Raw genomic sequence first — 56,691 nt, 5'->3', positions numbered from 1 at the left:
GGCCTTGCCGATGGCGCCCAGCGTGCGCAGCCGCGGATTGGAAATCTCGTCGACGCCGAAATTGAGCAGCGACAGGCCCACGCCGATGATGACGATGGCGACACAGGGCGCGGCCATCTCCCACCATGCGCCCACGGTGATCGCCGAGGCGTTCTTTGCGTTGTAGAGCATCGTGCCCCACGAGACGGAGAGCGGATCGCCAAGCCCGAGGAACTCCAGCGTCGCCTGGGTGATGATGGTGAAGATCACGCTGCCGATGAAGTTGAAACCGATGATCGACAGGAGGTTCGGCAGCATCTCCACCAGGATCATGCGCCAGACCGGTTCGCCGATCAGCTGGGAAGCCTGAATGAACTCGCGGTTCTTCAGGGTCATGGCCTGCGCCCGCGTCACACGCGCACCCCACGCCCATGATGTCAGGCCGATGATGATGGCGATGGAGAGCGGGCCCACCTGCCCGAGAAACGCCGCCAGAACCAGAAGCAGCGGCAATTGCGGCAGGACCAGCACCACATTGGTCGCGAAGTTGAGCGTCTCGTCCGTCGCGCCGCCATAATAGGCGGCGGTCAGGCCCACCACGGTGCCGATCAGCGTGACGATGAGCCCGGCCAGAATGCCGACCATGAGAGAGGTGCGCGTGCCCCACACAAGCTGGGTGTAGACATCGCGACCCATGCGCGTGGTGCCCATCACATATTCCGCGCTCGGCGGCTGATGCGGACGGCTCACGCGCTTGTTGGGATCGTGAGAAGTGATGAGTGGCGCGGCCAGCGCCACCACCACGTAGAACACAACAATGAAGACGCCGAAGGCTGCCTTGCGGTTGCGGACGAAGATCTTCAGGAGATTGAGCATCACGCCCTCCTCAAGCGCGGGTCGAGCGCCACACAAGCGATGTCGACGGCAAAGTTTGCGCTCAGCATGGCGAGCGTCATGATGAGAAGCTGGCCCTGAATGAGCGGGAAGTCGCGGGCGATCACACCCATGTAGAGCAGGTTTCCGAGCCCCGGATAATTGAACACCACCTCGGTGATGAGCGAGCCGCCGAACACCGAGCCAAGGCTGATCGCAAAGGCGGTGATGGACGGCAGGAAGGCGTTGCGCGCCGCATAATTGTAGCGCACGCGGGCATCCGAAAGCCCCTTCGCCTCCGCCAGATGCACGTAATCCTCGCCGAGCTGGCCGATCATGTTGTTGCGCATGGTGATGAGGTAGCCGCCCACCAGAACGATGCTGAGCGACAGAACCGGCATCAGCGCGTGAAAGAACACAGATGAGAGGAACGACCCGCTGAGCGAAGGCTCAAGCGAAGGGTCGAACGCATAGCCGGCGGGCAGCCAGTTGAGCGTGATGGCAAAGACGAACAGTGCCGTGATCGCCACCACCACCGGGGGTATCGACTGCAACGCCAGCGCCAGCGGGGACACAACGCCGTCGAACCGGCCGCCACGACGCCACGCGGCGCGGATGCCGAACAGTGTGCCGAGCGCATAGGCGACAAGTGTGGCCGTGCCGGTGAGGAACAGCGTCCACGGCAGAGCGCGGGCGAGCAGGTCATAAACGGGTGTCGGATAGTATTTGACCGAGAGGCCGAAATCCCAGGTGAAGATCGAGCCCAGATATTTGAGATACTGCAGATAAAGGGGTTCGTTGATGAAGCCGAAAGTCTCCATCAGCGCCTCGCGCGCCTCGGGCGGCAGGGTGCCCTGGGCCTGGGCCAGCATCACGTCGGCTGGATTGCCCGGCATGAGCCGTGGAATGAGAAAATTGAATGTGGCTGCCACGAGAAAGGCAACGAGATAGAACGCCAGCCTGCGCAGAACGAAGCGCATGGTCTCCCCTTTCTTTGCGCCGATTTCACCGGCGCCTTCTTTTGCTTTGAGGCCCCGATCGGGAGCTGTTCACCAGAAACACTGCTTCGAAACCCTCCTTCCCGCGAACGGGAAGGAGGTGGGAGGATGCAGTCAGATCGACGATTTTATCAATCTTCGACCGGACGCAGGGAGAGCAGGTGCAGGAGACGCTCAGGCGTCTCGTCGTGAACGACAGGCTTGGCCTGAGGATTCTCGGCGCTGAAGAAGCCGGTGAAACGTTTGGTGTTGTACTGGTACCAGAGCGGGTTGTTGAACACGGCGATGAAGGGCATGTCGCGGCCGATCTCCATCTGGATGTCGTCCATGATCGCGCGCTGTTCTTCGACATCCACCGTCTGGAAGAAGGACTCCAGCAGACCGTCCAGCTTCTCGTTGTAGTAACGGGTTGCGCCAAAGCGGGTCTTGCCCTGGTTCTGCGAATGCAGTCCCAGATCATAGTGGTAATGCGGTGTGACGCCGGTAAAGTAGGCGTTCATCGCCATATCGTAATCGCCGTTGATAAGGCTTTCCGACCAGACCGCATGTTCGGGCGTGGCGACCTGCGCCTCAATGCCGATGGAGGTCAGGCCTTCCACCGCAAGCTGCACCGTGTTGATCCAGTCGGTCCAGCCATTGGGCACGATGATGCTGAACGAAATCTCTTTGCCACTCGGCGTTTCCAGATTGCCGTCGCCGTCGGCGTCCTTGTAGCCCGCTTCCGCGAGAAGCGCCTTTGCACCTTCGACATCGTAGCGGGTGAACTTGCCGAATTTGGCATCCACTTCCGGGTTGTTCCAGGAGTGATAGGCCTGACCGAGGCCGGACGGATACTGGTTGATGGTCGGGTAGCCGTAGCCGGCGATGTCAACCATGGCTTCACGGTCGAACGACATGGAAACCGCGCGACGGAAATTCACGTCGCTGAACGCTTCGCGGTTGCCTTCGTTCTTCGATTCCATGTTCACGTTGAATGCGACAAGCGAGCCGGCGGGGAACCAGTATTTGTGGTGCTCGGGATCCTTGCCGACAAAGGTCTTCTCGATATCGGGGAGGAAGGAACCCATCCAGTCGAGCTCGCCACGGGCCGCTGCTGCCAGTGCCTGATCGTTTGTCGCGATCTGCGGGAAGCGCATGCAGTCGACCTTGAGCGTGTCCGCATCCCAGTATTTGTCATTGCGGCACTGGATGTATTCCTGTGGCGTGAAACGGCGGATTTCGGTCAGCGGACCGGTGCCGACGGGGTTCGGATTGGTGAAGGTGACCGGATCTTCGACACTGCCCCAGACATGCTCGGGAACGACCGCAAGACGCACGATGGAGTAGATCGCACCGGAATTCGCGTCGTTCAGGGTGAAGCGGACCGTCCGGTCATCCAATGCTTCAGCGGATTCGACCAGCTTGCCGTGACCGTAATTGTCGAGCGGCTTGTGCGCCTTCACGAGGTTCAGGCTGAAAACCACATCCTCTGCGGTGAAGGGTTCTCCATCCGACCAGGTTACGCCCTCACGCAGGGTCACGGTAACAGACTTCAGATCCTCGGAATATTCGTAACCCGTCGCCAAACGGTAGTTCGGCTCACCGCCTTTCAGCGTGTTGAAAATGATCAGCGGCTCGTAAATGAAATCGTTGACCGAAGGCAGCCGTGTGGACTGGTTGTATGGATTGAAGTTTTCGATCCACGCCGTGCGCTGGATCGGCAGGGCCGTGAGAACAGACTCGGCTGCGGCCGATTGCATCTGAAGAATACCGGCGGCAAGGACGAGCCCCGCCGTGAGCGAATGTTTCATGCTTTCCTCCCTCAAGAGCCGAGCGGACCGTCCGCCCTGTTCCACTGCTTTGCCGAAGGCTCCACCCTGGCGCGACACGCGCCGGCAAGAACAGCTGAGTCATTCTGCTGGACAAGACCAATCCAATGCCACCTGCTATTTCGTAAATTTCGTCAGTTTCGTTGCATTCGCCTACGGGCGGGGCACGCGGTCTTGGCGGAACCCTCGCGGTTCGCTAGCGTGTTCTTCGAACGGCGCACCTTTGCCGTCTCGGGAGGATTGCATGAATTGGCGCAGGGTTTTGCCGGCCGGCTTCCAGGCCCGGCTTTTATTGGTCTTGTTCGCGGTATCGATCGTGCCGCTGGCGATCAGCGCTGCCGCCTTCTACTCCCTCGTCAACGCGAATATTGCACGCGAAACCTTCGAGAAGATCGCCTTTGCGCGCGATGCCAAGACCAGTGAACTGACACAATATGTGTCTTTCGCCAAGCGTCAGGCCGAAAGCCTCGCCCAGACCAACATCGCGCGCTACTCGATTGGCGACTTTTACGGGTTCAGCTACGCCATGAGCCAGATGGCGCCCGATGAGGAGCAGGCCGCGGAAGAGCTGCGCAGCCTGTTCGAGGTCGGGCCGAACGAGCCGGCGCGGGCCGAAGCGCCCAGCCATGACCGGCTCCTGCGCGAAGCCCTCGCCTACGCCAATGCGCACAGCCAGTTTCACGAAGAATATCTGACCTTCGTGGAGAGCTCCGAGTTCGACAATGTCTATCTCGTCAATGCGCGCGGGCGGGTCGTCTATTCCGTCTTTAAGGACGATTATCTGGGAACTCTCCTGACCAACGGCGATTCAACGCTTTCCAGGACGCTGATGGAATTGCGCTCCGCGGCAGACGACCGGCATATCGTGTTTTACGATTTTGCGCGCGACCCGCGCACCGGCGAATTCGCCGCCTATTTCGCCGTTCGCGTGAACCTTTATCAACGCGCCAGCGGCGCTGCCATTCTGCGCCTGCCCGCCAGCAAGCTTGCCGCCCTTCTGGGCGGGCATGAAGGCGTCAACGGCACGCTCAGCCTCATATCGTCGCGCGGCGCCGTCATCGCCTCTTCGGCCCCTGCCCTGAAGACCGGCATGAGCGCCAGCGTGCCGGAGGAGATGGAAGCGAAAAGCGGTGTGACGATGCTCGAAACGGGACTGCTCGGCGCACCCGTCCTTTCGGCATGGACACATCTTCTCCTGCCCGACGCCACCTGGCTCTTCGCCGTCGATGCAGACGCCGCATCGGCCTTCGCGGCGAGCACCAGACTGCGCAATCTCATCCTGGCGCTGGCGGCACTCGCACTGCCGCTGATCCTGCTTCTTTCCTACTATCTCGCCCGCTCGCAGACGCGCCCGCTGAAATCCGTCACCGATGCGGCAGAGGCCGTGGCCGATGGCGCGCTCGACATGAGCCTGCCGAAATTCGACCAGCCGACGGAATTCGCGCGGCTCTCTCATTCCGTCGCCCGCATGCGCGATGCGCTGCGCGATCAGCTTCAGCTCATCAGCCAGAAGAACCGCGAACTGGAAGTGCACATCCGCGAGATCGGCGAGAAGAATGCGGAGCTGGAACAGGCCGACCGCATGAAAGACCAGTTCCTCGCCAACACCTCGCATGAGCTGAGAACACCGCTCAACGGCATCATCGGCATCTCCGAAACACTGGCCGCAGGTGCTGCCGGCGACATCGCCCCCACACAGCGCAACCAGCTTCAGCTCATCACCTTCTCGGCCCGCCGCCTGTCGCGCCTCGTGGACGACCTGCTCGACCTCTACCGCATCCGGCAGGGTCGCATGCGGCTCGACATTCAGGGCGTCGACGTGGCCACCAGCGTGCGCCAGGTTCTGCTTCTGTCTGAGCCGCTGCTTTCCGGCGAGCCGGTGAGCCTCAGAGTGGACATTCCCGATGTGACGCCGCCCGTGATCGCCGACCCGGTGCGCTTTGAGCAGATCCTCTACAACCTCATCGGCAACGCCATCAAATATGTCGATGACGGGCACATCCACGTCACCGCATGGCACGAGGGCGAAGGCGACAGCGCGACGGTTTCCATCGCCGTGGAAGACACGGGACGCGGCATCTCGCCCGAGAATCTGGAGCGCATCTTCCAGCCGCTCGAACAGGCCGAAGCCGACGATGTCACGCAGAAGAAGAGCGGAACCGGCCTCGGCCTCGCCATCGCGCGCAATCTTGCAGCCCTGCTCGGCGGCACGCTGACCGCGACCAGCGAGCCGGGCAAGGGCTCGCGCTTCGTGCTGCAGCTTCCCGCCGCCAGCGCCGATGCGGCAGAACAGGCGCGCGGCAAGTATCCCGGCGGCCTGCACCAGACCATCAACGCGCTCGATGCATTCGAGACCTCCGTCTCCGAGCGCGGCGACGCCAATGCGCAGACCATCGTCGTGGTGGATGACGAGCCGATCAATCTTCAGGTGCTGCGCAACGTGCTCCTGCCGCAGGGATACCGCGTCATCTGCGCCGACAATGGGCGGGCCGGCATCGAGGCCGTTCTGGAACACAAGCCCGACCTGCTCATTCTCGACGTGATGATGAACGATCTCTCGGGCCTCGAAGTGGCGCGCACGCTGCGCCGCCAGTTCTCGCTGATCGACCTGCCCATCATCATGGTCACGGCGCGCAGCCGCACGCGCGACATGATCGCCGGCTTCGAGGCGGGTGCGAACGACTATGTGGTGAAGCCCTTCGTCAAGGACGAGCTTCTGACGCGCATCTCCACCCTGATCGACGCCTCGCGCGCCCGCAGCCGTGCGGAGGAAAATCAGGAGCTGCGCGACGAGGTGGACCGCCGCATCCAGGTGGAAGACGCACTGCGCCTTTCGCAGCGCCGCATGGCGCGCCTGCTCGACGCGCTGGAAGCGGGCCTCGTCTGCGTCAACGACAAGACGATCATCACCTATGCCAACCGGGCTGCGGAAACGATCTTCGGCCGCCCGCTCGACCGCGCCACGCCCCTGTCGCTTCTGCTGCCATCGGACATGGCCGCGCTGCTCGACAGCCAGTGCCGGGTGGATGGCGAAAGCAGCGCCACGCTGCATCTGGGCGGACGCGAATTCACCATCAACGCGTTCGAGCTGGAGCCCGAGGCGGGCGCGGGCATGGCACTCGTATTAAGCGACGCCTCGCTGGAGGCCGAGAACCTGATTGTTTCGGTGCGCGGCGCCATCGACAGCGCACTGCCGGTGATGGCCGGCGAAGCGCAGGCCGAGCCCGGCCCGGCATCGGATGAAGCTTATCGCGCCCTCATCGTGCAGGTGATGACGGGCAGCCTCAACCTGTGGCGCGACGTGACCGGCAAGGAGCGGATCGAGTTTGCCGAGGAGAGCGGCATCTGGCGCGTCAGCCTCGACAAGACGTCGCTGCAGACCCGCACGCTCGACAAATATCTGCTGATCGAGACGCTGCCGCTCAACCCGCGCTGGCGCGATGTGGTGCGCTCGGCCGAGTTCACCCTCGCCCGCGCGGAGGCCGCCGACCGGCAGGCCGAAGGACAGAAACTCGCCGCCGATCTCGCGCGCCTGCGTGAGCATCTGCGGATCGCCAACGCACCCCGGCAGCGGCAGGACCAGCCCACCGCCGCCGACCACTGAAATCCATCAATCCAAGCATTCTTTTTTCGGGAGGAACACCGATGCCGAACAGCCATGCCTGCCGCCTGCGGACCAATTGGGACGCAGAGCGCCGCGTGATCGAGCTGAAGCTCGAAATGACCGAAGGCGCGCCCATCAGCGGCGCACAGCTCGCCACCACCTCGCTCTTCCGCATTCATCCCGACTGCGAGATCGAGGGGGCGACGCTTGCCGACCAGCTTTCCAACTACCACGTGTTCCTCCAGCCGAGCGGCGCAGTGCTTTCGCCGGGCGAAAGCTGGGTCATTCGAGCAGACCGGCTGAGCCATGTGCTGCGCCACTACACCTATGGCCCCAAGAGTGCGCATCTGATCCTGAAGGACGGAACCACCTGCCCCGTGGACATCGAACCGATGACGCTGAATGGCGTTCCCGGCGAGCCGAACTGGGAAAAGCTCGAGCCGACCGCGCTGCCGGAAGGGGCGGCCCCCATTTCCGTCATTCCCGCACCGCTGGATGTGCAGGTGGATGGCCGGCGCGACACGGAAGCGCCATTCGTTCTTGCGCGCGAGGCCACGCTGAATGCGCAGAAAGCCTTTTCGGCGGTTCGTGCGCTTGCAGGCCGTCTCTTCGCCGATGAGGAACCGCTCTTCGGCCACGGTGCCGGCCATGTGGTGACGGCAACGGACGATCCCGATCTGGGCGATGGCGCCTATGCGATCACATTCGGTGAAAAAGAGAGCGCGCTCAGCGCCGGTGATGAAAACGGTTTCCGCCATGGCCTCATCACGCTGGGACAGATGCTGCGCGGCGCGCGCCAACGTCCGGACGAGTTCACCCTGCCGGCCAGCGGCGCGATCAGCGACAGGCCGCGTTTCGGCTGGCGCGGCGCGCATCTCGATGTCGCCCGCCAGTTCTATGTCATGCAGGATCTGGTCGATTTCCTCGACTGCCTCGCCTGGAACAAGCTGAACCATTTCCACATTCATCTGAACGATGACGAGGCGTGGCGTCTTGAGATTCCGGGCTGGCCCGCGCTGACGGCGCGCACCGCGTTTCGCGGCGGCAACGAAATCCTGCCGCCGCTTCTCGGCACGCCGGCAGAACGCTCCGGCGGCTTCTACACCGGCGACGACATGCGCGCGCTGGTCGCCCATGGCGCAGGGCTTGGCATCGAGATCATTCCCGAGATCGATATTCCCGGCCATTGCTACTGCGTGCTGCGCGCGCTGCCCCAGCTCTGCGATCCAGGTGAAAACCGCATCTACTATCGCTCGGTGCAGTATTTTCCGAACAATGCGCTCAATCCCGCGGTCGACGCCACCTGGACCTTCCTCGGCGATGTATTCGACACGCTCGTGGACATCTTCCCGGCGCGCTACATCCACGCCGGCGCGGACGAAGTGGCCGAGGGCGCATGGCTGGAATCCCCAAAGGCCCGCGCGCTGGGCGAAAAACTGTTCGGCAAGGTCGAGACCTTCTCGCTGCAGTCCTATTTCCTGAAGCGCGTTCAGGAGATGCTGCGCGAGCGCGGTCGCGACATCGCCGTGTGGGAAGAGGGTGCGCTTGGCGGCGGACTCGATGTGGACGGCGCACTGCTTGTCGCATGGAAGGAATCGAAGAGCGGCCGCGCTCTGGCCGAACAGGGCTATCAGGTCGTGCTGGCCCCTGCCGAGCGCTACTATCTCGACATTGCCCGTTCGACGGACTGGTGGGAACCCGGCGCAAGCTGGGCCGGAACCGTGACGCTGCGCGACGCCTATGACTATGAGCCGGGCGGCGACTGGCCGGATGCGCTGAAAGATCAGCTCGCCGGTGTGCAGACTTGCCTCTGGTCGGAGAACCTGGCGACGCCCGGCCTCTTCGCGCATCTGGTCTATCCGCGCATCTCCGCCATGGCCGAGACGGCGTGGTCGGCAAGCGAGCGCAAGGACTTTGATCGTTTCCGGGCGATCCAGGATCTGATGCCCGTTTCACACCGCACGGTGTCGTAAAGAAATTCCGCCCTCATGGTCCGAAAGGCTGACCATGAGGGCGGAAACAGTGTCAGCCCTGCAGCTGGCGGCTGGCGAGATACGCTGCCTTTGCCGGCACCGAGAGCCAGGCCTTCGCAAGCGCCACGCGCTCGGGCGTGTAGTGATGCTCGACATCGAGCATGTTGACGGTGCCCACCAGCGTGTCGCCAAGCACCACCGGAAGGTTGATGACCGAACCGCAGCCGAGCTTGCCGATCAGCGTGGCGTCGGGGAACACGGTGTCGATGTCGGCCAGCGTGTTGGCGACGAAGCATTCGCGCTTTTTGTGCACCGTCTCGAACCAGCGGTCATAGTGGATCGGCTTGGTGCCTGAAACGGGATATTCTTCCGGATGCGAGGTGTAGGAACGGCTTGCCGTTTCCGTCTTCATGTCTGCCGTCATGAAGGTGAACAGCTTCGTGCCGACCACGGCACGCGTCAGCTCCAGCAGCGCATCGAAGGGTGCATCCGGGGTCGTGGCGCGTGAAAGCGCACGGTCGAATTCGGCCAGCGGGCCGGTGTAGTCGGTCATTTTCAGTCTCTGTTATGCGGGTTGGAGCGTGCCGCCACTGGCGGCGTAGAGTTCGCGCGAATAGGGATCGGCAAGCCGGCCCGTCTTCAGCGCATCCACCTCTGCGATCTCGACAACGCGGCCATGCCGCATGACCGCCATCCGGTCGCAGAGGAAGGAGACCACGGGCAGATTGTGGGTCACCATCAGATAGGTGAGCCCCTGCTCGCGGCGAAGCTTCTTCAGGAGGTTGAGGATTTCCGCCTGCACCGACACGTCGAGCGCCGAGGTGGGCTCGTCGAGCAGCATCACGCGCGGCTCCAGCATCAGCGCACGGGCAATCGCCACGCGCTGCCGCTGGCCGCCCGAAAGCTGGTGCGGAAAGCGGAAGCGGAAACGCTGGTCGAGACCGACCGCGTCGAGCATGTCCTTCACCCGCGTGTCGCGTCCGCCGATGCCGTGCACGGCAAGCGGCTCGGCCAGGCAGTCGTCCACCGTCTTGCGCGGGTGCAGCGATCCGTACGGATCCTGAAACACCATCTGGCAGACTTTCGCGAACGCCCGGTCCGGCGCATGGCCGCGCGGCTTTCCGAGCACGGAGATCCTGCCGGTCCAGTCGGGTGCAAGGCCGCTGATCGCGCGCAGGATGGTTGATTTTCCGGAGCCCGACTCGCCCACCAGCGCAAAGCTCTCGCCCTCGGCCACCGAGAAATCGACATCGAACACCACCGGCGTCTTGCCGTAGCTGATCGACAGGTTTTCGAGATGAATGGCGGCGTTCTTCATGTGCCCGCTCCCGTGGTCCAGGTGCTGCGGTCGAGCACCGGCAGTTCGTCGCGGTCCTCGTCCATGCGCGGCATGGCCGCAAGAAGCCCCTTCGTGTAGGGGTGCGTCGCCTTGTTGAGATCGCTGGCCTTGCAGGTTTCAACGATCTCGCCGCTGTTCATCACGAGGATGCGGTCGCAATAGCGCGAGACGAGGTTCAGATCGTGGCTGATGAGGATCAGCCCCATGCCCTTGCCGGTCACCAGATCGTCGATGATGTCGAGCACCTGCGCCTGCACCGAAACGTCGAGCGCCGAAGTCGGCTCGTCAGCGATCAGAAGGTCGGGCTCCGGGATCAGCATCATGGCGATCATGACGCGCTGGCCCATGCCGCCCGAAACCTCGTGCGGATAGAGGTTGGCCACCCGCTCCGGCTCGTTGATGCGCACGGCTTCCAGCATGGAAAGCACCCGCGCCTTCAGCTCGCCGCGCGGCAGCTTTTTGTGGGTGAGCAGCGCCTCACCGATCTGCTCGCCGATGGTCATCACCGGGTTCAGCGAGAATTTCGGGTCCTGCATCACCATGGAGATGCGCGCGCCGCGAAGCTCGCGCATCTGCCGTTCGCTCTGCGACAGAAGGTCGATGCCATCGAAGGTCATCCGGTCCGCCGTCACGCGGCCCGGCTTGCGAATGAGCCGCAGGATGGACCGGCCCGTCATCGACTTGCCGGAACCGGATTCGCCGACGATGCCCAGACGCTCACGGCCAAGCGAGAATGAAATGCCCTTCACCACGTCGACCGGTCCGCGGGATGTGGGGAAAGTGACGGTCAGGTTTTCGATTTCAAGCAGCGGTGCACTCATTGCTTTTCTCCCTGCTTGGGATCGAGCACGTCACGCAGGCCATCGCCCAGGAAGCAGAAGCCGAGGCTGACGAGAATGATCGCAAAGCCCGGCATGGTGGCGACCCACCACTGATCGAGGATGAAGTTTCGCCCGCGCGAGATCATCGCGCCCCATTCAGGCAAAGGCGGCTGCGCGCCGAGGCCAAGGAAGCCGAGGCCGGCGGCGGTGAGGATGATGCCCGCCATGTCGAGTGTGACGCGCACGATGGTCGAGGACGCGCAGAGCGGCAGCACGTGACGCAGGATGACCCGCGTTGCCGAAGCACCCTGCAGCCTGACCGCCGAGATGAATTCCGAATCCCGGAAGGTGATCGTCTCGGCGCGAGCGATGCGCGCATAGACCGGCCATGCGGTGATGGCGATGGCGATGATGGCGTTTTCGATGCCGGGCCCCAGTGCTGCCACAAAGGCAAGCGCCAGAATGAGCTTCGGCATCGACAGGAAGATGTCGGTCACGCCCATCAGGACGCGGTCGACCCAGCCGCCGAAATAGCCGGACACCGCACCGACCACGAGGCCGATGGGGGCGGCGATGACGGCCACCATGGTGACGATCAGAAGCGTGATGCGCGCACCGTAGACGACGCGCGAATAGATATCGCGGCCAAGCTCATCCGTGCCCATCCAGTGTTCGGCGGAGGGCGGCATGAGGCGGTTTGCGAGATCCTGCCCAACGGGGGAGTAGGGCGCGATCAGCGGTGCGAAGACCGCCATGACGACCAGCACCAGCACGATCAGCGCGCCGACAACGGCGAGCGGATTGCGTAACAGTGCGGTCCAGACGCGCCATGCGCGGCCCAGATTGGCCTGCAGGCGCGAGGCGGGCGAATCGTCGAGAAGCCAGTCAATCATCGGCGTGCCCTCGGGTCGAGGATGCGGTAAAGCACATCGGAAATCTTGTTGATCATGATGAAGACAGCGCCAATCACCAGCGTCGCGCCGAGAACGGCGTTCATGTCGGCGGTGAGAAGCGCGGTCGTGAGATAATTACCGATGCCCGGCCATGAGAACACGGTCTCGATCATCACCGAACCTTCCAGAAGTGCTGCATAGGACAGGCCGATCACGGTGATGAGCTGAATGCGGATCGGATAGAACGCATGCCGCCAGATGACACGGCGCTCCGATACGCCCTTCACACGCGCCGTGGTGACGTACTCCTGTCCGAGCTGGTCGAGCATGAAGGAGCGCGTCATGCGGGCGATATAGGCCAAAGAGAAGAAGCCGAGGATCGATGCCGGCAGCATCAGATGGTCGAGCGCGTTCCAGAAGATATCCCACTCGCCGGCGATCACGCTGTCGATGAGATAAAGCCCGGTCACGGGATCGAGCAGACCGTCATAGAAGATATCGACGCGGCCCGGACCGGCAACCCAGCCAAGCCCCGCATAGAAGATCGCCAGACCGACAAGGCCGAGCCAGAAGGCGGGCACCGAATAGCCGAGCAGGCCGAGCACGCGGATCACCTGGTCGATCCAGCTGCCCTGATGCGTGGCGGCGACAACGCCCATGGGCACGCCCAGCACGACACCGATGATGATGCCGATAGTGGCCATTTCCAGCGTCGCGGGGAAGACGCGCGCCAGATCGTCGACCACCGGACGTCCGGTGGAGATCGACATGCCGAGATCGCCCGTCAGAACGTCGCCCACATAGGCGAAGAACTGCACGATGAGCGGTCGGTCGAGGCCCATGGCCTGACGCGCTGCCTCATAGACCTCCTGTGTCGCCCGGTCGCCAACAACCGAGAGCACGGGATCGATCGGCACGACACGACCGATGAAGAAGGTGATGGCCAGAAGGCCGAGAAATGTGCCAGCGACGACGACGACGAAACGCAGAACGCTCGCAACGCCCTCGAAGGCACGGCCGGCCAGCATGCCCATGCGTGCGCTGGCAGCCCCGGTGGATGGTTCAAACGCCATGGCTTGTTCGCTCTCTGGCCGCTGCTTCGTTGAATGGATGCCCCAAACGCGCCCCCTCTCCCCTGGCTGACCTGCAAGCCGGCGCGCGCACCACCAGGAAGTCAACATTCTGTTTTCATGCAGTTTTGCGGCGCAAAAGCCCGTCTCGCGCCCTGCAAAACCTTCAAAAAAGAGCTTGGATCATACAAAAAAATCTGGTTACATCAAAAAAATTTTTGTGGGGGAAAAATCTTTGAGCACGCAGCCGGCCCGCGCCACACCCGATGTCGACACCCGAATCGGTGTGCTGATACGCGCCCGCCGAAAGCAGCTCGGCCTCACCCTGCAGCAACTGGGAGAGGCGTCCGGCCTCTCGGTGGGCTATCTGAGCCAGGTGGAGCGCGACAACGCCACGCCGACGCTCGGTTCGCTTGCCGGCATTGCCCGCGCGCTGGGTGTGGGGCTCGATTATTTCGTCGCCCAGCCCCGCGCCGAGGACGGGCTGACGCGGGCTGAAAGCCGCCAGCAATTTTCAATTGCCGGCTCCTCGATCATCTATGAGCGGCTCGGGACGGAGTTTCCCGGAAGCCAACTATCCTCCTTCGTGCTGACAGTGCCGCCCGGCTATTCCTCGGAGACGGTGAGCCATGAAGGCGAAGAGCTGATCTACATTCTCGAAGGCACCATCACCCAGTATCTCGACGGCGAGGAAATGGTGATGAAGGCCGGCGACAGCCTGCACTATCGCGGCAACACTCCGCATGCCTGGAAGAACACCACCGATATACCGGCCCGCCTTTTGTGGACCGGCACGCTGACCGTGTTCGGCGCCAATGGCCAGGCGAGCAATCGCATCGAACTGGTTTCGCCGGACAAGGCCTCCGGCAAACCACCAAGAAAAACCAAGAGCAATTCCTGATCCAAAAAGGAGGAGAACATGATGAAGCTCTTCAAGACGGCGCTCCTTGCCGCCGCCCTCACCATGCCGCTTTCGCAGCATGCGCTCGCTGCCACGCCGGACAATGTGCTGGTCGTCGCGCAGAACATCGACGACATCGTCGCCATCGATCCCGCTCAGGCCTACGAGTTCTCGTCGGGCGAGCTGGTCACCAACATCTATGACCGCCTCGTGCAGTACGACGCCGAGGACCCGACGGTGCTCGCACCCGGCCTTGCAGCCGAGTGGGAAGCCGATGCGGAAGCAAAGACCATCACCTTCACCATGCGCGACGGCGCGACCTTCCACTCGGGCAACCCGGTGCGCGCGGAAGACGTGGCGTTTTCCTTTGCCCGCGTCATCAAGCTCAACCTGACCCCGGCCTTCATCCTCGCCCAGCTCGGCTGGACGGCGGAGAATGTGGACCAGATGGTCACCGTCGACGGCAACAAGGTTGTCGTGAAATATGAGGGCGACTTCTCGCCTGCCTTCGTGCTCAACGTTCTGGCCGCCCGCCCGGCTTCCATCGTCGATGAAAAGACGGTGATGGAGCATGAAGAAAATGGCGATATGGGCAACAAGTGGCTCAACGCCAACTCCGCCGGTTCCGGCCCGTTCAAACTGACGGCCTATCGCCCCGGCGAGCTGGTGCGCATGGGCGCCAATGCCGACTACTTCAAGGGTGCGCCGAAGGTCGAGAACGTCATCATCCGTCACGTGGCGGAAGCGGCGACCCAGCAGCTTCTGCTCCAGTCAGGCGATGTGGACATGGCCCGCAACCTGACGCCGGACCAGATCAACGGCATCAGCGCCGACAACATCAAGGTCGAGACCTATCCGCAGGCCGCCGTGCATTTCGTCTCCTTCAACCAGAAGACGGAAGCTCTGCAGCCCGAAGCGGTCTGGGAGGCCGCACGCTACCTCGTCAACTACGAGGGCATGACCGAAAGCTTCCTCAAGGGACAGATGGAAATCCATCAGGCCTTCTGGCCGAAAGGCTTCCCCGGTTCCTATGACGAGACGCCCTACACCTATGACCCGGAGAAAGCGAAGCAGATCCTTGCCGATGCCGGGGTGGAAACGCCGATCAACGTGACGCTCGACGTCATCAACTCGACGCCATTCACCGACATGGCGCAGTCGCTGCAGGCGAGCTTTGCGGAAGCCGGCATCAATTTCGACATCATCCCCGGCACGGGCTCGCAGGTCATCACCAAGTACCGTGAGCGCAGCCACGAGGCGATGCTGCTCTACTGGGGCCCGGATTTCATGGATCCGCACTCCAACGCGAAAGCCTTCGCCTATAACCGCGACAATTCCGACGACAACTACCAGGCCACCACCACATGGCGGAACGCCTGGGCCGTGCCGACGGAAATGAACGACAAGACCGCTGCGGCTCTGGCCGAATCCGACGCCGACAAGCGCAACGCGATGTATGTCGAGCTGCAGAAGGAGGTGCAGGCCAAATCGCCGATCGTCATCATGTTCCAGGCTGCCTATCAGGTGGCGATGGACAAGAAGGTGAACGGCTACGTCAACGGCGCCACCTCCGACTTCGTCTATTACCGGCTCGTCACGAAAGACTGACGAACGCCACACCATTCGAGGCCGCCCCGCCAGTCGTGGCGGCCTCTTTTCTTTTCAAAGCGCCTCTCTCATTTCTGGAGTTTGTCCATGTCCACCACCTCCAACCGGCGGCTTGAGGCCCTGCGCGAGCGCATGCGCGAAACCGGCACCGATCTCGTCGCCATCGGCCCGTCGAGCCACATGGTCTACCTTGCCGGTCTCGACCCGCATGGCGACGAACGCCCCGTCATGCTTCTGATCTCGAAGGATCATGCCGGCTTCCTGATGCCCGCGCTCAATGTCGACAGCTCGCGCCAGAAGACCGACCTGCCCTTCTTCCCCTGGCGCGACGATGACGGCCCGGACGCCGCCCTTGCCGCGCTTTTGAAGGCATCGAACCTGCCGGCGGCTCCCAGCGTCGTGATCGACGAGACGATGCGCGCCGATTTCGCGCTGCTTCTGCTCGACGCGCTGCCGGGCGCGAAGCGCCGCTTCACCGACGACACGGTGGGCCATCTGCGCGCCCGCAAGGACGAAGACGAGTACAAGCGCCTGAAGGCGAGCGCGGTGCTCAACGACAAGGCCGCCATGGCCGGCTTCGATGCGCTGAAGCCGGGTATCACCGAGCTGGAAGTGGCGGCAGCCATCCGCGACGTCTACAAGGCGGCGGGTGCGGTGCCGGTCTTCACCAGCGTGTGCTTTGGCGGCAATGGCGCATTCCCGCATCACCACACCGGCGACACGAAGCTGAAGGAAGGCGACGCGGTGCTGATCGACACCGGCGGTCGGCTGGACGGCTACCCCTCCGACATGACGCGCGTTGGCTATTACGGAAAGCCCGATGCGGAGTTTGAGAAGGTCTACGCCATCGTCGAGCAGGCGGTTGCCGCGGCGCTGAATGCGGCGAAACCCGGCGTTTCGGCCAAGGCCATCGACAAGGCCGCGCGCGACGTGATCACCGAGGCGGGTTATGGTGACTTTTTCCCCCACCGCACCGGCCACGGGCTCGGCATCGACATTCACGAGCCGCCCTACATGACCGCCACCTCCGAGACCGTTCTCGACGAAGGCATGGTTTTCTCCATCGAGCCCGGCATCTACCTGCCCGGCAAGTTCGGCCTCAGGCTGGAGGAGATCGTCATCATGCGCGCCGACGGTGCGGAGATCCTCTCCGACATGCCGCGCACCGCGCAGCTGCGCGGATAGAGGCTCACAAAGCCAGGCGGCGGTCGGGAAACCGATCGCCGCTTTTCTTTGGGCTGAAGGTCTGATACGCCTCCAGCCGCCGGAGAATTCCGGCACCGGTCGCAGCCTACCCGGTCATTAAAACAAGGAACCCGATCATGAAAACGCTCGTCGTCTGCTCAGGCGGACTCGATTCCGTTTCCCTTGCCCACAAGGTGGCACGGGAACAAAACCTTATTGGCCTGATCTCCTTCGATTACGGCCAGAGACATCGCAAGGAGCTGGATTTCGCGGCAAGGGCAGCCGCCCGGCTCGGCGTCCCTCACGACCTTCTCGACATCTCCGCCATAGGCCGGCATCTCTCAGGCTCCGCCCTCACCGACGCCATAGACGTGCCGGACGGGCACTATGCCGAGGAGACCATGCGCGTGACGGTGGTGCCCAACCGCAACGCCATCATGCTCGCCATCGCCTTCGGCATTGCCGCAGCGCGCGGGGCCGATGCCGTCGCCGCCGCCGTTCATGGCGGCGATCACTTCATCTATCCCGATTGCCGGCCGGGCTTCATCGATGCGTTTCAGGCGATGCAGGATGCTGCGCTCGAAGGCATGGGCGCGGTCAGCCTCTACACGCCCTTCGTGAACGGCACCAAGGGCGACATCGTGCGCGAGGGCGCGCGCGTCGATACGCCGTTTGCCGAAACCTGGTCCTGCTACAGGGGCGGCGAAAACCATTGCGGGCGCTGCGGCACCTGCGTGGAGCGGCGCGAGGCTTTTCATGAGGCCGGTGTCGCCGACCCCACCATCTATGACGATCCGGACTTCTGGCTTGCCGCCACCGGGCAGACCGCCGGGGAGGCAGAGCATGTATAGGGTCAGCAAGGAGTTTCACTTCTCCGCCTCGCACCGCCTGGCGAACCTGCCCGACGACCACCCCTGCGCGCGGCTGCACGGGCACAATTACATCGTCGTGGTGGAACTGGCCGGGGAGCGGCTCGACAATCACGGCTTCGTGCGCGACTACCGCGAGCTCAAGCCCCTTAAAGACCATATCGACGACACGCTCGACCATCGGCATCTGAACGAGGTGTTCGGCCATGACGGCGTCACCGCCGAGTTTCTGGCCAAGGCGCTTTTCGACTGGTGCCGGACGCGCTGGAGCGAGGTGTCGGCGGTGCGCGTGAGCGAGACGCCCAAGACCTGGGCGGAATACCGGCCATGAGCACGCTGCGCATTGCCGAGATTTTCGGCCCCACGATCCAGGGCGAAGGCGCGCTGATCGGCATGCCGACCGTGTTTGTGCGCGCCGGCGGCTGCGACTATCGCTGCCGCTGGTGCGACAGCCTGCACGCCGTCGACAATGCCTATCGCCATGACTGGGTGCCCATGCGGAGCCAGGACGTGCTTGAGCGCATAAGGGAGCTCTCCGGCGGCGCGCCGGTCATGGTCTCGCTGTCCGGCGGCAACCCGGCGATCCAGCCCGTCGAAGAGCTGATCGATGCGGGCCGCGCCGAGGGCTATCGTTTCGCGCTTGAAACGCAGGGCTCCATCGCCCGTGACTGGTTCGCAAAGCTCGACATGCTGGTTCTGAGCCCCAAGCCCCCCTCCTCCGGCGAGACGGTGGACTGGGAGCGTTTCGACGCCTGCGTCACCGCCGCCGGATCTGCATCCACGGTGATGAAGATCGTCATCTTCGACGAGGCCGATTATCGCTGGGCGAAGGATGCGGCTGAGCGCTACCCCGCCCTGCCCCTCTACCTCCAGCCGGGCAACCACACCCCGCCGCCACCCGAAGCCGAGGATGCCGCCATCGACATGGAGGGCATTCTGGAGCGCATGCGCTGGCTGGTGGACCGCACCGTGGCCGACCGCTGGTTTTCCCCCCACATCCTGCCGCAGCTCCACGTGCTCCTGTGGGGCAACCGGCGCGGCGTCTGAAAGGAAGCGACCGCAATGACCGACAAGACCATCTACGACAATCTGACCCTTCTGGGCGGCAGGACCGAACTGCCCGGATCGCCCGAAGATGCCGTGCTCGAACGCGTGCCCAACCCGCAGGAGGATGTGCGCTACGCCGTGCGCTTCACCGCGCCGGAATTCACGTCGCTCTGCCCGCTCACGGGCCAGCCCGATTTCGCCCATCTGGTGATCGATTATGTGCCGGCCGGCTGGCTGGTGGAGAGCAAGTCGCTAAAGCTTTATCTCGGCGCGTTTCGCAATCACGGCGCGTTTCACGAAGACTGCACCGTCTCCATAGGCCGCCGCCTGTGCGACCTTCTGGCCCCCCACTGGCTGCGCATCGGCGGCTACTGGTATCCGCGCGGCGGCATGCCCATCGACGTGTTTTACCAGACCGGCGAGCCGCCAAAGGGCGTGTGGATCGCCGATCAGGGCGTCCCGCCTTATCGCGGGCGGGGCTGAGGTCTTCGCGCTGCTTCGCCCCTTCAGCCCCTGACAGCCCCGGGGCGTGGCATGAGCATGCCTGGAGACATTCATCGTCTCGCAAGCGTGATGATCTCGGGGGCGTGCGGTCCGACCGGATTGCGCCGGAAATCGCCATACTGTTCGCTGATACGGAAGCCTGTTTGTTTCAGCAGGTCGCACAGCGCGTGATGTTCCATGAAACGCAGGGTGCTGCAGCTTGTCGCCGGCAGTCCCGGATGATCCCCTTCGAATGTTTCGACGAAGGTCACGCAACGCCCGTCGAACGGCACCGTAACACGGGTTGTGACCTGTAAGGTTCTGCCATCCGGCTCGATCAGCCGGTCCGGCCCTTCCTGCGCCCACCGTTCCCAGACGCGGGCATCCGGATTGCGTGTTTCGAAGGCAAAACAGCCGCCGGGAACCAGTGCCTCCCGTACGGAATGCAGGAATGTGGCAAGCTCTTCATCTTCAACGATTGCCTGAAACGCGTGACCCGTCATCACGATCAGTTCAAACTGCTCCCTGAAACCGCAGTCAGCCAGAACGCCGGGCAACCATTCAACGCCATCGTATTGTCTCGCGATCCTGAGCATGCTTTCGGCCGGATCAAGACCGCAAAGGCGCCCTGCATGTCCTCCCGCATGTGCCTCGCGCAACAAGGAACCCGTACCACACCCCACATCGAGTACAGACTGCGCCTCATGGATCATCGGCAGATAGAAGTCGAAGTCGCCGCGCAGATGGCGCGGCTGAAGTCGATCATAAAGCGATGCCAGATACGGGTTTGCGTATAGTTCATCGATCCCGGCAGTGCCCCCCGGCGCTGTGCCGGAGACTCCACCGCCGCCCTCCCGCGCGGGGCTGAGGCGCGGTTGTGGTTGCGTGTTCAAGGCACGCGCTCTCCGCGCGGGCTCTCAAGGGCAAGAACCACCTCTACCTCTTCGTCAAACATGCCGCCCGTGGGCACGAAGCCGAGCTTCTCGTAGAATTTCTGCGGGCCGCCCGCGCCGAGCCCGAAGCTCGTGTAGAGCTCCCTTATGCCGCGCGCGCGCAGACGGTCCGCGACCCCGGCGATCGCCCGCCTTCCATACCCACGGCCCTGAAACGGCCGGGCGATCATGAAACGCCAGAGATAAGGCCCGGGACAATCGATGCCGTCGTCCCAGTCCGATCCCTCGTGCAGCATCACGAAACCCACAAGGCATTCATCCGCATAGATTGCGCGGAACCAGGCCGATTCCGAGCAGAACCCCTCGGCAAGCGATGTTCCATTGTCGGCAACGAATTCGCGCTGCTGATCCGAAAGCGTCTCGCTCAGTTCGCACACCTCCGACACATTCGCCGAGGTGACGCGGCGGAAGGTGATCTCGGCAGTATTTTCCAGTGCTTCTTCCATCATGTTCGTTCCATTGACCATCCGGCTGCACGATCTTCGCAGCCATTTCCTGAACGCGCCGGCAGGCAGGTCAATGCCTGGCGGCGGTCCAATGCCTCTCTGTGAAGGGGCCGGAGAGCGCGAGGCTCCCCGGCCCTTGACGTTACACGTCGAGCCGCATCACCATTTCGCCCTCAATGGTTTCGCCGGTTGGCCGAAAGCCCGCCCGTTTATAGAGCCTGATGGCAGCCTCGTTTTCGGGCTTCACCCCCAGCATGATGAACGGGCAGTCCGGCAGCGCGGACAGCCTGCGGACGATGAGCGAAAGCGCCGCCGCCCCGTAACCGTGCCCCTGGAAGCGGGCATCGATCATCAGACGGTAGAGCCAGCGATTGCCATCGTCTTCGTCGAGGGCGTGCATGGCGAACCCGACGGGCTGCCCTCCCGCCCGGATAACGAGGGGAACGCAGGCGTCGTTCTCGTCCGCTTCCTCGAGCGAATCCGCGTTTGACGCCACAAACCGGGTCTGCTCATCGGCAACGCGGAGCGCGCAGAGATCTGCACGGTCCTCCGGACTGACGACATGCACGGTGACGGATGACGCAGGCGCCATCCGATGCGATGATTTCTTTTCCATATTTTCCTGCAACGGTGCACACGGGCACCGAAAATGAGCTTCGTTGCAGAGCGCAGATCGAGGGCAGGTCCACCCTTGATACGCTCCCGCGATGCTCGCTGCCGCAGGATCTTTTAAAGGATTGCGATCCCCGGAACAGCGAGCGCAGATTTACCGATAAAGCCAAACATTGCGCGCCTCCCTGATCGTGGTTCACCGTTTCGCCACTACACGCATGGCGCGCGCGCCGCAAGCGGTTTCGAAGCCGTCGACCGTCGATTGGGAGGCGCGGGATTGTCTGCGTGAAAACGCCAGTGCATTGCCCGGCGCAGCGCGGCATCATGGGCCTGTGGCCCGTGAAAATCAGTTGCGCAAAGTGCTCTTGCTGGAAGGGACCTGGGGACTGGAGCCGATAAAATGGAGAAGTGCGTCTACGCGATAGCTCTCAAAGTTGAGGAGAGTGCGATTGGCAGCGATGGGGTGAGAAGCGGTCATTCGTATGACCGCAATATCTGGCAGCTATGCGGACAAAGCCGCCTTCGCTGCGGCTGCGCCAATGTCCGCACCCAGGGATTGATCTGACATTCCAGGTTCTCGCGGTGTAGCGTGCCCGGCTTCGAATAAGGCCGCCCCTTGACTGACATTCTTTCCAAAGAAATTGTCGCGCAATAGCCATATAATTTAAATCTTCAGCATAGAGTTAAATAAAAATGAGATTCTGGAGAAAAGAATTCACAAATGAAGAAATAATCTTTCTTCTCAATAAAATAAAGAATTATAGATATATAAATGAAGACGGACGCATCACACTTACTGACGTTGGTCACCATGACGGATGGATCTCGATCTTGACTTCTGCCCTCGGGTTCGACGTTCGAACAGATGCACTTCGAGCGAGGATCGTTCGTGCTGTCCTTTTCTCACCAGATCTACCACTTGACTTCACAGAGAACGAATTCCGCAAAATCGCCTATCGGTTGCGCTGCAAATTCCAAGATCAGGAAATAATAAGTTATCGCGTTGCCTTTCCCGTATGGAACCTTCCCAAATTCCTTACGGGGACGAGAAAGATGGGCGATGTAGTTTTGAACTTCACTCCTTCCCGCCAAACCCGTGTATTCAAAACTATTGCGCGGGAACGTGAAAACCAGCAATCCCACCGGCGCTACGGAGCTTTTTTCACGAAAGATAAGTTGAAAGACCTGCGGCATTGTTCGATCTGCTTAGCCCACGTGCGGGCCAACAGCCCAGCCGATGCAAACGAACGGGCGTCCGAATCGCTTTACGAAATCCTCGGCTTGGTCAACTTGGCCACCGATGGGGGCAAGTACTGGCGCTCGTCATCGCGCATTGCTGGTAAATTGCCAGTTTCGGACGTTTTGATCGGACCACACACAACCACCCACTTTGAGAACGGCAAATTAACCCACGACGGCTTCTGGCATGAAAAATGGGTTGGTGGGCCGAACCAGAAAGCTCTTAGGGCCGAAGTATGGGCAGCATGGGAAAAACGCGTCAAGCAACTTGAGCTAGGCATTTCTAAATCCCCTTGGCGTGATCGGTGCAAATCAGCCGCCGCACGTTACTTCAAAGCGTTTTCAAATCCCAACCTTGAGGAATCCTTTCTTGAAGGCTGGCGGCTTTTCGAGAATATCTCGGGAACACGCTACGAGAAGGTCAATGACCAGTTGCGTCGCGCCTCCAATATATTTGAGGACAACGTAGAATACTTGATAATCGGTAGGCATCTGGCGCTTCGCCGCAATTTGCTGGCGCACGGCCACGCTATTAAGACGGATGACGAGGAAACGCTGGCGTTTCAGATGCTTCAGTTTGTGGCACCGTTCCTGGAGCGATACATTCTCAATGGCTTTGAGTTTGGATCACCTAGCGAGCTCTGGGAATTTCTAGAGCTTCCCGCGCAACGACAGGACCGCGCAGCAATTCGCACTGGGCTCGAGCGACGGCTAGACTTGCTCGAAAAGGTCGCCAAATTTCGTGGTGAAACGGATTGGTAGGAGCGTCAGCTCCCGAATATGATCACTGGCAGCTACAGGCCGGTTTGCTCGACAGTCTGATCAACCAACCACAGCAACATCTGAGGCCCGCTTCGATACCCATAGAGCGCAACATCTGCTGAATTGGGCTCAGAGCATACGCTCGACGCGATGGGTTTGAATGGTCGCAATGGGGCCACATCAGCCGCTACCGGCTTTCAAGACCTATCAGCCTGTATCGCAGAATCATTGAAAAATGGCGGAGAGAGAGGGATTCGAACCCTCGATACGGTTTCCCGTATACACGCGTTCCAGGCGTGCGCCTTCAACCACTCGGCCACCTCTCCACGGCGCGGCGTTGTGAGCCGCGCGAGGGTCATCTAGTCGATCTGATCGAGAATGCCAAGACCAGTCTGTGACAGTTTTGCAATTTGCCGCACTTTCCCGCGTGCCATCCTCACATACGCTCAACTTTCCGTAGGGTGATTGCCAAGCGCAGCAGCGGAGCCTATGTCTCGCACCGAACGTTTCGTCGTCTGAAGACCGAAACCGGCACCGGCACGGATGTGAGGCCCGAATGTTTCGTCTGTTCCTGCGGATACTGGCTGTTCTCGCCCTCGCAGTCGCCGTCGTCATGGCGGTGATCGATGCGACACGCTCCATCGCGGCTTCGGCACTGACCTTCACGCCGCTCGGCGAAAGCTGGTATGCCGTCTCACCCGATACGCTCAATCTCGCACAGGCGACGATCCAGCGCTACACGCTCCCCGCCATCTGGGATCCCTTCATCATCCAGATCCTGACCCTGCCGGGCTGGCTGGTCTTCCTTGCGCTGGCCCTCGTCTTCTACATCGCCGGATACCGGCGTCAGCGGACTGTTCTTGTCTGAATGCAGGAAAGAGGCAGGCCTGCCGCCGGTTGAAACGGGAACTGCAAGACTATCCCAAGTCGTTTTTCCGGACGGTCAAAATTCCGCGTGAATTTTCATTTCAGCCATGCAAGAGTGGCCGCAAGGGGAGAGCGGAAGACTTTCCCCATGCCGTTCCCGATGGTCCACGGCCGTTGCGGGACGCTCGCAGGAGCGCTTGAGCGGATCTGCCATTCGAGGCTGCCCGCTCATGCGGCGTAACCAGAAACGCAAGACAACCGACAGGGTGTGGATCACATGAAGCGTATTGTTCTCGGCCTTCTGGCCGCAACCGCACTTTCCGCAAGCGCATTTGCGGATGAGATCGCTCCGGCTCTCATCTACGATCTGGGTGGCAAGTTCGACAAATCGTTCAACGAGGCGGCCTATAACGGCGCCGAGCGGTTCAAGGAAGAAACCGGGATCGAATATGTGGAGTTCGAAATCTCCAACGACGCCCAGCGCGAGCAGGCCCTGCGCCGCTTCGCCGAGAACGGCCGCAACCCGATCGTCATGGCGGGTTTCACCTGGGTCGATTACCTGAAGAAGGTCGCGCCGGAATATCCCGATACCGATTTCACCATCATCGACGATGCGGTCGACGCGCCCAATGTGCGCTCCGTGACCTTCAAGGAGCAGGAAGGCTCCTATCTCGTCGGCATGCTGGCCGCACTCGCCTCGGAAACCGGCACGGTCGGCTTCGTCGGCGGCATGCAGGTTCCGCTCATCGGCAAGTTCGAGTGCGGCTATGTGGGCGGCGCAAAGGCTGCCCGCTCCGACGCCAAGGTGATCCGCAACTACACGGGCGACACGCCTTCCGCATGGAACGACCCGACAAAGGGCGGTGAGATCACCCGCACGCAGATCGACCAGGGTGCGGATGTGATCTATCACGCCGCGGGCGGCACGGGCGTTGGCGTGCTCCAGGCGGCAGCGGATGCCGGCAAGCTCGGCATCGGCGTCGATTCCAACCAGAACGGCCTGCATCCGGGCAAGGTTCTGACCTCCATGGTCAAGCAGGTGGACGTTGCCGTCTACAATGCCTTCATGGACGCCAAGAACGATGCCTTCAGCTACGGCCTTCAGGACCTCGGCCTGGCCGAGGACGGTGTCGGCTATGCGATGGACGACAACAACAAGGACCTCATCACGGACGAGATGAAGGCTGCGGTTGAAGAAGCCAAGCAGAAGATCATCGATGGCGAGATCGAAGTGCACAACTTCCTGAGCGACAACGCCTGCCCCTACTGAGGCAGCGCAGCGTTCAACTGGACCAATCCGAAGGGCCGCCCGTGCGGCCCTTTTTCCTTTCCTCATCCGGGCCCGAATGTGTTAGGCCGCTTCAACATCTTCTCCGAACAGTCTTCAGGAGCTTTCCATGTCCGATATCGCCCCGGTTCTCGATCAGCTCGATCGTTCCATCGATCAGAGTCTGGAGCGGCTTTTCCACCTTCTGAAGATCAAATCGATCTCCACCGACCCGGCCTTTGCCGGCGACTGCCGCAAGGCTGCCGAATGGCTGGTGGAAGACCTGAAGACAATCGGCTTCGAGGCCAGCGTGCGTGACACGGCAGGCCATCCGATGGTGGTGGCGCATCACGAAGGCGAAGGGCCGCACGTGCTTTTCTATGGGCATTACGATGTGCAGCCGGTCGATCCGCTGAACCTGTGGGAGAACGACCCGTTCGACCCGTCGGTGAAAGAGATCGAACCCGGCCGCAAGGCGATCATCGGGCGCGGGTCTTCCGACGACAAGGGCCAGCTGATGACCTTTGTGGAAGCCTGCCGCGCCTATAAGACGGTGCATGGCAGGCTGCCCTGCAGGATCACCATCCTGTTCGAGGGCGAAGAGGAATCCGGCTCGCCTTCGCTGCGCCCTTTCCTGGAAGAAAACCGCGCAGAGCTTTCGGCCGAATACGCGCTGGTGTGCGACACCGCCATGTGGGACCCGGAGACGCCCGCCGTCTGTGTCGGCCTGCGCGGGCTTGTCGGCGAGGAAATCACCATCAAGGCGGCGGATCGCGACCTGCATTCGGGCTTTTTCGGCGGCGCGGCGGCCAATCCGATCACGGTTCTGGCCCGCATTCTGGGCGACCTGCATGACGAGAACGGGCGGGTCACCGTGCCGGGCTTCTATGAGGGCGTTGAGGAAACACCGGCGGACATCCTGAAAAGCTGGGAAGGGCTGGGCGAGACGACCGAAAACTTCCTCGGTCCAATCGGCCTTTCAGAACTTTTTGGCGAGAAGGACCGCTCGGCACTCGAGCTCGTCTGGGCGCGCCCAACCGCGGAAGTGAACGGCATCACCGGCGGCTATACCGGCGAAGGCTTCAAGACCGTCATTCCGGCTGAGGCTTCCGCCAAGGTCTCGTTCCGGCTGGTGCACAAGCAGGACCCGGACAAGATCCGCACCGCCTTCCGCAAATTCGTCGAAGAGCGCCTGCCGGCCGACTGCCGCGTGGAGTTTCATCCGCATGGTGGTTCGCCAGCCTTCCAGCTCGATTATGACATGCCGCTGGTGACGAAGGCGCAGGGTGCGCTGAGCGACGAATGGCCAAAGCCCGCAGTGGCGATCGCCATGGGCGGTTCCATCCCGATTGCAGGCGAGTTCCGACGCATGCTCGATATGGAAACGCTTCTGGTCGGCTTCGGCCTTCAGGATGACCGCATCCACTCGCCGAATGAGAAATACGATTTGAATTCGTTCCATCGCGGCCAGCGCTCCTGGGTCCGCATTCTCGATGCCCTGAGCAGCAAGTAAGCCGGGAAGACACGCCATGACGATCCGATTTCACAAGAACGACCTGCCCGATCTCAGCAACTACGATGTCGATGCCGTTGCCATCGACACGGAGACGCTGGGACTGAAGCCCCACCGCGACCGGCTGTGCGTGGTGCAGCTTTCGCCGGGCGATGGCACGGCCGATGTGGTGCAGATCGACGCCGGGCAAAAGAAGGCGCCGAACCTCGTCGCGCTTTTGAAGAACCGCAAGATCACCAAGCTGTTCCACTATGCACGCTTCGATCTGGCCGTGCTTTATCACAGCTTCGGCGTGATGCCGGAGCCGGTGTTCTGCTCCAAGATCGCATCGCGTCTCACCCGCACCTATACGGATCGGCACGGGCTGAAAGACCTGTGCAGCGAATTGCTTGGCGTGTCGCTTTCGAAGGCGCAGCAGTCTTCCGACTGGGCGGCCGAGGAGCTTTCGCCCGAACAGCTCGAATATGCGGCGTCCGACGTGCTCTACCTGCACCAGTTGCGCGAAAAGCTGATCGCGCGGCTTGAGCGCGAGAAGCGCACGCGCGAGGCCGAAGCCTGCTTCCGCTTCCTGCCGACACGGGCGAAACTGGACCTGATGGGCTGGGAAGAGGCGGACATTTTCGCCCACAGCTGAGGGTCTCCCGCCGCTTTTGTTTAATTTGACTTAACTGCGCCTTAAACCGCTGCCTTTTACTGTGCCCGCATGAAATGTGTGGGTGCAGGGTTGCGGGGTTTGTGAGCGTATGGCGCGCAGGACGAAGAACCGAAGGATCGAGCCGACTTTCGACGCGCCAGCGGCGCGCCGGGGCAGCGACGATCTGAAACTCGGTGACAGCGACCGCGTCGTGCCTTCACGCCAGCGCCGCAGGCCTGCCGGAGGCAAGAGCGCCAAGGGAGCGAAACGCACCCGCCGTGCGAACCCGCGACGCAGGAATGGGCGTGGGAGCGGCGGCGGTTTCTTCGGCTTCCTGCGCACCGCCATCTACTGGTCACTCGTTCTGGCGCTGTGGGGCGGCATCGCCGCTGTGGGCATCACCGCCTATTACGGCGCCAAAATGCCTTCGGCGACCACCTGGGAAATCCCCGACCGGCCACCCAATGTGAAGATTGTCTCGGCTGACGGAGACATGATCGCCAATCGCGGCATGACCGGCGGCGAGGCGGTGGGCCTGCATGAGATGTCACCGCATATTCCCCAGGCGGTGATCGCCATCGAGGACCGCCGGTTCTACTCGCATTTCGGTGTCGATCCGATCGGCCTTGCCCGCGCCATGTCGGAAAACCTGATCGCCGGGCGGCTGACGCAGGGCGGTTCGACCCTAACGCAGCAGCTTGCCAAGAACCTCTTTCTCAAACCCGACCGCACCATCGAGCGCAAGGTGCAGGAAGTGCTGCTGGCGCTGTGGCTGGAGCAGAAACACTCCAAGGACCAGATCCTGGAGATGTATCTGAACCGTGTCTATTTCGGCTCGGGCGCCTATGGCGTGGAGGCGGCCTCGCGGCGCTATTTCAACAAGTCTGCGCGGGACGTCACGCTTTCGGAAGCCGCTCTTCTGGCCGGGCTACTGAAGGCCCCTTCGCGGCTCTCGCCGGCGCGCGACCCGCAGGCCGCCGAAACACGGGCGCAGGTGGTGCTGACCGCCATGCGCGACCAGGGCATGATCGGCGACGGCGAGATGACCACCGCGATGAGCCGGCCCGCCACCCGCGCTGCCGCCTACTGGACAGGCTCGGAGCACTATTTCGCCGACCGCGTGATGGAAGAACTGCCCGGGCTGATCGGCGACGTGAAGGGCGACATCATTGTGGAAGCCACGGTCGATCTGAGGCTCCAGAAACAGGCCGAGAAGACCATCCGCAGCCTGATCGACGAGAAGGGCGGGAAGCTGGCCGTCAGCCAGGGGGCGCTCGTCTCCATCGACACGAGCGGCGCTGTGCGGGCCATGGTGGGCGGCTATGACTATGCCAACAGCCAGTTTGACCGCGCCTCCGAAGCGCGCCGGCAGCCGGGTTCGGCGTTCAAACCCTTCGTCTACATGGCCGCGCTCGAGCAGGGCCGACGGCCCGACAGCGTGCGCAACGACGCGCCGATCAAGATCGGCAACTGGACGCCGGAAAACTACAAGGGCAAGTATTACGGCCCGGTCACGCTCTCCGAAGCGCTGGCGCGCTCGCTGAATTCGGTCGCCGCGCAGCTTGCCATGGAGGCGGGGCCCAAATCGATCGTCGAGCTCGCCCACCGGATGGGCATCGAATCCGATTTGAAGGCCAACGCCTCCATCGCGCTCGGCACGTCGGAGGTCACGCCGCTGGAACTGACGGCGGCCTATCTGCCCTTCGCCACCGGCGGCTACAGACCCGAGGTCTATTTCGTCCAGCGGATCACCACGCCTTCCGGCAAGGTGCTTTACCAGCATGACAGGCCGCGCATGACGCGGGTGGCAAGCCCCGAGATCATCGGCATGATGAATGCGATGATGAAGGGAACGGTGGACTATGGCAGCGCGCGCGCGGCAAATATCGGCCGCCCGGCAGCGGGCAAGACGGGAACCACACAGCAATCGCGCGATGCCTGGTTCGTTGGCTATACGGCCAATCTGGTGACGGGCGTCTGGTTCGGCAATGACGCCTCCAAGGCGACGAAGGCGACCGGCAGTTCCCTGCCCGTACCGGCCTGGAAAGCCTTCATGGAGGAAGCCGAGAAGGGCCGCCCCGTGAAACGGTTGCCTGGGTCGTGGAGCCCCGGCGCACCGGGCATTGCTGCCCAAGAGCCCGCAGCCCGTCCTGTGCCTCAGGCTGCGGTTGGCAGCGGAGCGCAGGCACGGCCCACACCGCAGGCGGCCATTCCCGCCGCGGGCGATCCGGGTCACACGGCTTCGGTCCGCCGCCCCGTACCTCCTGCCGATGTGGGCGGCGGTCTGCAGAAGAAGCAGACCTCCATCCTCGACATCATTCTCGGAAATTAGAGCCCGCCGGTCCGCTTTTGCCTATCGCATTCCCCTGCGCTCTCGCTTACATAGGAGCGGAACAGGGAGCAGGGCATGGCCGACGAACGCAAGACACTGGTTTTGACCGGCGCAAGCCGGGGCATTGGTCACGCGACGGTGAAGCGTTTTTCTCGTGAAGGCTGGCGGGTGATCACCTGCTCAAGGCAGGCCTTTGCGGAGGATTGCCCGTGGCCCGCCGGACCGGAAGACCACATCAAGCTCGATCTCTCCGACCAGGAAGACGTGGGTAACGCCATCGCCGAAATCCGCCACCGGCTGGAGGCCAATGGAGGGCGGCTCGACGCACTGGTCAACAACGCCGCCATTTCGCCCAAGCTCGAAGGCGGCAAACGCATGAATTCCATCGAAACGCCGATGCATGTCTGGCGCGATGTTTTTCAGGTCAACTTCTTCGCGCCCATCATGCTGGCGCGCGGGCTCTTCAGGGAACTGGGCAACGCCAGGGGCTCGATCGTCAATGTCACGTCCATTGTCGGCAGCCGGGTGCATCCCTTTGCGGGAACGGCCTATGCGACCTCGAAAGCCGCGCTCGTGGCGCTTACGCGCGAGATGGCTGCCGATTTCGGCCCGCACGGCATCCGCGTCAACGCCATCGCGCCGGGCGAAATCGAAACCTCCATCCTTTCCCCCGGCACGGAAAAGATCGTCGAGACCATCCCGCTGCGCCGGCTGGGGCAGACATCGGAGGTGGCCAATACGATCTATTTCCTGTGTTCGGATCAGTCGTCCTATGTGTCGGGATCCGAGATCCACATCAATGGCGGGCAGCACGTCTGAGGCAGCGGCGTGGTGTCTGGCGCCGGCGCCGGCGCCGATACCCGCCCATACCTACTGCATCAGCACCTTCTCGATATCGCCGATCGTGTGATTGGTGAGCGTCTTGGCGACCTCGCCGATCACCCTGTCTTCCACTTCCTTGTGCATTTCCTTGCGCAATTCGCCCAGTACCAGCGGCGGGGCGACGAGGACCAGCTTGCTGAATTTTCCCTTGTGGGCGAGCTTGTAAAGGCGCTCGGCAACGTCACCGGCAAAACGCTCCTTTTCGATGCGGTGCCAGTCCGTCTCATCCACGGCGCTGCGGTGCGCGCCGTGACCATCATTGAAGCGTCCCGGCCTGTCCGTGCCCTGCTCGCGGCTCGGCGGATTTTCCTCGTGGATCGTACGCACCACCTGAAGATTGGGGTAGGTCGCATCGCCTTCATTGCGCAGGAACAGTGCCTTCTCGCCATCGGCAACGACAACCCATGCATCGTGTACAAGCCGGAACTCAGCCATATCGATCTCCATTCTTTCCGTGGTTTTGGGGAAACGCAGCCTGCCGCTTCCCGTTCCACACGACGGATATGGGTATCCAGGAAAGGACGGGGAAGGATTTCCTGCCGAAAAGCGGTGCGGCGAAAAAGCAATCTTGTCGCATACGCGCGACGGCGAGTGTGTTTCTTCTCAGGTAATGGTGCAAACCGCCATTATTCCGGGCATCTTTCACGAAGGCTCGCGAACCATGGCGACAGACACTCAGAAGCTTGCCGCTTTCCCCGTGTTCATGCGGGTGGAGAACCGTTCGGTTGTCATTGTCGGCAATGGCGACGAGGCGCTCGCCAAGGCGCGGCTTCTCAGCCAGTCGAGCGCGACGCTGACGCTTGTTGCCGATGCGCCTGAAAAGACGCTTGCCGACTGGGCCGAGACCAATGACGCCCGCTTGATCAGGGCGCCCTACGCGCCGCGCTATATCGAGAATGCAGCGCTGGTCTTTGCCGCGACCGATAACGAGGCGCAGGATCGCGTCATTGTCGCGGATGCGCGGGCTCGCTCCATTCCCGTCAACGCAGTGGACCGGCCCGAGCTTTGCGATTTCTACACGCCGGCTCTCGTGAACCGGGCTCCGCTTGCGGTTGCCATTGGAACCGAGGGGGCCGGCCCCGTCCTGGCGCAGATGGTGCGGGCGCGCGTCGACCAGATGCTCTCCCCGTCGCTCGGCACACTCGCCCATCTCGCCACCCAGTACCGCGACGCGGTGGACCGGCTGGTGCCGCGCGGGCTCGCCCGCCGACGCTTCTGGAAAGCCTTTTTCACGGGCGATACGGCACGCGCGGTCGAGCGCGGCGACGTGGCCGCCGCCCGCCGCAGCGCCTCCAGCCTTCTTGCCGCCGGTGAGGACATTCCCGGCCACATCGCGCTGGTGGGCGCAGGCCCCGGCGCGGAAGACCTTCTGACACTGCGCGCGCAGCGCCTTTTGATGGAGGCCGATGTCATCGTCTACGATGCACTGGTGCCGGAGGCCGTGGTGGCCATGGGCCGGCGCGATGCAGAGCGCATCTCCGTCGGCAAGCGCAAGGGCTGCCACTCCAAGAGCCAGGAGGAGATCAACAATCTGCTCGTGGCGCTGGGACGCGCGGGCAAGCGCGTTGTACGGTTGAAATCCGGCGATCCGCTGATCTTCGGGCGCGCGGGTGAGGAGATGGCGGCACTCCGCGAAGCGGGCGTCTCCTATGAAGTTGTGCCCGGCGTGACAGCCGCCTTCGCCGCCGCCGCCGATTTCGAACTGCCGCTGACGCTGCGCGGCATTGCCTCCTCCATCGTGTTCACCACCGGACACGACCTGAAGGGCCGCACCCTGCCCGACTGGGCGAGCCTTGCCGTCTCCGGCGCGACGATCGCCGTCTATATGGGGCGCTCGGTGGCTGCCGATGTGGCCGGGCGTCTCGTCGAGGCCGGTCTTTCGCCTGACACGGCCGTGGCCGTGATCGAGAATGCCAGCCGCGACGACAAACGCCTGCTGCATGGAACGCTGAGCGACCTGCCCTCGCTTGCCGACCGCAACGAACTGACCGGCCCCGTGATGACGCTGATCGGCGACGCAGTGGCTGGCGCGAATTTCGAGCGCTCGGAAGCGCTCGCAACCCACAAGCACCAGTTGGAGCGCGCGTAATGAAGATTGTAGCCGCCAATCGCCTGACCGATGGTGAAACCGTGTGGCTGGGAGCCGGCGACCGCTGGGTCGACACGATCGATGCCGCCCATGTGGCCAGGGATCCCGAGGATGAGGCACGCATTGCCGCTGCCGGGAACCTCGCTCTTGCCGCCAACATCGTGATCGATGTTTCGCTGGTCGACGTGGAGATCGTGGAAGGCCGCATCCTCCCCAGACGTCTGCGCGAGCGCATCCGCGCCGGCGGCCCTTCCATTCACCCCGAGATCGGCAAGCAGGCGCGGAACGCCGCGCTCAGCGCCGCCTAAAGCCAGGTCACGCCCCATGTATCGTTACGACGAATTCGACCAAGCCTTCGTGAAAGCCCGCGTTGCGGAGTTCAGCGACCAGGTGGAGCGCCGCCTATCGGGTGAGTTGACGGAAGACCAGTTCAAGCCGCTCCGGCTGATGAACGGCGTTTATCTGCAACTGCACGCCTATATGCTGCGGATCGCCATTCCCTATGGCTCCCTCTCGCCGCGCCAGATGCGGAAGCTGGCGCATATCGCACGCACCTATGACAAGGGCTATGGCCATTTCACCACGCGCCAGAACCTGCAGTTTCACTGGCCGAAGCTGGTCGACATTCCGCGTGTGCTCGAAGAGCTTGCGGAAGTGGAGATGCACGCCATCCAGACCTCCGGAAACTGCATCCGCAATGTGACGGCAGACCACTTTGCAGGCGCGGCGGCCGATGAAGTGGCGGACCCCCGCCCCTATGCCGAAATCCTGCGGCAATGGTCGTCGCTGCATCCGGAATTTTCCTATCTGCCGCGCAAGTTCAAGATTGCCGTGACGGGTGCGGCGCGCGACCGCGCAGCCATCGAGGTGCACGATATCGGCCTGCATCTGAAGAAGAATGACAGAGGCGAGCTCGGCTTTGCCGTGTTTGTCGGCGGCGGCCTGGGCCGCACACCCATGGTGGCCAAGAAGATCCGCGATTTCCTGCCCGAACGCGACCTGCTCTCCTATGTGACGGCGATCCTGCGCGTCTACAATCTGAGCGGACGCCGCGACAACAAGTACAAGGCGCGCATCAAAATCCTGGTGCACGAGACCGGCACGGAAGAGCTGAAGGCGCAGGTGGAGAAGGAGTTTCTCGCGCTGAAGGAAAGCGAACTGAAACTGCCCGAGGCCGACATTCGCGCCATCGAAGCCTACTTCGCACCGCCGAAGCTGAAGGCGCGTCCGGAAGGCGACGCGGCGGTGAGCAGGGCGGTGAAGGCCAATCCGGGTTTCGCCGACTGGCTGCGCCGCAATGCGCATACGCATCGCAACCCCGACTATGCCTCCGTGACCGTGTCGCTGAAGGGCATCGGCGAGGTGCCGGGCGATGCGACAGATGCACAGATGGACGCGATTGCCGACCTTGCAGAGCAGTATGGCAATGACGAAATCCGCGTCAGCCATGAGCAGAACCTGATCCTGCCGCATGTGGCGCGCGCGGACCTGCCGGCGGTGCATGCGGCGCTCGTCGAGATCGGGCTTGCGACCTCCAATGCCGGCCTCATCACCGACATCATCGCCTGCCCCGGCCTGGACTATTGCGCGCTTGCCAATGCCCGCTCCATTCCGGTGGCGCAGGAGATTTCTGAGCGCTTTGCCACACAGGCCCGGCAGGACGAAATCGGCGATCTGCAGATCAAGATTTCCGGTTGCATCAATGCCTGCGGCCATCATCATGTGGGCCATATCGGCATTCTGGGTGTCGAGAAGAAGGGCGCCGAGCTCTATCAGGTGACGCTGGGCGGTTCGGCGCGCGAAGGCTCGACCATTGGCGAGATCATCGGGCGCGGCTTTGCACCCGACGAAATCACAGACGCAGTGGAGACCATTGTCGACACCTATCTCGCCAAACGCGAAAGCCGCGACGAGAGCTTTCTCGACGCCTATCGCAGGCTTGGCCCCGCACCATTCAAGGAGGCGCTTTATGGCCACGAAGCCAAGGCAGCCTGATCGCGATTTCGCCGCCAGCGGCGATGCGAACGAACTCGCGGATGTGCTGAACCTGCGCTACGGGCATCTGCCGGCGGAGGAGATCATCGCCGTGGCGATCGATCTCTTCGACGGTGCCGGCGGCATTGCGGCGACGTCCTCGTTCGGGGCGGATTCGGCGGCGCTTCTGCACTTGATCGCCGAAGCGGAGCCCGGTCTGCCGGTCACCTTTCTCGACACCGGCCAGCACTTTGGCGAGACGCTGCAATATCGCGATCAGCTCGCGGAAGATCTGGGTCTGACCAATATCGTGATCGTGAAGCCCCTGGACGATGCGCTCACCGCCGACGATCCCGACGGCATCCTGCACCAGAGCGACACGGACCGGTGCTGCGCGATCCGCAAAGTGGAGCCCATGGCGCGCGCCGTCGCGCCTTACCGCGCGTGGTTTACCGGCCGCAAGCGCGGGCAGGCGTCGACACGGGCGGAGATGCCGGTGTTCGAGGCGGTCGGCCCGCGCATCCGCGTCAATCCGCTGGCACGGTGGACGACCGAGGATCAGGCCGACTATATGCGCCGGCACGATCTGCGGCAGAACCCGCTGGTGGCGTTCGGCTATCTGTCGATCGGGTGCTTTCCCTGCACAAGCCCGGTGAAGCCAGGCGAAGACCCGCGTTCGGGCCGCTGGGCCGGACAGGCGAAGACCGAATGCGGCATCCATCTGCCCGGCCTTGAAGCTGCGCTCCCTTCGGCTTCGGGATAGGAGTTTTTCATGAGCAATTCAGACATCCGCCTCTGGTCGCCGGAGGGTTTCCGGGAAAATCACTGGCAGAAGGCCGAGGACGCCGCCGCGCTCAACGACGGCGGACATGTGATCCTGCCGCTCGCGATTTTTCTCGAACTCGACGATGAGGTGCGCGAAGGCGCTGCGGAGCGCATTGGCGTCGAGCTTCAACCGGGCGATGCGCTCGACGCGCTGTTGCCGCATCTCAGACATCTGCCACTGGTGGCGCTCGCCTTCCCCGCTTTCAACGACGGGCGCAGCTATTCCAAGGCGGAACTCCTGCGCACGCGCCACGGATATCGCGGCGAGATCCGCGCCACGGGCGACGTGCTGATCGACCAGGTGGCGCATATGGTCCGGGTCGGATTTTCCACGCTCGAGATCGTCAACCGGTACACGATCAGCCAGCTTGAAGCCGGAAAGGAAGCGGGCATTCCGCTCTACTATCAGCCGGCAGCGAAAGCGGCCGCCGCGCCGGGGTCCTATGCCTGGCGGCGTGTTTCGGCCTGATTTTCCGGGAGTTTTTTACGAAAAGGCGGGATTCCGGCGTCTTTCTGCGTCATTTCATCTCGAAATCCGCCGGTTTTGACCTATATCTCTGCCAAGGGGTGCATTCCGCACAACTTCTGTTATGGTGCGCCCATCTTGAGTCGCCCCTTTGCTGGGCGCTTTTGCATCTCTGCGCCGGCTGATGCCAGGCCCTTGCACCGATGTGGAATAAGATTGACCGAGAGCTGCTCTTCGCGCTTTCCAGCGCATTGGCCATGCTCAACCACTGAAACGCCAACTGAAGAAGGAAGTCCATTGCAGGTTATCGTTCGCGACAACAATGTCGATCAGGCCCTCAAAGTGCTCAAGAAGAAGATGCAGCGCGAGGGTGTTTTCCGGGAAATGAAAGCCCGCCGTTCTTATGAAAAGCCGTCGGAGAAGCGCGCACGTCAGCGTGCCGAAGCTGTCCGTCGCGCACGCAAGCTGGCCCGCAAGCAGGCCCAGCGCGAAGGCCTTCTGCCGAAGAAGCGCCGCGCAGCCTGAGGGCTGACGACCAGGCCTTGCCTGGCTTTACCGGATTTCGAAACAGGGACGGCGCGGCTCAGGCCCCGTCCCTGTTTTGATTCACGGGTTCGGTATGGAAATGGATCAGCCTGCGCGGCGCTCGGCTTCATCGAGTTTGCCCAGAAGGTCATGAAACTCTTCCGGCATATCGGTATCCAGTGAAAAATGCGGCATCTGGTTCAGAAACCGCGTATTTTCAGGCTGGCCAAGACGCTTTCTGACACTGCGCGCAGTGTCAGCGCGATTTGCTTCGCCCCGGCGCTCCTGTCGTTTGATGTGTTGCGTCATTGTCCTTGCTCTATGGTTTCAAGTCGCACTCAGGGAGTTAAACCGCCAGATGTGGATTTGTTCCGAGAAATGAGGCACTTCGGCCACATTTGAGCAACAGGGTAAATTTTTCCTAAAATCTTATATATCGATCCAGGTGTCTGAAATCCTGTATCCCTGCGGCCAGGGATCGGAGGGGTCGAGCATGAGCTGATGCGTGCCAGTGACCCAGCCTCGCCCCGCGATTTCCGGTATGATAGCCGGCTTGCCTCCTGCCCGGGTTTCAGCCGTGATGCGGCATTCGAAACGCGAGCCCAGGACCGACACGCCCGTGAAACGGTCTCCCACCTTCATGCGCCCGCGCGCATGGAGCACGGCCATGCGTGCGGAACAGCCGGTGCCGGTGGGTGAGCGGTCGAGTTTCGCCGGGCGAATGACGACCGTGTTGCGCCCAACAAGGCCTTCCGCAGTTTCTTCCACCGGCAGGGCGAGCTGGCAGAAGGAGATGTGATCCCATTCCGGGTTTTCGGGATGGGAGAAGCCAAGCTGCTCATTTGCCGCCCGTGTGATCTTCGCACCGGTTTCAGCCAGATCGCGGGCTTCGTCCGGCGTGACGGAAAAGCCGAGCGCAGCGGCATCGGCGATGACGAAACTGTCGCCGCCATAGGCGGTATCGACCGTGAGCGTGCCCAGCCCCGCGACCTCAAGGGATGCGTCGAGACGGTCGGCGAATGACGGTACATTCGTGACGCGGATGCGCTCAGCCTTGCCGTTGCGGCATTCGGCGACAACCTGAACGAGACCGCCCGGCGCTTCCAGAACAAGTTTCGTCTCGGGCTCGACCATGGGCACGATGCCCGTGTCTAGAAGCACAGTGGCGACGCAGATGGAGTTGGAGCCCGACATGGGCGGCGTGTCTTCCGGCTCCATGATGATGAAACCCATATCGGCTGCCGGGTTTTTGGGCGGGACCAGTAGATTGACATGGCGGAAGACGCCGCCGCGCGGCTCATTGAGCACGAAATTGCGCAGGTTTTCGTCGCTGGCGATGAAATTGCGCTGCTCCCACAGCGTATCCCCGGGAGGCGGGAGCACACCGCCGACAATGACGTCGCCCACTTCGCCCTCGGCATGGCAGGAGACAATGTGGATGGCCCGGCTGGAGCGCATGGCTCAAGCGCCTTTGTCAAACGACAGGACCGGCGCACCGAGCGCTTCGAAATCGGGCTCGATGCCAAGGCCCGGCCTGGACGGTGCCTTCATGCCGCCATTGACGCGTTTCGGCGCGTTGGCGGCGATGGTTTTGGTGCCGTAGGAATTGAAATCCGTTGCCGAGAAGACGAAATCGGACGGCGTCGACTGCGCCAGATGGGCAATCGCGGCGGTAACGATGTCGCCGCCCCATGTGTCTTCGATGGTCATGGGGATGCCATGTGCGAGACACACGTCGCGCATGGTGCGCGCCTTCGACAGACCGCCGACCTTGGAGATTTTCAGGTTGATGACGTCGAATGCGTCGTCGGCCAGACCGCGCACGAGCATATCCAGACCGGTGATGTTTTCATCCATGACGAAAGGCTTTGCCGTGCGGCGGCGGATCGACAGGCACTCGTCATAGGTGGCGCATGGCTGCTCGATATAGACATCGAGATCGGCCACCGCATCGACCACACGTGCTGCCTCGTGGCGGGTCCAGCCGGTGTTGGCGTCGGCCACGAGAATGTCCGTCTCGTCGAGGATTTCGCGGCAGGCGCGGATGCGGGCGATGTCGTCATCCGCATTGCCGCCGACCTTGAGCTGGAATTTGGTGTAGCCCTCGGCCTTGTAGCCGGCGATCTTCTTCGCCATCTGATCCGGGTCTTCCTGCGAGATGGCGCGGTAGAGGCGCACCTCGTCCTGCGCGCTGCCGCCAAGAAGCGCGACCAGCGGCAGGCCGCTTGCCTTGCCGAGAAGATCCCAGCAGGCGATGTCGAGCGGCGCTTTCACATAGGGGTGCCCGTTGAGCGCGGCATCCATGGCGCGGTTAACGAGACCGAGATTGGTGGGATCGAGGCCGATCAGCTTTGGCGCGATTTCCTCAAGCCCGGCCCGGACACCGCGCGCATAGGATGGCAGATAGGCCGAACCCAGCGGGCAGCATTCGGCATAGCCGGTAAGGCCTTCATCCGTCTCGATGGCGACGACGGTGGAATCGAAGACCTCGACGAAGTTTCCGTTCGACCATGAATAGCGCCCTTCCTTTAGCGGCAGGTCGACCTGATAGGCGCGGATAGCTGTGATTTTCATGGTCTCTCCTCAAACGACAACAAAGCCGTGGGCATAGGGATCGCGGTCGTCGATCATGATCGTGTTGTAGCCCGTGACGCGCGCCCAGCCGGCGACCGAGGGCACGATGGCGGGTTTGCCTGCAACCTGCGTTTCGGCCTCCACACGGCCCTCGAACATGGAGCCGATGATGCTTTCGTGGACGAAATCGTCGCCGGGTTTCAGGAGCCCCTTCGCATGCCAGTGCGCCATGCGCGCCGAGGTGCCGGTGCCGCAGGGCGAGCGGTCGATTGCCTTGTCGCCATAGAACACCGCATTGCGGGCGTGCGCTTCGGGCCGGGTGGGTTTGCCGGTCCACAGAATGTGGCTCAGGCCCTTGATGTCGGGCTTTTCAGGGTGGACGAAATCGTATTTCGCGTTGAGGGCAGCGCGCAGTTTCGGGCTCCAGCCAATGAGCTCGCCCGCCGTGTGGTTCGCCATATCCTCGAAGGCCGCCTGCGGCTCGACAATGGCGTAGAAATTGCCGCCATAGGCGACATCGACCGTGATTTCGCCAAGCCCCTCGACCTCCGCGGTCAGCCCGGTCGCATGAACGAAGGCCGGCACATTGGTGAGGCGCACCTTTTCGACAAAACGATCGTTCTGCTCATATTCCGCGACGACGAGACCCGCGGGCGTGTCGAGACGCACCACCCCGGGCTCGCGCGGACGGATGAGGCCGTTTTCGATGCCGATGGTGATGGTGCCAATCGTGCCATGCCCGCACATGGGCAGGCAGCCCGACGTTTCGATGAAGAGAATCCCGATGTCGCAATCCTCGCGCGTGGGCGGATAGAGAATGGAGCCGGACATCATGTCGTGGCCGCGCGGCTCGAACATCAGGCCGGTGCGAATCCAGTCATATTCGGCGAGAAAGTGCGCGCGACGCTCCAGCATGGTGGAGCCCTGGAGCTGCGGACCGCCGCCGGCCACCACCCGCACGGGGTTTCCGCAGGTGTGTCCGTCGATGCAGGTGAATGTGCTGACCGCCATGGTGTTTTCCTGTCAAAACCGGCCGGGCCGGAAGGGCGATATGTCGATGGGTGGGGTTCGCTCGAGGATCAGATCGGCCACGAGCCGAGCCGTGGCGGCCGACTGGGTGAGCCCCAGATGACCGTGACCGAAGGCATAGAGGATGCGGGGGCTGGAGGAGGCCCGCCCGATGACCGGAAGCGAATCGGGCATTGAGGGGCGCGAGCCCATCCACTCCGTTCCGCCCTCGCGCTTTAGCCCCGGCAGGAAACCAGCGGCCTTGTCGAGCATGTGCCGTGCGCGCCTGAAATTGACCGGGGCATCGAAGCCGGCAAGCTCGGACGCGCCGCCAACGCGAATGCCGGTGGCAAGCGGTGTGACGACAAAACCGTGCGCGGGAAAGATGACCTGCCGTTTCAGATCGAAACTGCCGGGTGGCAGCGTGGTGTTGTAGCCGCGTTCGGGTGTAAGGGGCATCCTCTCGCCCAGCGTCGCGGTGAGCCTGTTCGACCACGGCCCGGCGGCGAGAACGGCATGGCCTGCCTTGAGGGTTCGACCATCCTCAAGGGTGACGTTTACACCCTCTGCGCCGGGCGAGAGGCGCGAAACGGTACCTTCGATCAGCTCGACACCCCGCGCCCGGGCGGCTTCCAGCAGGGCAAGCGCATAGTCGCGCGGGTCGCTGACCGTTTTCCATTGCGGCAGAAACACGCCCTTCACCAGCCGTGGAGAAAGGCCCGGCTGCAACGCGGCAAGGCGCGTGCCTTCCACATGCTCCACCTCGACGCCGGCCTTCTCACAGCGCTCCCAGCTTTTCAGCGAGGCGCGCCATGCGGCCTCGCTCTCATATAGCTCCAGAGCGCCATCATGGCGCACCAGATGGTCGAGCCCGGCTTCTTTCGTGAGGGTTGCCGTTTCGGTTTCGGAGAGCCTGTTCAACGCCGCCTGCGCCGCCGTGCTGGCCTCGATGCGGTCTGGCATGGAGGCTCGGAAGAAGCGCAGAAGCCAGGGCAGAACCGACGGGAACTGCGCCGGCGGTATAGAGAGCGGCCCCAGCGGATCGAACAGCCATTTGGGCGCCTTGAAGAGAATGCCGGGTGACGCCAGCGGAAGGATGGAAGGAAAGGCGAATGCGCCGGCATTGCCCCGGCTCGCGGCGTTGGCCGGCGCATCGCGCTCGATGAGCGTGACATGCCGGCCCGCCTCAGCAAGGCGGAATGCGGTGGCTATGCCGATGATGCCGCCGCCTATGATGGCGACATCGGCGTTTCCCTGCGAACGGGCTTTGCCCATCCTCCCCTCCCGCCGATCAGGGCTGCGTGTAGGCCGTTTTCACCGTCGTGTAGAATTCGACGGCGTAGCGTCCCTGCTCGCGCGAACCGAAGCTCGAGCCCTTCGTGCCGCCGAAAGGCACGTTGTAGTCGACACCGGCGGTGGGCAGGTTGACCATGACCATGCCGGCCTCCGACTTCTGCTTGAAGTCGCTCGCATATTTGAGCGAGGTGGTGCAGATGCCCGAGGAGAGGCCGAAGCTCGTGTCGTTGGCGACGTGCAGCGCCTCCTCGTAATCCTTGACGCGGATGACGCTGGCGACAGGCCCGAAGACCTCCTCGCGATTGATGCGCATGTCGTTGCTGGTCTCGGTGAAGAGCGCAGGCGCCATGTAGAAGCCGGGCTTCTCCAGCGTCAGGCGCTCGCCGCCGATGGCGAGCTTTCCGCCCTCCTGGCCGGCGATCTCGACATAGGACAGATCCTGCTCGAGCTGCTTTTCGTCCACCACCGGGCCCATCTGGGTTTTGGGGTCGAGCGCATCGCCGACGACGAGGGTCCTGAGCTTTTCGGTGAGTGCGGAAACGAAACGGTCGTGAATGCCTTCGGACACGACGAGACGGCTGGACGCGGTGCAGCGCTGGCCGGTGGAGAAGAATGCGCCGTTGAGCGCGGCGCCGACTGCCACGTCGAGATCGGCATCGTCCAGAACCACAAGCGGGTTCTTGCCACCCATTTCAAGCTGCACCTTTTTCAGGTGCTCGCCACAGGCTGCCGCAATGCCGCGGCCCGTGGGTACGGAACCGGTGAAGGAAATTGCGCGGACCTTCGGGTTTTCGATCATGCGCGGGCCAAGCTCGGAACCGCGGCCCGCAACCAGATTGAACACGCCTTCCGGCAGACCGGAGCGCGAAAGGATTTCCGCCAGCGCCCAGGCGGAACCCGGCACGAGTTCGGCCGGCTTCAGCACGACCGCATTGCCATAGGCGAGCGCCGGCGCGATCTTCCACGCCGGGATGGCGATGGGGAAGTTCCACGGGGTGATCATACCGATAACGCCCATGGGCTCGCGGCGCATATCCACCTCAACGCCGGGGCGGATGGAATCGAGACGCTCTCCCGGCAGGCGCACGGCCTCTCCTGCGAAGAACTTGAACACCTGACCGGCACGCACCACCTCGCCGATGCCTTCCGCCAGTGTCTTGCCTTCCTCGCGCGAAAGCAGACGGCCAAGCTCGTCTTTGCGGGCGATGATCTCATTGCCGACGGCATCGAGAATGTCATAGCGCTGCTGCGGGGTAGACCGCGCCCAGCCCGGCGCCGCATCATGCGCCGCGTCGATGGCGCGATCGAGATCGGCCCCGCCGGAGCGCGCTGCCAAACCAACGACATCGCGCGTGTCGGACGGGTTGATGTTTTCAACCTGACTGTCGCCCTCGATCCATTCGCCGGCAATGTAGTTCTTGAAATGGTTGGTGCCTGTCTCGCTGAGCGCCATTGGTGGAATACCCCCGAATTCTATCAGTTTCAGTTTGTTGGCCAGTTTCAGTTCGGCCGGCAGCCTAGCGCAGACGCGGTCTGCCAGTCATGCGATGGTTCGTTATGCCAGCCTGCCATTTGCACATGATGCGCTGATCGACGCTGGAAAGCGCCCTGCTCCCACAAGCGGCTCACCAAACATTGCGGAAGAGTCTTTAACTCAGATTGGATCCAATATACAATTGTAAAATGAAACTCATTCGATGTGGCAGGAGCGCAGGTACAGCGCAGGCATGTCAGCGGGGCCGCAGGCGGGATTCAGGAAATGAAGCTGGAAGCCATTGATGTAAGACAGACAGCCTCGGCGACCGACCTGGTGTTCGAAGCCCTGCGCAAGGCCATCATCGAGGGCGAACTGGCGGAAGGCGAACACCTGCGGCAGGACCATATCGCTCAGATGTTCAACACCAGCCGCATTCCCGTGCGAGAGGCATTGCAGCGGCTGGAACAGGACGGGCTCGTGACCACCCAGCGCTACCGGGGCACGGTTGTGGCAGCCCTTTCCGCTGTGGAGATCGAGGAGATTTTCGAGTTTCGCGCCCTGCTGGAGAGCGAAGTTATCCGGCTTGCCGTGCCGGCGCTCACGCGGAAACAACTGGATGCCGCCCGCACGAACCTCGAGGCTTTTGCCGCCGCCTCGGACCCGGGCGGCTGGGGCGAGGCGAACCGAAAATTCCACTATGGCCTCTATGAAGCGGCTGACCGCCCCTATCATCTGCAGATCATCCGCTCGTCACTCGACCGGGTCGACCGCTATCTGCGTGCGCAGCTCACCCTGACGGATGGCAAAAAGCGCGCCCACCGGGAACATCTCAGCATCCTTGACGCCTGCGAAAGAGGCGACGCGGATGAAGCGGCCAGCCTCACCCGCGCCCATATTCTGGATGCCGGCCGCTCGCTGCTCGCCATTCTGGAGGAGCGACGCGGCCAGAGCGTTTAGCACACTCTCTCAGCACTCTCCGGGGCGAACGACCCGGAAGCCGGCTGCGCGCGCCGTGCATGCATTGCCGAACGTGCGGCGCTGACCACCCCTGCGCGCGCAGACAGGGCGGTATTCACGGGTGCAGATCTGCGGACGCTCGGGCCGGCTGGACTGAGGCCGACAGGTTCCCGGTCGCACGATCCTGAAGCCCTGCGCGCGTGCCGAACAGGCATTGCCGAACGTGCGTTGCTCGCCGCCGCGTCGCGCGCAGACGGGGTTGTATTCCATCGTGCACATCTGCGGGCGATCCGGCCGTGGCGGACGCGGACGGTTCGGCCCTTCCTCCACGACAACGGTGCAACTGGCCAGAATGATCGCCCCACCGGCAAGCGCGGCGAAACGGGACATGAGTTTTGCAATGATCACCGGTCTTTCCCTCTCTCGAATGCAGGCATGAGGTTCCGCACCTTGCCCCGAAGCAGATTAGCCGATTTTCGGGCGGCTTCCAGCCTATACCGTGACGATCACGCGACTGCCTGCTGCCTAGGGTCAGGACCCATTAATATGGCCGCAATGGTCGGCCTGATTTGTGCGGATACGCGAAGCAAGGCCGCAGGAAGACTTCATGTCTTTCAAGGTCTTGCGACAAAGTAAGCCGTACAAATCAGGCCGATCCGAAGGACGTTCGATAGACCGGCGACCTGCTGCGTCAAACCCCTTGACCGGGGGGAAGACCCCGCTCTGCGGGCTTCTCCTTGCATCTCTTGGTCTATCGATCGCCATTGCGGCCATATTAATGGGTCCTGACCCTAGCGCAGACGCCGGATCGTATCGCCGGCGGGGAAGCAGGTGGGCGCGATGCCGTTCTTCTGCTGCCAGTCGCCGATGGAGCGCCGGGTCTTGAACCCGACGAGACCGTCAGCGCCGCCGACATCATAACCAAGCCTTTCGAGCCCGCGCTGCATGGCCGCGACATCGCCACGATCGAAGCCGCCGACGCGGTCCCAGGAGCCGGAAAATTCACTGTTGCCATACATGATGCGGTCGCCCGCATGGCCGACGAACAGCGCGTAAAGATCGCTCTCGTTATAGTCCTTGAGGCGGTAGAAGTTCGGCGTGACGATGAAAGCGGGGCCGAAGCGGCCTGCGGGCATCATCAGATAGCCCTCGCCGCGCAGCTCATGCTCGGGAAACGCCTTGCCGCCGACCCGGCGAATGCCGAGCGCCTGCCAGTCTGCTATGCGTTTTCCACGATCAGGGCCCTCAAGCGCACAGGACACGGATTGCGGAACCGTGACTTCAAACCCCCAGTCGCGCCCGCGCACCCAGCCATGCTGCGCCAGGTAATTGGCGATGGAAGCCAGCGTGTCGGCCTCTGATTTCCAGATGTCGGCGGTGCCGTCGCCATCGCCATCGACGGCGTATTTCAGATAGGAACTGGGCATGAACTGAGGCTGGCCCATCGCGCCAGCCCAGGAAGAGCGCATGGCGCGCGGCGAAACGCCCCGGCGCTCCACCATCTCGAGTGCCGACAGAACCTCTTCCCGGAACATCTCTTTTCGTGTGGCAAGGAAGGCCTTGGTGCCGAGTACCTCAAAGGCGTCATGGGGGATTTTTGCGCGTCCGAAGCCGGATTCACGGCCCCAGATGGCGAGCAGGATGCCGCGCGAGACGCCATAGCGCTTTTCGATTGCAGAAAGGACGCCCGAAAGCTGACCGGCGCGGGAGCGGCCGCCTGAAACGACACCACCGATGTGCTGGAAATAGGCGGACGGGGCGCGGAATTCGGCCTGGTGCTGCCTGTCACTGCGCGGTTTGCTCTCTCCCGGCAGAACGAGATCTGGCAGCTTCAGATTGGGCGAGACACTGGCGAAGGCGTCGTTGAAGGTGGCGGAGGAAATGCCGCGACGCTGCGCTTCCGGCCAGAGGTCTCGTGCGAGCCAGTCGCGGAACTGCGCCTCGATGGACTGCGCCGACGCGGCACCCGCCACAAGCAAGACGCAAAGGGCTGCAATCAGCCGGATCGAGTTGCGAAGACTCTGGTTGCGAAGGCTCAAGGCGTTTCTCCCGCTGTTCAAAAGCTCGTGCGCGACTTCAACGCTGCCGAAAGCGTTCCCTCATCCAGATAGTCGAGCTCACCGCCCACCGGCACGCCATGGGCAAGGCGCGTGACCTTCACCTCCATGCCGGCCACCTGATCGGTGATGTAATGGGCTGTGGTCTGCCCCTCCACCGTGGCGTTGACGGCGAGGATCAACTCCGACACGCCGCCTTCGGCCACCCGCCCAACCAGCCTCTTGATGTTGAGATCGTCGGGTCCGACCCCATCGAGCGGCGAGAGCGTGCCGCCGAGAACGTGATAGCGCGCATTCATCGCGCCGGCGCGCTCCAGCGCCCAGAGATCGGACACATCCTCCACCACGATAATGGTGGTGCCGTCGCGGCGCGGATCGGTGCACAGCGTGCAGGGATCGCTGGTGTCGACATTGCCGCAGGTCGAGCAGACCCGCACCTTGTCAACGGCCTCGGCCATGGCCGCTGTGAGCGGAGCGAAGAGCTGATCTTTCTTCTTGATCAGATGAAGTGCCGCGCGCCGGGCCGAGCGCGGCCCGAGCCCCGGCACACGGGCCAGGAGCTGGATGAGACGCTCGATTTCCGGTCCGGCGATGGATTTGGACATGGCTGCTCCGCCCACGCATGGCCAGTACAGGACTGGCCTTACCCTTATTCCACTAGAAAGGCAGCTTCATGCCGGGCGGGATCGGCAGGCCGGCGGTCATTTCCTGGGTCTTTTCCTGAATCGCTGCCTCGAGCTTCGATTTCGCGTCATTGTGCGCGGCGAGGATCAGGTCTTCGAGGATTTCCACATCGTCCTCCTTGAAGAGCGAGGGGTCGATCTTCAACGCCTTCATCTCGGATTTGCCGCTCAGCGTCACCTTGACCGTGCCGCCACCGGCCTGGCCCTCGATTTCCATCTCGGCCATTTCTTCCTGCATGGCCTGAAACTTGGCCTGCATTTCCTTGGCCTTGCCCATAAGGCCCATCAGATCGCGCATTGTGGTCTCCAGTTCACTTAGAAATCGTCGTCGTCATCATCGTCCGGATCGACCGGATCAATTGCGTCGGCTGTCTCTTCGACCGCATCAGGGTCGGTTGCATCCGGGATGCGGATGTCGATGATCTTCGCGCCGGGGAAGCGGTCGAGAATGGCCGCGACCGCCGGGTCGGCCTTCGCGTCGGCGATCGCGCTCTCGCGGCGGCCCTCCTCCTGCTCGGCGAGCGTCGGCCCGCCAGCCTCGCTCGACAGCGAGACGATCCAGCGACGGCCGGTCCACTCCTTCAGCCGATTGGTCAGGTCACCCATCACCGTCTTGGGCGCATCCTCGGTCAGGCTGATATCGAGGCGACCCGGCTCAATCGAGACAAGGCGGACACACCGCTTGAGAAGGACCTTGAAGGCCATGTCGCGTTTCGCATCGGCGAGTCTGGCGATGTCCTCAAGCGATTTGAGCGGGACCGCATCGGGCACCGCCTCTTCGGCAACCACCGGCGGCTGCACCGCCACGGGCGCTGCTTCCGGCTGGACGAGACGCATGGTCTGACCGCCACCGGAAACCGGCGCATGCTGGGTCGCAACGGCGGATGCCATTGCGCCACCGCCGCCATTGCCGGACGGTGAAACCCCGCCGGGCGCCGGAGGCTGGCCCTGCCCGTTGCCCGCGCCTGCCGGCACGTCGTCGAGCCGCTTCAGCGCCTCATCGAGTGTCGGAAGGCTGGCGGCATGGGCGATGCGGATCAGCACCATCTCGCCAGCAGCCATGGGCCGGCCGGAAGACTGTACCTCCTGAATGCCCTTGAGGAGCATCTGCCATGTGCGCGAGAGGACGCGTACGGACAGTGTTTTCGAGAATTCGAGCCCGCGCGTGCGTTCGTCCTCGGAAAGTGCTGCGTCTTCGGCAGCTTCCGGCACGAAACGCAGACGGGTGACCAGATGATTGAACTCGGCCAGATCGTTGAGCACCGTTGCCGGGTCGGCGCCGACGTCGTATTGCGCACGGAACTCGGCCAGCGCGGCGGCTACATCGCCCTTCATCAGGTCTTCGAACAGGCCGATAATGCGGCTGCGGTCCGCCAGCCCCAGCATGTCGCGCACGGTTTGCGCCGTGACCTTGCCGGAGGAATGGGCAATCGCCTGATCGAAGATCGACTGGGCGTCGCGCATCGAACCTTCCGAGGCGCGCGCGATCATGGCCAGCGCCTCGTCCTCTGCCTCCACGCACTCCAGCCCGCCAATACGGCTGAGATCGGCCTTGATCATGGCTGCATCGATGCGACGCAGATCGAAACGCTGGCAGCGCGACAGGATGGTGATGGGAACCTTGCGGATTTCCGTGGTGGCGAAGATGAACTTCACATGCGGCGGCGGCTCCTCAAGCGTCTTCAAAAGGCCGTTGAAGGCCTGATTGGAGAGCATGTGGACCTCATCGATGATGAAAACCTTGTAGCGCGCGGAAACCGGCGCGTAGCGCACCTGGTCGATGATGTCGCGTATGTCGTCGATGCCGGTGTGCGAGGCGGCATCCATCTCGACCACGTCCACGTGACGGCCTTCGAGGATGGCGCGGCAATGCTCGCCTTCCGAGGTCAATTCGACCGTCGGCTTGTCGATCGTGTCCGTCTTGTAGTTGAGCGCGCGTGCCAGAATGCGCGCCGTCGTGGTCTTGCCGACACCACGCACGCCGGTCAGCATCCATGCCTGCGCTATGCGCCCTGCGTTGAACGCGTTGGTGAGCGTGCGCACCATCGGCTCCTGGCCGATCAGTCCGGTGAAATCACTGGGGCGGTATTTGCGGGCAAGAACCCGGTAGGCGCCGCCGGCCCTGTCGCTTGCTTTGGTGCCGGCCTCGGTCATTGCCCTCTTGCGCTCCGTGTTTTGTCCTGACGCCGGCAGTGTCCCCTTGGACAAGGTTCTGCGTCAATGGACAATGTGGACGGCAAGGCTGAAATCCGGTGAATGCGGCCAGGAAAACAAGAAGAAGGTGGGAGGCTGGCACGGCGACCCGTGCCTGGCTCGTTAGGGCTGCTTCCTTCCGGACCTGACCCGGTTGGCGAGTGGCTCGTCCACCACCAACCTCCCGGCCCCCATATCGGAAATTGTGAGGACAAATGCAAGGGGCGGAGATGCGCTTTCGCGACAACACTTAATCATTCGCTTGCAGGTACAGGCTGCTCCCTCTAGCCTTGATCGAGGTGTTGAGGACAATTGATGCTGCCAGACGCAAAAAAGGGTTTCGAGCTTGATCCACGGCTGGAGGCGGAAAGCCTGCATGTGATGTGGCTCGGGCTTTGCGAACTGCGTCTTTGCGATGACAGGCGCTGGCCCTGGCTGATCCTTGTGCCACAGCGCCCGGGCTCCGAGGAAATCCACGACCTGACGCCTCTCGATCAGGCGATGGTCAGCTTCGAGACCAATCTGGTCGCGCAGATGCTGAAGGATATGACGGGCTGCACGAAGATCAACACTGCCGCGCTCGGAAATGTGGTTCGCCAGTTGCACATCCACGTGATTGCGCGGAGCGAGGGTGATCCGGGCTGGCCAGGCCCTGTCTGGGGATATGGTGTCCGCGAACCCTATCGCCGTGAAAACCTACACCAGCTCGCCGAGACGATTCGCGGCAAATTATGAGCCCATCTTGAAAACCGACAGATCGTCTTTCATGACCTTTCCATTTTTCGACACCGCACGCGACGAAGCGAGCCAGCGCGTTGCCTTTTCCGGAAACCGCATCGACAGGCAGGCCGAAGCCCGCACCGACGATGCCGCCGAACAGGCGCTGAAGGCCCGGGATGCGCGCCTGTTGCTGTTTGCGCAGGGGCGGCTCATTCTGCGTGTCGAAGGTGACAGGGCTTTCGACCCCTATTTCACCCGGGACGAAACCTCGACCTTTGCGCCAGTGCTGAAACAGGCGGTGCTGCTTGGCCATGAGGACGGAGCACCCGTGCTGGCCGTGCCGTCAGTGGCAGACATTGAGGCGCTGCCCACACCGGTCAAGGCCATCGACTATCGCTCGATCTACATGCAGGGGCTTCTGGAGCCGACCGCGCTGGGCGCGCTGGCACAGGGCGCGGCGCTTCTTGCCTGGCACGAGAGCCACCGTTTCTGCGGGCGCTGCGGCAATGAAACAGAGATGCGTGATGGTGGCTACAAGCGGCACTGTCCGACCTGCGGGCGCGATCATTTTCCGCGCACCGATCCGGTGGTGATCATGCTCGCTGTCCGTGGCGAGCAGTGCCTGCTGGGCCGCAGCCCACATTTCGCTCCCGGAATGGTTTCCTGCCTTGCCGGTTTTGTGGAGCCCGGCGAGACAATCGAGGCTGCGGTGCGCCGCGAAACACGGGAAGAGGCGGGGATTGCCGTCGGCGCAGTCGCCTATCATGCGAGCCAGCCCTGGCCGTTTCCCTATTCGCTCATGATCGGCTGCTATGGCCAGGCCGAGAGCGAGGCGATCACCATGGATGAAAACGAGCTGGAGGATTGTCGCTGGTTTTCCCGCGACGAGGTGCGCCTGATGCTGGAAGACAGGCATCCCGACGGCCATCGCGTACCGCCTCGGGGCGCGATAGCCAACAGGCTCATCCGCGACTGGGTGCTTGGATCGGATCCAGGCCAGATGGACGGCGGTTAATCGTCGTCCTCGGTCTGCGTTGCGCGGAACGGGTGGGCCTCATAGACACCAAGAATGCGCACTTCACGCGAGAAGAAGCTCAGTTCCTCAAGCGCCAGCGCGACATTGCGGTCGTCGGGATGTCCTTCAACATCGGCATAAAACAGGGTGGAGAAGAATTTGCCGCCAAGCTGATAGCTTTCCAGTTTGGTCATGTTGACGCCGTTGGTGGCAAAGCCGCCCATCGCCTTGTAAAGCGCGGCGGGGACGTTGCGCACCCGGAAGATGAAGGTGGTCATCATCAACTGATCCGGCGCGGTCCGCGCGGCCAGCTTCTGCTCCTTCGAAAGCACAACGAAGCGGGTAACATTGTTGTCGGTGTCCTCGACATTCTCCATGGCGATGTCGAGGCCGTAGAGCTCTGAGGCAAGCCGGGGCGCCAGCGCGGCGTTGGAGCGCTCGCCCATCTCGGCGACGAGGCGGGCGGCACCCGCGGTATCGCCGGCGACCGTGCCCTTCCAGCGGTTCTTGCGGATGATGTTGCGGCACTGGCCGAGCGCATGAATGTGGCTGTAGACCGTCCTGATTTCCCCGGTCTTCACGCCCGGCAGCACCATGAGCTGAAAGTGGATCGGCAGGAAGTACTCACCGACAATGTGCAGCTTCGAACGCGGGAGAAGGTGGTGGATGTCGGCCACGCGCCCGGCGATGGTGTTTTCAATGGGGATCATTGCCAGGTCGGCGGCGCCGGTCTCGACCGCAGTAAAACAGTCTTCAAAGGTCGGACACGGAAGCGGCTCCATATCGGGAAACATGTTGCGGCAGGCCGTATCGGAATTTGCACCGGGTTCGCCCTGAAAGGCGATCTTGTTTGTCTTGGCTGCCATGATCATGTGTCCGTTTTCAATGCTAGTATCTGCCTGGCTTTCTCCAGGTCTTCTGGCGTATCGACGCCAAGCGGCACCGAAGCGACGATCTGCGCATCGATGCGCATACCGGCCTCCAGCGCCCGCAACTGCTCAAGCCGCTCACGCTGCTCGAGCACCGATGGCGCAAGGGAGACGAAACGCTCCAGCGCGGCGCGACGATAAGCGTAGATACCGACATGATGGTAGAGCGGCCCTTCGCCCCATGGGGCGGTGGCGCGGGTAAAATAGAGTGCGCGCAACCGCGACGGTTCCTCATCGCTGGGCGCGCCCACGATCTTCACCACGTTCGGATTGGTCTTTTCCGCCTCGTTCACGATCTCGACGCCGAGCGTGGCGATGTCCACCCGGGGATCATCCAGCGGGCCGGCGACGGCGCGGATGTCCTCGGGGGCGATGGTGGGCAAGTCGCCCTGCAGATTGATGATGCTCTCATAGCGACCATCCGGATCGATGCTGCCCAGAGCCTCAAAGATGCGATCGGAACCGGACTGATGGTCCGCGCGGGTCATGATGGCCGTGAAACCGGCTTTCTCGACGGCGTCGGCCACCTCTTTCGAATCGGTTGCGACCGCAACCTGCCCGGCGCCGCTCTCCGAGGCCCGAAGTGCCACCTGAACGATCATCGGCAGGCCGGCAATGTCCGCCATCGGTTTGCCGGGCAAACGTGTCGAAGCCATGCGCGCGGGAATGACGATGAGGCTGGACATCGGGGCGGGAACTCTCTTGAATCGCTAAAGTGGCAAAAAGTCTCACTGGGAAGTGCCTTATATGTGTTGCATGCGCGGAGCAAAAGACCTAGTTTCCGCGCGATTTTACCGGCAACGGCCGAACGCGGGGGACAACGGCGCTGAAGTTTCGTTCTTCTCGCCGCCGCGAGCGTCCGGAATAGGGAGCCTCAGGGCGTATGAACTCGTTCGAACTCAACAAAATCCTCGGCGCGCTACTTGGCGCCGTTTTCGTCATCTTCTCGGTCAGCATTCTTTCGGACGCGATCTTCTCCTCGCCTCCGCCGGCCACACCGGGCTATGCGATCGAGGTGGCTGAGGACGATGGGGCCGGTGCGTCCGACGAACCGGCAGAGCCAGAGTCCATTGCGCCGCTGCTGGCTTCCGCCGATGCAGGCAAGGGCGAGAACATCTTCAAGCGCTGCCAGGCCTGCCACACCGTCGATGACGGCGGTGCCAACAAGGTCGGCCCCAATCTCTGGGAGATCGTCGATCGCCCAATCGCCAGCCATGAGGGCTTCGGTTATTCGGCTGCGATGCAGGAATTCGCACAGGGCGGCAGCGTCAAGTGGACCTATGAGAACCTGGACCACTTCCTGGCCAATCCGAAGGGGTTCGTTTCCGGGACCGCGATGGCATTCGCCGGCCTCAAAAAGATTGAGGATCGCGCCGACCTGATCGCCTATCTGCGCCAGCACGCTTCAAGCCCGGTGCCTCTGCCTGAACCCGAGGCCGAAGGTGGTGACGACGCTGCTGCAGCGCCCGCCGAAGGCCAAGAAGCCGCACCGGCTGCCGAGAGCGAGGCGACACCGGCTGGAGAAACGGCTGCACCAGCCGAAGCGTCCAGCAACGAAGACTCTGCGCCTGCTGAGGAAGCCCCGGCTGAAGAGGCTCCTGCCGAGGACGGCGACAGCGCCGCATCCGGCAACTAACGAAAATTTAATTTTAGCAAACTTGAAAAAGCCGGTTTCGACCGGCTTTTTTGTTGCCTGAAAGAACCTTTCAGGGAGACCGTATCCCTTGCCATGCGTGGGGGATGGTCTACCTTTCGGCTGGGAACCAAAAACAATATGAGGAGAATGCCATGCGGGTGATCGGTGCGAGAGCAACATGGGCGGCCTGTCTCGCCACGGCTCTTCTGTTCGCCAGCCATCCCGCCAGCGCCGAAGACGAATGGCTTACCAACTCGTCCCTCATCCAGCCTGAAAGCGAACAGGGGCCTTTCGAGCGCTACGACTACGTGAATCCCGACGCGCCCAAGGGCGGGACGCTGAATTCGGTGGCGCTTGGCACCTATGACAGTTTCAACCCGTTCATCGTGCGCGGCACACAGGCGGCGGGGCTCAACTATTTCGGTGGCCTCCTCTGGGACACGCTGATGCAGCAGTCGCTGACGGAGCCGAGCACGAGCTATCCACTGATCGCCGAGGCCTTCAAGCATCCTGAAGACAATTCTTCCGCCACCTATCGCATAAACCCGAAAGCGCGCTGGCACGATGGTACGCCGATCACGGCGGAAGACGTGGTCTGGTCTCTCAACATGCTCAAGAAGCATAGCCCCCAGCACACACGCTATTTCTCCAGTGTGGTGGAGGCGGTGCCCCTTTCCGAGCGCGAGGTGGAGTTCCGCTTCGACCAGAAGGGCAACAAGGAACTGCCACACATAATGGGCGACCTGCCGGTTCTGCCCAAACACTGGTGGGAAGGCACGGACGCCGACGGCAAGAAGCGCAACTTCACCCAGCCCACGCTCGAGCCGCCGCTGGGCAGCGGGCCCTACAGGATCGAGAGCTTTACGCCCGGTTCCGAGATCGTGTGGAAGCGGGTGGAGGATTACTGGGCAGCCGATCTGCCGGTGAATGTCGGGCGCTACAATGTGGACCGCCGCAGATACACCTATATCCAGGATGAGAACGCTGCCTGGCTCGCCTTCACCAAGGGTGGCCTGCAGGATATTCGGGTGGAAAACCGCTCGCGCCGATGGGCGACGGAATACACGTTCCCGGCCGTGAAAGATGGCGATGTCATCAAGAAGGAGTTTCCAACGGGCGGCGCCGAGCCCATGCAGGGCTTCGTGCTGAACACCCGCCGACCCAAGTTTCAGGACCGCCGCATCCGCGAGGCGCTGACCCTCGCCTTCAACTTCGAGGACATGAACCGGACGCTGTTTTTCGACAGCTATACCCGCACGGACAGCTATTTCGAAGGGTCCGAGCTGGCCGCCACCGGCCTGCCGGAGGGGCGTGAACTGGAGATCCTCGAAGAATTCAGGGACAAGCTTCCGCCTGAACTTTTCACCGAGGAATTCAGGCTGCCGGTCTACGACAATCCGCAGGCGGAACGAACCTATCTGCGCGAAGCCATCAAGCTCTTTTCCGAAGCGGGTTGGAGCATCAAGAGCGGCAAGATGACGAACAATGGCACGGGCCAGCAGTTTACCATCGAGTTTCTCGGTAACAGCCCCACTGACGAGATAACGACGGGGCCTTACATGGCGGCGCTGCGCAAGATCGGCATCGACGTATCGCTGCGCATCATCGATCCGTCGCAATATGTAAACCGCATCCGCAATTTCGACTTCGACGCGGTGGCGAGCATCTTCGTCAACTCGCTTTCGCCGGGCAATGAGCAGCGCGAATACTGGGGTTCTAAGGCCGCCGACACGCCCGGCACCCGCAATCTTGCCGGCGTGAAGGATCCGATCGTCGACGCGCTGGTCGAGAAGATCATCTACGTGAAGGACCGCGAAGAACTGGTTGCGGCCAGCCGGGCGCTCGACCGCGTGCTTCTGTGGAACTATTACTGGGTGCCGCAATGGCACGCGCCCTATGTCCGCATCGCCTACTGGAACAAGTTCGGCATGCCGGAGAAGCAGCCCGAATATGCAGGCGTCGATCTTGAATCATGGTGGATCGATCCGGAACGAGAGAAGGCTCTCGCCGCCAAATACCGGAGCCAGAATTGAGCGGGCGCGCCACGGTGCCGCATCGGCTCCCGCGTCGGGACTTTCTGGCGCTCATCGGTGCGGCCATCGCCACGCCTCTTTTGCCGCGCGAGGTGTTCGCCAATGTGGAGACGGGCACGCCGCTGCATGGCCTTTCGGCATTCGGCGATCTCAAATATGCGCCGGGCTTCAGCCATTTCGACTATGCCAGCCCGGAGGCGCCGAAGGGCGGCACGTTCAACTTCCAGCCCGGTTACTGGTACTACAACCAGAACGTCCTGACCTTCAACACGCTGAACGCCTTCGTGCGCACCGGGGACGCGCCGCCGCGCATGGAGATATGTTACGATTCGCTGATGGTTCGCGCCTATGACGAGCCTGACGCGATCTACGGGCTTCTGGCCGAAAGCGTGACACTTTCTGAGGATCGCAACGGGTTCACATTCAGACTTCGGCCGGAGGCGCGTTTTCATGATGGCTCGCCTGTCACCGCCGCCGACGTGGCCTTCACCTACAATCTGCTGAAGGAGAAGGGGCACCCGCAATTGCAGCTGCCTCTTACCGAGATGACCGAGGCCTCGACGGAAGGGCCCGACCTGGTCCATCTGCGATTTTCCGGGCGGCAATCGCGCCGCAACATTCTGACCGTGGCCGGGTACCCGATTTTCTCAAAGGCCTTTGTCGAGGAGAACGGCTTCGACAGTTCCCGTCTCGTCCCGGTGCTCGGCTCCGGCCCTTACAGGGTGGGGCGGTTCTCCGCCGGACACTATGTGGAATATGAGCGGGTTGCAGACTACTGGGCGCGCGAGCTTGGCCCTGCAAAGGGGTTCAATCATTTCGACACGATCCGCATCGACTTCTACCGCGACCGCAATGCCGGGTTCGAGGCTTTCAAGAAGGGCGATGTCTACTGGCGCGAGGAGTTCACCGCACGCGTTTGGGCTACGGGATACGATTTTCCAGCCATCCGCGACGGACGCGTGGTGCAGACTTATATCCTCGGTGAAAAGCGCCCGCAGCTCTATGGCCTGGTGCTGAACCAGCGGCGCGAGCAGTTCAAGGATGTGCGGGTGCGCGAGGCCATCAGCCTGTGCTTCGACTTCGAATGGACGAACCGCAACCTCTTTTACGACGCCTATCAGCGTTCGCACTCCTTCTTCGAACGCTCGCCTTACATGGCCGATGGGGAACCCTCACCCGAAGAACAGGCGCTGCTCGACCGCTTTCGCGGCGAGGCGCCGGAAGCGGCGTTTGGAGAGGCGGTGAAGCAGCCGGTTTCCGATGGTTCCGGCCGCGA

At 62.5% G+C, this 56,691-nt stretch carries 53 protein-coding genes, 1 tRNA gene and 1 other RNA gene (2 of these 55 running past the window's edge); 28 read left to right on the top strand and 27 right to left on the bottom strand.

Features of this window, described 5'->3' with window-relative positions; all coding sequences use genetic code 11:
* The 3 genes from AC07E3_RS02590 to AC07E3_RS02580 form a co-directional block, all read right to left on the bottom strand.
* Window positions 1–855, bottom strand: the 5' portion of a protein-coding gene (locus AC07E3_RS02590; RefSeq protein ID WP_336071814.1) for an ABC transporter permease. 54 nt of this gene lie to the left of the window's left edge; only the first 855 of its 909 coding nucleotides appear in the window; it begins with the start codon at window positions 853–855; its stop codon lies off the left edge, out of view.
* Window positions 855–1,832, bottom strand: a complete 978-nt coding sequence (locus tag AC07E3_RS02585; RefSeq protein WP_478360212.1) for an ABC transporter permease — start codon at window positions 1,830–1,832, stop codon at window positions 855–857. The genes AC07E3_RS02590 and AC07E3_RS02585 overlap by 1 nt, the downstream gene beginning before the upstream one ends.
* Window positions 1,833–1,981: 149 nt before the next feature.
* Window positions 1,982–3,640, bottom strand: coding sequence for an ABC transporter substrate-binding protein (locus AC07E3_RS02580; RefSeq protein ID WP_478360211.1), 1,659 nt, complete (start codon window positions 3,638–3,640; stop codon window positions 1,982–1,984).
* A gap of 262 nt (window positions 3,641–3,902) precedes the next feature.
* Between AC07E3_RS02580 and AC07E3_RS02575 the strand changes: the two genes are divergently transcribed.
* Window positions 3,903–7,262, top strand: coding sequence for an ATP-binding protein (locus AC07E3_RS02575; RefSeq protein WP_478360210.1), 3,360 nt, complete (start codon window positions 3,903–3,905; stop codon window positions 7,260–7,262).
* Between the two features lie 41 nt (window positions 7,263–7,303).
* Window positions 7,304–9,235 (top strand): beta-N-acetylhexosaminidase, encoded by a 1,932-nt coding sequence (locus AC07E3_RS02570; RefSeq protein WP_478360209.1) that lies wholly within the window; start codon window positions 7,304–7,306, stop codon window positions 9,233–9,235.
* Window positions 9,236–9,287: 52 nt separating this feature from the next.
* On the opposite strand, the gene AC07E3_RS02565 is transcribed toward AC07E3_RS02570, so the two are convergent.
* The 5 genes from AC07E3_RS02565 to AC07E3_RS02545 are packed head-to-tail and all read right to left on the bottom strand — an operon-like array spanning window position 9,288 to window position 13,316.
* Window positions 9,288–9,788 (bottom strand): GAF domain-containing protein, encoded by a 501-nt coding sequence (locus AC07E3_RS02565; protein ID WP_478360208.1) that lies wholly within the window; start codon window positions 9,786–9,788, stop codon window positions 9,288–9,290.
* Window positions 9,789–9,800: 12 nt separating this feature from the next.
* The gene (locus AC07E3_RS02560; protein ID WP_478360207.1) at window positions 9,801–10,553 is read right to left on the bottom strand and encodes an ABC transporter ATP-binding protein; all 753 of its coding nucleotides are present in this window, start codon (window positions 10,551–10,553) and stop codon (window positions 9,801–9,803) included.
* Complete coding sequence (locus AC07E3_RS02555) at window positions 10,550–11,395, bottom strand: ABC transporter ATP-binding protein (RefSeq protein WP_478360206.1); 846 nt, start codon at window positions 11,393–11,395, stop codon at window positions 10,550–10,552. The genes AC07E3_RS02560 and AC07E3_RS02555 overlap by 4 nt, the downstream gene beginning before the upstream one ends.
* On the bottom strand, window positions 11,392–12,288 hold the full coding sequence (locus AC07E3_RS02550) for an ABC transporter permease (protein ID WP_478360205.1): 897 nt from the start codon (window positions 12,286–12,288) through the stop codon (window positions 11,392–11,394). The genes AC07E3_RS02555 and AC07E3_RS02550 overlap by 4 nt, the downstream gene beginning before the upstream one ends.
* The gene (locus AC07E3_RS02545; protein ID WP_478360269.1) at window positions 12,285–13,316 is read right to left on the bottom strand and encodes an ABC transporter permease; all 1,032 of its coding nucleotides are present in this window, start codon (window positions 13,314–13,316) and stop codon (window positions 12,285–12,287) included. The genes AC07E3_RS02550 and AC07E3_RS02545 overlap by 4 nt, the downstream gene beginning before the upstream one ends.
* Before the next feature lie 277 nt (window positions 13,317–13,593).
* Between AC07E3_RS02545 and AC07E3_RS02540 the strand changes: the two genes are divergently transcribed.
* The 7 genes from AC07E3_RS02540 to queF all read left to right on the top strand — a co-directional run bounded on the left by AC07E3_RS02540 (window position 13,594) and on the right by queF (window position 19,451).
* Window positions 13,594–14,259, top strand: a complete 666-nt coding sequence (locus AC07E3_RS02540; RefSeq protein WP_478360204.1) for a helix-turn-helix domain-containing protein — start codon at window positions 13,594–13,596, stop codon at window positions 14,257–14,259.
* 21 nt (window positions 14,260–14,280) lie between these two features.
* Window positions 14,281–15,867: an ABC transporter substrate-binding protein gene (locus AC07E3_RS02535; RefSeq protein ID WP_478360268.1), complete on the top strand. Its 1,587-nt coding sequence runs from the start codon at window positions 14,281–14,283 to the stop codon at window positions 15,865–15,867.
* 87 nt (window positions 15,868–15,954) lie between these two features.
* The gene (locus AC07E3_RS02530) at window positions 15,955–17,052 is read left to right on the top strand and encodes a M24 family metallopeptidase (RefSeq protein WP_478360203.1); all 1,098 of its coding nucleotides are present in this window, start codon (window positions 15,955–15,957) and stop codon (window positions 17,050–17,052) included.
* Between the two features lie 137 nt (window positions 17,053–17,189).
* Window positions 17,190–17,903: a 7-cyano-7-deazaguanine synthase QueC gene (gene queC / locus AC07E3_RS02525; RefSeq protein WP_478360202.1), complete on the top strand. Its 714-nt coding sequence runs from the start codon at window positions 17,190–17,192 to the stop codon at window positions 17,901–17,903.
* The gene (gene queD, locus AC07E3_RS02520) at window positions 17,896–18,252 is read left to right on the top strand and encodes a 6-carboxytetrahydropterin synthase QueD (protein WP_336071796.1); all 357 of its coding nucleotides are present in this window, start codon (window positions 17,896–17,898) and stop codon (window positions 18,250–18,252) included. Before queC ends, queD begins: the two co-directional genes overlap by 8 nt.
* Window positions 18,249–18,968: a 7-carboxy-7-deazaguanine synthase QueE gene (gene queE, locus AC07E3_RS02515; RefSeq protein WP_478360201.1), complete on the top strand. Its 720-nt coding sequence runs from the start codon at window positions 18,249–18,251 to the stop codon at window positions 18,966–18,968. The genes queD and queE overlap by 4 nt, the downstream gene beginning before the upstream one ends.
* Window positions 18,969–18,983: 15 nt before the next feature.
* Window positions 18,984–19,451 (top strand): preQ(1) synthase, encoded by a 468-nt coding sequence (queF, locus tag AC07E3_RS02510; RefSeq protein WP_478360200.1) that lies wholly within the window; start codon window positions 18,984–18,986, stop codon window positions 19,449–19,451.
* A gap of 71 nt (window positions 19,452–19,522) precedes the next feature.
* Here the strand turns inward: queF and AC07E3_RS02505 are convergent, their stop codons facing one another.
* From AC07E3_RS02505 to AC07E3_RS02495, 3 genes are all read right to left on the bottom strand, one after another.
* The gene (locus AC07E3_RS02505; RefSeq protein WP_336071793.1) at window positions 19,523–20,344 is read right to left on the bottom strand and encodes a class I SAM-dependent methyltransferase; all 822 of its coding nucleotides are present in this window, start codon (window positions 20,342–20,344) and stop codon (window positions 19,523–19,525) included.
* Complete coding sequence (locus tag AC07E3_RS02500; protein ID WP_336071791.1) at window positions 20,341–20,853, bottom strand: GNAT family N-acetyltransferase; 513 nt, start codon at window positions 20,851–20,853, stop codon at window positions 20,341–20,343. The genes AC07E3_RS02505 and AC07E3_RS02500 overlap by 4 nt, the downstream gene beginning before the upstream one ends.
* A 139-nt stretch (window positions 20,854–20,992) precedes the next feature.
* Window positions 20,993–21,466, bottom strand: a complete 474-nt coding sequence (locus AC07E3_RS02495; protein ID WP_007008695.1) for a GNAT family N-acetyltransferase — start codon at window positions 21,464–21,466, stop codon at window positions 20,993–20,995.
* A 689-nt stretch (window positions 21,467–22,155) separates the two neighbouring features.
* Between AC07E3_RS02495 and AC07E3_RS02490 the strand changes: the two genes are divergently transcribed.
* A complete protein-coding gene (locus AC07E3_RS02490; protein WP_478360199.1) occupies window positions 22,156–23,463 on the top strand; it encodes a hypothetical protein in 1,308 nt (435 codons plus the stop codon).
* Between the two features lie 236 nt (window positions 23,464–23,699).
* Here AC07E3_RS02490 and AC07E3_RS02485 read toward each other — a convergent pair.
* Window positions 23,700–23,789: transfer RNA gene (locus tag AC07E3_RS02485), tRNA-Ser, on the bottom strand.
* Between the two features lie 230 nt (window positions 23,790–24,019).
* Between AC07E3_RS02485 and AC07E3_RS02480 the strand changes: the two genes are divergently transcribed.
* The 6 genes from AC07E3_RS02480 (at window position 24,020) to AC07E3_RS02455 (ending at window position 30,895) form a co-directional block, all read left to right on the top strand.
* Complete coding sequence (locus AC07E3_RS02480; protein WP_025029870.1) at window positions 24,020–24,331, top strand: hypothetical protein; 312 nt, start codon at window positions 24,020–24,022, stop codon at window positions 24,329–24,331.
* Window positions 24,332–24,607: 276 nt separating this feature from the next.
* A complete protein-coding gene (locus tag AC07E3_RS02475) occupies window positions 24,608–25,600 on the top strand; it encodes a BMP family lipoprotein (RefSeq protein WP_478360198.1) in 993 nt (330 codons plus the stop codon).
* A gap of 127 nt (window positions 25,601–25,727) precedes the next feature.
* Window positions 25,728–27,110, top strand: a complete 1,383-nt coding sequence (locus tag AC07E3_RS02470) for a dipeptidase (RefSeq protein WP_478360197.1) — start codon at window positions 25,728–25,730, stop codon at window positions 27,108–27,110.
* 16 nt (window positions 27,111–27,126) lie between these two features.
* Window positions 27,127–27,744 carry a ribonuclease D gene (locus tag AC07E3_RS02465; protein WP_478360196.1) on the top strand — a complete coding sequence of 206 codons (618 nt, stop codon included), beginning with the start codon at window positions 27,127–27,129 and terminating at the stop codon, window positions 27,742–27,744.
* 109 nt (window positions 27,745–27,853) lie between these two features.
* Window positions 27,854–30,076: a transglycosylase domain-containing protein gene (locus tag AC07E3_RS02460; protein WP_478360195.1), complete on the top strand. Its 2,223-nt coding sequence runs from the start codon at window positions 27,854–27,856 to the stop codon at window positions 30,074–30,076.
* A 75-nt stretch (window positions 30,077–30,151) separates the two neighbouring features.
* Window positions 30,152–30,895: an SDR family NAD(P)-dependent oxidoreductase gene (locus AC07E3_RS02455; RefSeq protein ID WP_336071781.1), complete on the top strand. Its 744-nt coding sequence runs from the start codon at window positions 30,152–30,154 to the stop codon at window positions 30,893–30,895.
* A gap of 51 nt (window positions 30,896–30,946) precedes the next feature.
* Here AC07E3_RS02455 and AC07E3_RS02450 read toward each other — a convergent pair whose 3' ends face one another.
* Entirely contained in the window at window positions 30,947–31,393 is a 447-nt protein-coding gene (locus AC07E3_RS02450; protein WP_336071780.1) for a host attachment family protein, read from the bottom strand.
* A 226-nt stretch (window positions 31,394–31,619) separates the two neighbouring features.
* On the opposite strand from AC07E3_RS02450, the gene cysG reads away from it, so the two are divergent.
* From cysG to rpsU, 6 genes are all read left to right on the top strand, one after another.
* The gene (gene cysG, locus AC07E3_RS02445) at window positions 31,620–33,047 is read left to right on the top strand and encodes a siroheme synthase CysG (RefSeq protein ID WP_478360194.1); all 1,428 of its coding nucleotides are present in this window, start codon (window positions 31,620–31,622) and stop codon (window positions 33,045–33,047) included.
* On the top strand, window positions 33,047–33,355 hold the full coding sequence (locus AC07E3_RS02440; protein WP_065817321.1) for a DUF2849 domain-containing protein: 309 nt from the start codon (window positions 33,047–33,049) through the stop codon (window positions 33,353–33,355). The genes cysG and AC07E3_RS02440 overlap by 1 nt, the downstream gene beginning before the upstream one ends.
* A gap of 16 nt (window positions 33,356–33,371) precedes the next feature.
* Window positions 33,372–35,042 (top strand): nitrite/sulfite reductase, encoded by a 1,671-nt coding sequence (locus AC07E3_RS02435; protein WP_478360193.1) that lies wholly within the window; start codon window positions 33,372–33,374, stop codon window positions 35,040–35,042.
* Entirely contained in the window at window positions 35,017–35,784 is a 768-nt protein-coding gene (locus AC07E3_RS02430; protein WP_336071775.1) for a phosphoadenylyl-sulfate reductase, read from the top strand. Before AC07E3_RS02435 ends, AC07E3_RS02430 begins: the two co-directional genes overlap by 26 nt.
* A 9-nt stretch (window positions 35,785–35,793) precedes the next feature.
* A complete protein-coding gene (locus AC07E3_RS02425; RefSeq protein WP_478360192.1) occupies window positions 35,794–36,315 on the top strand; it encodes a DUF934 domain-containing protein in 522 nt (173 codons plus the stop codon).
* Window positions 36,316–36,609: 294 nt separating this feature from the next.
* Window positions 36,610–36,837, top strand: a complete 228-nt coding sequence (rpsU, locus tag AC07E3_RS02420; protein ID WP_292898636.1) for a 30S ribosomal protein S21 — start codon at window positions 36,610–36,612, stop codon at window positions 36,835–36,837.
* 105 nt (window positions 36,838–36,942) lie between these two features.
* Here rpsU and AC07E3_RS02415 read toward each other — a convergent pair whose 3' ends face one another.
* From AC07E3_RS02415 to AC07E3_RS02390, 6 genes are all read right to left on the bottom strand, one after another.
* Window positions 36,943–37,146, bottom strand: a complete 204-nt coding sequence (locus tag AC07E3_RS02415; protein ID WP_336071770.1) for a hypothetical protein — start codon at window positions 37,144–37,146, stop codon at window positions 36,943–36,945.
* Between the two features lie 120 nt (window positions 37,147–37,266).
* Window positions 37,267–38,295, bottom strand: a complete 1,029-nt coding sequence (locus AC07E3_RS02410) for a trans-3-hydroxy-L-proline dehydratase (protein ID WP_478360191.1) — start codon at window positions 38,293–38,295, stop codon at window positions 37,267–37,269.
* 3 nt (window positions 38,296–38,298) lie between these two features.
* Window positions 38,299–39,411 (bottom strand): cis-3-hydroxy-L-proline dehydratase, encoded by a 1,113-nt coding sequence (locus AC07E3_RS02405; protein ID WP_336071766.1) that lies wholly within the window; start codon window positions 39,409–39,411, stop codon window positions 38,299–38,301.
* A gap of 9 nt (window positions 39,412–39,420) precedes the next feature.
* Complete coding sequence (locus AC07E3_RS02400) at window positions 39,421–40,422, bottom strand: 4-hydroxyproline epimerase (RefSeq protein WP_336071765.1); 1,002 nt, start codon at window positions 40,420–40,422, stop codon at window positions 39,421–39,423.
* A 12-nt stretch (window positions 40,423–40,434) separates the two neighbouring features.
* Window positions 40,435–41,694 (bottom strand): NAD(P)/FAD-dependent oxidoreductase, encoded by a 1,260-nt coding sequence (locus AC07E3_RS02395; protein WP_478360190.1) that lies wholly within the window; start codon window positions 41,692–41,694, stop codon window positions 40,435–40,437.
* A 16-nt stretch (window positions 41,695–41,710) separates the two neighbouring features.
* A complete protein-coding gene (locus tag AC07E3_RS02390; protein ID WP_349366245.1) occupies window positions 41,711–43,168 on the bottom strand; it encodes an aldehyde dehydrogenase family protein in 1,458 nt (485 codons plus the stop codon).
* A 306-nt stretch (window positions 43,169–43,474) separates the two neighbouring features.
* Here AC07E3_RS02390 and AC07E3_RS02385 point away from each other — a divergent pair, with 306 nt between their 5' ends.
* Window positions 43,475–44,149, top strand: a complete 675-nt coding sequence (locus AC07E3_RS02385; protein WP_478360189.1) for a GntR family transcriptional regulator — start codon at window positions 43,475–43,477, stop codon at window positions 44,147–44,149.
* Window positions 44,150–44,158: 9 nt separating this feature from the next.
* On the opposite strand, the gene AC07E3_RS02380 is transcribed toward AC07E3_RS02385, so the two are convergent.
* The 6 genes from AC07E3_RS02380 to ffs form a co-directional block, all read right to left on the bottom strand.
* Window positions 44,159–44,557 carry a Kazal-type serine protease inhibitor domain-containing protein gene (locus AC07E3_RS02380; RefSeq protein ID WP_007009202.1) on the bottom strand — a complete coding sequence of 133 codons (399 nt, stop codon included), beginning with the start codon at window positions 44,555–44,557 and terminating at the stop codon, window positions 44,159–44,161.
* Window positions 44,558–44,940: 383 nt separating this feature from the next.
* Window positions 44,941–46,149 carry a lytic murein transglycosylase gene (locus AC07E3_RS02375; protein WP_478360267.1) on the bottom strand — a complete coding sequence of 403 codons (1,209 nt, stop codon included), beginning with the start codon at window positions 46,147–46,149 and terminating at the stop codon, window positions 44,941–44,943.
* A 56-nt stretch (window positions 46,150–46,205) separates the two neighbouring features.
* A complete protein-coding gene (gene recR / locus AC07E3_RS02370; RefSeq protein ID WP_478360188.1) occupies window positions 46,206–46,811 on the bottom strand; it encodes a recombination mediator RecR in 606 nt (201 codons plus the stop codon).
* A gap of 52 nt (window positions 46,812–46,863) precedes the next feature.
* Entirely contained in the window at window positions 46,864–47,187 is a 324-nt protein-coding gene (locus AC07E3_RS02365) for a YbaB/EbfC family nucleoid-associated protein (RefSeq protein ID WP_007009199.1), read from the bottom strand.
* A 17-nt stretch (window positions 47,188–47,204) separates the two neighbouring features.
* Window positions 47,205–49,043 (bottom strand): DNA polymerase III subunit gamma/tau, encoded by a 1,839-nt coding sequence (locus AC07E3_RS02360; protein WP_478360187.1) that lies wholly within the window; start codon window positions 49,041–49,043, stop codon window positions 47,205–47,207.
* A gap of 127 nt (window positions 49,044–49,170) precedes the next feature.
* An RNA gene (gene ffs / locus AC07E3_RS02355) (signal recognition particle sRNA small type) lies at window positions 49,171–49,267 on the bottom strand.
* A 130-nt stretch (window positions 49,268–49,397) separates the two neighbouring features.
* Between ffs and AC07E3_RS02350 the strand changes: the two genes are divergently transcribed.
* The gene (locus AC07E3_RS02350; protein ID WP_336071756.1) at window positions 49,398–49,817 is read left to right on the top strand and encodes an HIT family protein; all 420 of its coding nucleotides are present in this window, start codon (window positions 49,398–49,400) and stop codon (window positions 49,815–49,817) included.
* A gap of 31 nt (window positions 49,818–49,848) precedes the next feature.
* Window positions 49,849–50,817 (top strand): NAD(+) diphosphatase, encoded by a 969-nt coding sequence (gene nudC / locus AC07E3_RS02345; protein WP_478360186.1) that lies wholly within the window; start codon window positions 49,849–49,851, stop codon window positions 50,815–50,817.
* Here nudC and AC07E3_RS02340 read toward each other — a convergent pair.
* A complete protein-coding gene (locus AC07E3_RS02340; protein ID WP_088941562.1) occupies window positions 50,814–51,686 on the bottom strand; it encodes a prephenate dehydratase in 873 nt (290 codons plus the stop codon). The two genes, nudC and AC07E3_RS02340, sit on opposite strands and share 4 nt — an antisense overlap.
* Window positions 51,686–52,432: a 3-deoxy-manno-octulosonate cytidylyltransferase gene (locus tag AC07E3_RS02335; RefSeq protein ID WP_336071752.1), complete on the bottom strand. Its 747-nt coding sequence runs from the start codon at window positions 52,430–52,432 to the stop codon at window positions 51,686–51,688. Before AC07E3_RS02335 ends, AC07E3_RS02340 begins: the two co-directional genes overlap by 1 nt.
* Before the next feature lie 197 nt (window positions 52,433–52,629).
* Here AC07E3_RS02335 and AC07E3_RS02330 point away from each other — a divergent pair, with 197 nt between their 5' ends.
* From AC07E3_RS02330 to AC07E3_RS02320, 3 genes are all read left to right on the top strand, one after another.
* Window positions 52,630–53,382, top strand: a complete 753-nt coding sequence (locus AC07E3_RS02330; protein WP_478360185.1) for a c-type cytochrome — start codon at window positions 52,630–52,632, stop codon at window positions 53,380–53,382.
* A gap of 152 nt (window positions 53,383–53,534) precedes the next feature.
* Window positions 53,535–55,415: an extracellular solute-binding protein gene (locus AC07E3_RS02325; protein ID WP_478360184.1), complete on the top strand. Its 1,881-nt coding sequence runs from the start codon at window positions 53,535–53,537 to the stop codon at window positions 55,413–55,415.
* Window positions 55,412–56,691, top strand: partial view of an extracellular solute-binding protein gene (locus AC07E3_RS02320; protein ID WP_478360183.1) — the 5' portion only. Its footprint extends 610 nt past the window's final position; only the first 1,280 of its 1,890 coding nucleotides appear in the window; it begins with the start codon at window positions 55,412–55,414; the stop codon falls past the right edge of the window. The genes AC07E3_RS02325 and AC07E3_RS02320 overlap by 4 nt, the downstream gene beginning before the upstream one ends.

It is taken from the genome of Nitratireductor lacus, assembly GCF_056431025.1.
This window is presented reverse-complemented; position numbering and strand designations above follow the sequence as displayed.

Coding starts and splice junctions, on each gene's coding strand:
- AC07E3_RS02570 (WP_478360209.1), top strand. CDS start 7,304: ATGCCGAACAGCCATGCCTGCCGCCTGCGGACCAATTGGGACGCAGAG.
- queF (WP_478360200.1), top strand. CDS start 18,984: ATGACCGACAAGACCATCTACGACAATCTGACCCTTCTGGGCGGCAGG.
- AC07E3_RS02465 (WP_478360196.1), top strand. CDS start 27,127: ATGACGATCCGATTTCACAAGAACGACCTGCCCGATCTCAGCAACTAC.
- AC07E3_RS02365 (WP_007009199.1), bottom strand. CDS start 47,187: ATGCGCGATCTGATGGGCCTTATGGGCAAGGCCAAGGAAATGCAGGCC.
- nudC (WP_478360186.1), top strand. CDS start 49,849: ATGACCTTTCCATTTTTCGACACCGCACGCGACGAAGCGAGCCAGCGC.
- queE (WP_478360201.1), top strand. CDS start 18,249: ATGAGCACGCTGCGCATTGCCGAGATTTTCGGCCCCACGATCCAGGGC.
- AC07E3_RS02560 (WP_478360207.1), bottom strand. CDS start 10,553: ATGAAGAACGCCGCCATTCATCTCGAAAACCTGTCGATCAGCTACGGC.
- AC07E3_RS02545 (WP_478360269.1), bottom strand. CDS start 13,316: ATGCTGGCCGGCCGTGCCTTCGAGGGCGTTGCGAGCGTTCTGCGTTTC.
- AC07E3_RS02495 (WP_007008695.1), bottom strand. CDS start 21,466: ATGGAAAAGAAATCATCGCATCGGATGGCGCCTGCGTCATCCGTCACC.
- AC07E3_RS02360 (WP_478360187.1), bottom strand. CDS start 49,043: ATGACCGAGGCCGGCACCAAAGCAAGCGACAGGGCCGGCGGCGCCTAC.
- AC07E3_RS02435 (WP_478360193.1), top strand. CDS start 33,372: ATGTATCGTTACGACGAATTCGACCAAGCCTTCGTGAAAGCCCGCGTT.
- AC07E3_RS02470 (WP_478360197.1), top strand. CDS start 25,728: ATGTCCGATATCGCCCCGGTTCTCGATCAGCTCGATCGTTCCATCGAT.
- AC07E3_RS02405 (WP_336071766.1), bottom strand. CDS start 39,411: ATGAAAATCACAGCTATCCGCGCCTATCAGGTCGACCTGCCGCTAAAG.
- AC07E3_RS02585 (WP_478360212.1), bottom strand. CDS start 1,832: ATGCGCTTCGTTCTGCGCAGGCTGGCGTTCTATCTCGTTGCCTTTCTC.
- AC07E3_RS02390 (WP_349366245.1), bottom strand. CDS start 43,168: ATGGCGCTCAGCGAGACAGGCACCAACCATTTCAAGAACTACATTGCC.
- AC07E3_RS02330 (WP_478360185.1), top strand. CDS start 52,630: ATGAACTCGTTCGAACTCAACAAAATCCTCGGCGCGCTACTTGGCGCC.
- AC07E3_RS02440 (WP_065817321.1), top strand. CDS start 33,047: ATGAAGATTGTAGCCGCCAATCGCCTGACCGATGGTGAAACCGTGTGG.
- AC07E3_RS02335 (WP_336071752.1), bottom strand. CDS start 52,432: ATGTCCAGCCTCATCGTCATTCCCGCGCGCATGGCTTCGACACGTTTG.
- AC07E3_RS02385 (WP_478360189.1), top strand. CDS start 43,475: ATGAAGCTGGAAGCCATTGATGTAAGACAGACAGCCTCGGCGACCGAC.
- AC07E3_RS02410 (WP_478360191.1), bottom strand. CDS start 38,295: ATGCGCTCCAGCCGGGCCATCCACATTGTCTCCTGCCATGCCGAGGGC.
- AC07E3_RS02430 (WP_336071775.1), top strand. CDS start 35,017: ATGGCCACGAAGCCAAGGCAGCCTGATCGCGATTTCGCCGCCAGCGGC.
- AC07E3_RS02490 (WP_478360199.1), top strand. CDS start 22,156: ATGAGATTCTGGAGAAAAGAATTCACAAATGAAGAAATAATCTTTCTT.
- AC07E3_RS02325 (WP_478360184.1), top strand. CDS start 53,535: ATGCGGGTGATCGGTGCGAGAGCAACATGGGCGGCCTGTCTCGCCACG.
- AC07E3_RS02480 (WP_025029870.1), top strand. CDS start 24,020: ATGTTTCGTCTGTTCCTGCGGATACTGGCTGTTCTCGCCCTCGCAGTC.
- AC07E3_RS02565 (WP_478360208.1), bottom strand. CDS start 9,788: ATGACCGACTACACCGGCCCGCTGGCCGAATTCGACCGTGCGCTTTCA.
- AC07E3_RS02580 (WP_478360211.1), bottom strand. CDS start 3,640: ATGAAACATTCGCTCACGGCGGGGCTCGTCCTTGCCGCCGGTATTCTT.
- AC07E3_RS02530 (WP_478360203.1), top strand. CDS start 15,955: ATGTCCACCACCTCCAACCGGCGGCTTGAGGCCCTGCGCGAGCGCATG.
- cysG (WP_478360194.1), top strand. CDS start 31,620: ATGGCGACAGACACTCAGAAGCTTGCCGCTTTCCCCGTGTTCATGCGG.
- AC07E3_RS02555 (WP_478360206.1), bottom strand. CDS start 11,395: ATGAGTGCACCGCTGCTTGAAATCGAAAACCTGACCGTCACTTTCCCC.
- AC07E3_RS02350 (WP_336071756.1), top strand. CDS start 49,398: ATGCTGCCAGACGCAAAAAAGGGTTTCGAGCTTGATCCACGGCTGGAG.
- AC07E3_RS02475 (WP_478360198.1), top strand. CDS start 24,608: ATGAAGCGTATTGTTCTCGGCCTTCTGGCCGCAACCGCACTTTCCGCA.
- AC07E3_RS02455 (WP_336071781.1), top strand. CDS start 30,152: ATGGCCGACGAACGCAAGACACTGGTTTTGACCGGCGCAAGCCGGGGC.
- queD (WP_336071796.1), top strand. CDS start 17,896: ATGTATAGGGTCAGCAAGGAGTTTCACTTCTCCGCCTCGCACCGCCTG.
- AC07E3_RS02535 (WP_478360268.1), top strand. CDS start 14,281: ATGAAGCTCTTCAAGACGGCGCTCCTTGCCGCCGCCCTCACCATGCCG.
- AC07E3_RS02415 (WP_336071770.1), bottom strand. CDS start 37,146: ATGACGCAACACATCAAACGACAGGAGCGCCGGGGCGAAGCAAATCGC.
- recR (WP_478360188.1), bottom strand. CDS start 46,811: ATGTCCAAATCCATCGCCGGACCGGAAATCGAGCGTCTCATCCAGCTC.
- AC07E3_RS02550 (WP_478360205.1), bottom strand. CDS start 12,288: ATGATTGACTGGCTTCTCGACGATTCGCCCGCCTCGCGCCTGCAGGCC.
- AC07E3_RS02460 (WP_478360195.1), top strand. CDS start 27,854: ATGGCGCGCAGGACGAAGAACCGAAGGATCGAGCCGACTTTCGACGCG.
- AC07E3_RS02400 (WP_336071765.1), bottom strand. CDS start 40,422: ATGGCGGTCAGCACATTCACCTGCATCGACGGACACACCTGCGGAAAC.
- queC (WP_478360202.1), top strand. CDS start 17,190: ATGAAAACGCTCGTCGTCTGCTCAGGCGGACTCGATTCCGTTTCCCTT.
- AC07E3_RS02575 (WP_478360210.1), top strand. CDS start 3,903: ATGAATTGGCGCAGGGTTTTGCCGGCCGGCTTCCAGGCCCGGCTTTTA.
- AC07E3_RS02500 (WP_336071791.1), bottom strand. CDS start 20,853: ATGATGGAAGAAGCACTGGAAAATACTGCCGAGATCACCTTCCGCCGC.
- AC07E3_RS02425 (WP_478360192.1), top strand. CDS start 35,794: ATGAGCAATTCAGACATCCGCCTCTGGTCGCCGGAGGGTTTCCGGGAA.
- AC07E3_RS02450 (WP_336071780.1), bottom strand. CDS start 31,393: ATGGCTGAGTTCCGGCTTGTACACGATGCATGGGTTGTCGTTGCCGAT.
- AC07E3_RS02395 (WP_478360190.1), bottom strand. CDS start 41,694: ATGGGCAAAGCCCGTTCGCAGGGAAACGCCGATGTCGCCATCATAGGC.